The following is a 57,671-nucleotide window of genomic DNA, read 5'->3' on the forward strand; positions in this document are numbered from 1 at the left end:
TTGGCAATTGGGCAGGGCAATTAGGTGATGGTCGGGCGATCAATCTGTTTGAAGTTAATCATAACAATAAACGTTGGGTGGTTCAGTTAAAAGGCGCTGGTGAAACTCCCTATTCAAGAACGGCTGATGGTCTAGCTGTGTTGCGTTCTTCTATTCGTGAATATTTGTGTAGCGAAGCCATGCACTATTTGGGTGTGCGTACGACACGAGCCTTATCTTTGGCGTTATCTGGTGATCGGGTGCTTAGGGATATGCTGTATAATGGCAATGCAGCTTACGAAAAAGGAGCGATCGTAACTCGAGTAGCACCTAGTTTTTTGCGTTTTGGGAATTATGAAATTTTGGCTTCCCGACAAGATGTAAATAACTTAAAAAAACTGGTTGATTTTACTATTAAAGAACATTATCCCGAATTGGGTGAGCCGAGTAAAGAAGCCTATTTGGCGTTTTTTAAAGAAGTCACCAATCGTACGTTGGATATGATTATCCATTGGCAGCGTGTTGGTTTTGTTCACGGGGTTATGAATACCGATAATATGTCCATTTTAGGCTTAACAATAGATTATGGACCTTACGGTTGGCTTGAAGGTTTCGATTACGGTTGGACGCCTAATACAACCGACAGAGAACACCGACGTTATCGCTACGGAAATCAACCTAATATCGGACTTTGGAATTTATTTAAATTGGCAAATGCGCTATATCCGTTAATTGAAGAAGCAGAACCTTTGGAATCCATTTTAGATGCTTACAAAACAGATTTTGATAAAAAATCCTTAGAAATGATGCGTGCTAAACTCGGTTTAGAAACCGAAGATGTTTTTGATAGATCATTGATACAGGATTTGGAGGATAATTTGTTGCTTATTGAAACGGATATGACGATTTTCTTTAGAAATTTAAGTCAGTTTAAAAAGGAAGATTATTTAGAAGGCACTCAGATAGTTCAAGATGCCTTTTACGATACTAAAGAATTAACGGGTGAAGTGATTAATAAATGGCAGGCGTGGTTTCAACGTTATGCCGATAGATTAAGGCAGGAAAGTATTTCCGACGAAAGTCGAAAGAAAAAAATGAATACTTTCAATCCGAAGTATGTGCTTCGCAATTATATGGCACAATTGGCTATCGATGCTGCCGATAATGGCGATTACACTGTAATTGATGAATTGTTTCAGTTATTAAAACAGCCCTATGCCGAACAACCTGAAAAAGAAAAGTGGTTTGCAAAAAGACCAGAGTGGGCTAGGCACAAAGTTGGTTGTTCCATGTTATCCTGTAGCTCTTAATTTTGTAACTTTGCGGCACCTTTAAATACTATGATAGATATCAACCAAAATATACAATCGCCATTCGATATAAAAATTAGCTTCAATAAACTTATTGAGCATTATGAACGTTTGTCTAAAAACGAAAACGATTTTATAGCGGCCAAGGCTCGTAGGGTTTTAGAGGTACAACAACCTTGTCCGATTTTAAGAGATGGTTTTAGTGATCCTGTATATTTTGAAACCTATAAAAACGAAATCAAACTCATTTTACAGGATTCGTTCAGCGAAGTGTTAACCAATAACGAAATTAAAACGGCGTCTTTGCCTTTTCGTGATGTGGTGTTTAATACCTCGGCCCGATTCAGATCGATTATCGCAGAGGCAGGCGAAGGGTTTGAGTTGAAAATGAAGAATATGGCAGAGGATGATATCTATATCATGGCATGTGCCGTTGTTTTGAATACGTGTTACGGATTTAAACTTAATTTTAAACGTCCTATTTTATACGAAATACCAGATGCTCAAGGGGTAATGCGTTACTATAAAGTTGCTTATAATGCCGATTTTATAGAAATCATTCCAAGCGCCAATGCACCAAAAATTACTGAGAAAGATTTTAATGAATTAATCGATAATTTTAATGACATTGAATTGTGGAAAACTAAATTTCCACCAAAAAGTTATCTGTTTAAAGGTTTTGTGATTTCTAATATGTTTGATGTAACCGATGATCAGTCGATATCAAATATGAAGTCGACCTTCATAGCCGAGAACAAGACTCAAAGAAAGGAAAACATGGGGGATTTCCAGTCCATATTTCAGTCCTTATTTGGTATTAAAGACTTACAGGTTGGTTTTTCTATTTATAATAAAACCGAAGATAGTTTCGACTGTGTTCATGAGCAGGGTATACAGAGTTTTTTGTTGAACAATATTGAAGAATCACCTTGTAAAACGGTATTGTGTGAGGCTACTTATAAAGCTTTAATCAATAAAAATACATCTCATTCTATTTCAGATGTCGATAAGTATTACGAGATGTCTGAAGGCAAAGTCGCTCAGTTTAGAATATTAAAAGAACAGGGCATTAAAAGTGCAATTTTTGCGCCTATTTCGGATGAAAATGAACTGTTGGGTATTCTGGAAATTGTTTCAAAAACCCCTAAAATTTTAAATAGTGTTAATGCCAATAAACTGGCCGATGTGATGCCGTTTATTTTATCGGCTGTGAAGCGTTCTAAACGTGAATACGAAAACTTAATCGAGGCGATTATTCAGCAAGAATGTACTTCAATCCATCCAAGTGTTTCATGGAAGTTTGAAAATGCTGCACGTCAATTTTTAAAAGATAAACAAGAGTTGGGTAATAATGCAGTATTCAGTAAAATTAGTTTTGAAAATGTTTATCCACTTTTTGGACAAATAGACGTAAAGGGGTCTTCAGAAGTTAGAAATCTCGCAACCAAACGCGATTTAGAACTTCAGTTAACACTTGTGAATAGTATAATTCATGATGTTCTAGAGGAAGAAACATTGCCTATTTATGCTCAATTGAAATTTCAAATAGATAGCTATAGAAAACTACTTAAAGACGATTTTAAGGTAGATAGTGAGCAACAAATAGCTAATTTTTTAAAGCAGGAAATTGAGCCACTATTTAGGTTTTTTATGGTTAAAAAGGAAATGTATCGAGCGACTATTGAAGATTATTTTAGCAAGATAGACCCAAATTTAAATGTGGTTTACCATTATCGAAAAGACTTCGATAAAACCATTGCGCTTATCAATAAAAATATGGCCTCTGTGCTTGACGAAAAGCAGAAAGATGCCCAAGCTATGTATCCGCACTACTTTGAACGTTTTAAAACCGATGGAGTGGAGCATAATATGTACATTGGAGAAGCGATAACCAAAGAGGATAGTTTTAATTGCATTTATTTGTATAATTTAAGGTTGTGGCAATTGCAGGTTATGTGCGAAATGGAGAATGAGTACTATCAGAATCGTCATAAGTATCCGGTGTCGTTAGATGTGGCATCCATGATTTTGGTATTCAATCAGCCATTAACCATTAGTTTCAGAATGGATGAAAAGCAATTTGATGTTGATGGAACTTATAATGCGCGTTACGAAGTGGTTAAAAAGCGTGTGGATAAAGCGGTGATTAAAGGCACCGAACAACGGGTTACCGAAAAAGGAAAAATCACTATTATTTATTCGCAAAAAGAAGACGAAATCGAGTATTTAGAATACATTAAATTTCTTCAGCATAAAAAAGCACTTAACGATGATGTTGAAATTGTTGAGCTTGAAGATTTACAGGGTGTAACCGGGGTAAAAGCTATTCGTGTTGGTATTTTGTACCAACAAGAGGAAAACAATAAAGAGTTTTACACTTACGACGATTTAATGAAAACGATCAAAGCTTAGTGAAACAACAATTATTTAATTCATTAATTTAAAAGAAATCGCAAAAGCGAGTACCGAAACGATAATACCAATCATAAAGCAAGAGTAAGTTATACGCAAAATACGGTATTTGCGGTCAAGCACTTTTCCTAAAAAGTACAGGTCTTTGGTGAGAGCAGAGTAAAGGTAATCTTTGTCTTTTAAAAGCTCAGTAATCGCCCATTCAAACTCGTTTAATTCCATTTTATGAAAATTTCCAAAGAAGGCTAGGTTTACATTTTTGTTAGACACATCTTCTTTTGAAAACTGCCCACGTGTTACATTTGGTCGCGTTGCGATAATTGATAAAACCATTGAAATAACACTCGAAGTAGTGAAAATGGCGGTAGGAATAATTAAATAAGCGTTGCTCGGGTTATCTAACTTTGAAAACAAATTAGATAAAACCAACGAAATAATTATCGCGTTAACCGAAAGTAAAATATTGGCTTTTGTATCGGCTATGTCACTTAGTTTAATATGGTTTCTTAAAGCCACACGATAAAACGTTTGAATACCTCGTTCCGGGCTCTCACTTTTATATTGTGCTTTATATTTCGCTTTAAGTTTTTCTTTATTTAATTGCTCTTTAAGTTTTTTCTTTTGTTTAATCAGTTTGGCTAGGTTTTCTTCTTTTTGTTTTTGCCAGTTTTTTAAAGCGTAATCGGTGTAAAACTCGTGTTTTTTTGTAAGTACTTTAATGTTCTCATCAAGCCATTCTGAAGTTGAATGGTTTTTAATGCCTTGAATTTCAAGTTCTTTTCTTAAAAATTCGCTTGCTTCATCGAAATATGGTTTTCCAAAGTGAGATGAATCGGCATCTCGTATTATTTTTTCTAATTCGGTAGTTGGTGTACCTTCAAACTTGGTTGCCAGAATACAGTTGTTAATAGCATCAATAGTCGATTGATCTACCTTATTTTTGGTTAAAAATTCGGTTGCTATTTTCACACTTTCTTCTTCATGACCTGCCGTTGTTTTTGTGTATCCCGTGTCGTGAAGCAACGCTGCTAATTCAAGTATTTCAGCATCTTCAGGTTTAATATTAGAATGCTCGATAATTTCTCTTAAGCTTCTTAAAACACGTTCTGTGTGTGTAAGGTTATGGTATAGAAAGGTTTGATCTAATTGCGATTTAAACAAATTAAATACAAACGCTTCGGTGTTTTCTATTAATTGCGACATAAATACAATCGGGATTATATGGGTACAAATTACTAAATTTAACTAAAAGAGACACTATTTTAATTATCTTTAATGTACAGTGTTTTTGCGCAATTTATAACGTAATGCGGGTCTAATTTGTACCTTTATAATTTAAAAATAGCCTTTAATGAAGTTATACATTAAAACCATTTCAGTTTTAGCGAGTTTTACAATTTTAACAGCTTGTGCAACCAAAAAAGCGCAGTATAAAGTTGAGAGTTCAGGACAAGTAACCTTTCCCGATAAAGAAGTAGAAACAACGTTTTATTTAATTGGCGATGGTGGTTTGGTGTACGATAATGAAGCTTCAAACGGTATAAAAGCATTCCAAACGTTTATAAAAAATAAGCAAACAAAAGGAGATTACGTTCTGTTTTTAGGAGATAATATATATCCGGCTGGAATGCCTGAGAAAGAAGAAAAAGGAAGAGCAAAAGCCGAACAAAGTTTAAAAGTGCAATTACAATCTGTTGAAGGTTTTCAGGGAAAAGCTATTTTTATTCCTGGAAATCACGATTGGTACGCGAATCGATTGGTAGGGTTAAAAGAAGAGGAGAAGTTCATAGAAAATACCTTAGGAAAGGATTCCTTTTTACCCGAAAATGGTTGCCCGCTTGAAAGTATTGACGTAAGTGATAAAGTGCAATTAGTGATTGTCGATACACAGTGGTATTTGGAAAACTGGAACAAAAATCCAACTATAAATGACGATTGCGAAATTAAAACTGAAGAGCGTTTTTTTGATGAGTTAGAAGGTGAAATAAAAAAAGGACAAGGTAAAACGGTTGTGGTTGCGATGCATCATCCTATGTTTACTAACGGATCCCATGGTGGTCAGTTCGCTGCAGCCAAGCATTTGTTTCCAACTCAAAAACCTATTCCGCTTCCAGGTTTGGCATCATTAGTCGTACAACTTCGAGCCCAGGGCGGTGTGTCGCCACAAGATCGTTACAACAAGCGATATAACGAATTAATGCAGCGCATAGAAACCATGTCTGTAAACAACGGTAAAATTGTGTTTGTGTCCGGTCACGAGCATACTTTACAGTATATAGAGCATGAAGGAATAAAACAAATTGTTTCAGGAGCAGGTTCGAAAGATTCTTATGCGGCTTTAGGGGATGATGGATTGTTTTCTTACGGAAAACAAGGGTTTGCTGAATATACCGTTTATAAAGACGGAAGTTCCTTTGTGTCGTTTTACAGTGTAGAGAATGGGATGCCAAAATTATTATATCAAAAGGAAGTTTATGAATCGTATAAGCCATTCGATGTGTCAGATTTAGAAGAGCATTTTCCTCAAACGCTTGATGTGTCAATTTACAGTGATGAAGAAACCGATCGATCAAAATCGTTTGAAACTTTTTGGGGAAAGCATTACCGCGATTTGTACAGTACAAAAATTAAAGCTCGCGTAGCAACCTTAGATACCCTTTACGGTGGATTGGAAATTGTTAGAAAAGGTGGTGGACACCAAACACGTTCATTACGGTTGAAAACAAAAGATGGGCAGCAATTTAATATGCGAGCACTCCGAAAAAGCGCAACACAGTATTTACAAGCCGTGTTGTTTAAAGATATTTACATAGAAAACGATTTTAAACAAACCGAAGTAGAAGAACTTATTCTCGATTTTTACACAGCAGCACATCCCTATGTCTTTGAAATTATTCCGGAGCTTTCAAAAGCAGCAAAAGTATATCATACCGAGCCGGAGTTATATTATATTCCAAAACATAAATATTTAGGCGATTTTAATGATGAATATGGTGATGAGCTATATTTAATTGAAGAACGTCCTGAGGAAAATCAGGCATATAAGCAGAATTTTGGTTATGCTGATGATATTGAAAGTTCTCACGATATTATTGCCAAAATCCGAAAGGACGAAAAGTATAAAATTGATGAAGAAGCGTATATAAGAGCTCGGTTGTTTGATATGCTTATTGGTGACTGGGACAGACATCAGGATCAGTGGCGTTGGGCACAGTTTAATCAGGAAAATGGCGATAAGCTGTATCGACCAATTCCAAGAGATCGCGATCAGGCGTTTTCAAATTTCGATGGGGGTTTACTGACATTGCTTAAAAAAATCAGTAATCCGGTAAAACAGCTTCAGGTTTACGATGCAGAGTTAAAAGATATTAAATGGGTGAATAATGCAGGTATTCGATTAGATCGTGTGCTTATTCGGAATGCAAAAGAAGATTTGTGGTTAGAACAAGCTGAATTTCTTCAGAAGAATATCACCAATGAAGTCATAGAAAAAGCTTTTGAAAGTGTGCCGAACGAAGTGAAAAACGAACAACTTCAGGATATAAAATCTAAGCTCATTGGACGACGCGGAAATTTAAAGGATATCGCAGGTCGTTATTATAAGTATTTAAATGAGTTGGTTGTTATTACCGCAACCGATAAAGACGATTACATTGAAGTTCAGCGTACCGAAAAGGGAAAAACCCGAGTGGTAATTTCTAGAATTAAAAAGGGAGAAAAGGGAGAGGTTTTAGTTGATAGAACGTTTGATAGAGATATCACCAAAGAACTATGGATTTATGGTTTGGACGATAAAGATGTTTTTGAGGTTTCAGGTGATGGAAAACATGAAATCCTTACCCGATTAATCGGCGGACAAAATAACGATACTTATATCGTTAGAAATGGAAAAGGGATTAAAGTTTACGACCATAAGAGTAAGAAGAATACTGCAGAAGAAAATAAAGGCGCCGGAATCAATTTCACCGATATTTACAATCTGAATCTTTTCGACTTTGAAAAAGGCATCACCAAAACCAATTTGATTGCGCCGGGTATGGGGTATAATCCCGATGATGGTATGAAATTAGGCGTATCTTTTACCCGAACGACTAAAGGATTTAAACGCAATCCGTTTTCAACGCAACATCGTTTTCGAGGTGGGTATTATTTCGCTACCGAAGGTTATGATATTCGTTATAACGGAGAGTTTGCAAATGTATTTGGAGAATGGAACCTTGCTGTTGGAGGTGTATTTGCCAGTGAAAATTTTACAAACAATTTCTTTGGCTATGGTAACGAAACCAAGAATATTGATGATGATTTAGGTTTGGATTATAATCGTGTAAAAACCGGAATTTACGGATTTGATATTGGTTTGTTGAAAACTACAAATTACGGAAGTGCTTTTGGAACCAAATTAATGTTTGAAGGCATCGAAATACAGGATACTCCAAACCGATTTATCTCAGAATTTGAACCGTTAATAAATATTGATTTTTATGAGCGTCGTTTTTTTGTTGGTGCCGAAGTCAATTACAATTACAAGAGCTTCGATAAAAAATTAAATCCGTCGCGAGGCATGACCTTTTTAACAGAAGTAGGAGGGAAAACCGAACTTAAAGAATCGACGTTTACTTATGGCTACATCAATTCCAGTTTAGGGTTTTACAATGCGTTATCGGTGAATAAAAAATGGGTTTTAAAAACCGATGTTCGAACTCAGTTACGATTTGGAGATGATTTAATATTTTATCAGGCAGCGAATATTGGAGGCGAAAATGGATTTAGGGGGTACCGTACACAGCGGTTTACCGGAAGAAATTCGTTTATAGGTAGCGCCGATTTGCGTTACAGTTTCAAATCGTTTAAAACTGCATTCGTGCCCCTGCAAATCGGTGTGTTTGGAGGTGGCGATGTTGGTCGCGTATGGTTGCGAGGAGATGATTCCGATAAATGGCATAACGATTACGGTGGTGGTTTTTGGGTGGCAGCAGCCGAAACTGTTTCGGCCACTTTCAACCTGTTTAACGGCGAAGATGGCATGCGTTTTTCATTTGGCTTCGGAATGAAATTTTAGGTATTTCTTAATTGTTTAGTTTAAAACTATAAATATTGCTACCGAAATCGTCGTTGCTCTCATCGGTGATTAAAATGGTGTTATTGTCTATAAAGCAAACGCCTTCTTTTTGTGAATCGTGTTCAAAAGGAAGCTTTGTTAGTTTTCCATTGAAGAAATTATCATCGGTGAAATTGGTTAGCGTCCAGACTTTTTCATGGTTTAATAAAACGACGGTTTTGCCATCATCACTAATATCGGCGGATGTTATATGGTTATGTTTTCCGTTAAGGTTGAATTCCGAAAGAATTTCGGCAGTATGTTTTCCAATCACGTTTGGTACCTTAATTAGAATAGATTTTCCCGGTTCTTTACTAAACAAATAGAAGAAATCGTTGCGTAAAAAGAAGGCTTCAAAGTCTTTTGGGCTTTCGCCTTTGGGTAGTTTAAACCGAATCACTTCAGCGGTGGTTTCATCATCAATATTTTCAGGATTTGATATTTTTAGGATACTCAGCCATTTTCGGTTTTTATCATTATTACCAATATCACCAACATAAAGATTGCCTTCTTTGTCGGTAGTTAAATCCTCCCAATCCATATTATTGGCGTTCTTAATATCAATGTCTTTTACAATATAACCTTTGTCGTTTAATCCGTAAACATTGTTGCGATTTCCAGCATCTTCAATCACCCATATTAAATCGGAATTGGTAGTGATTTCATTACCCGAAACTTCTTTTAAGTCGTTTGGGATATCAGCAACAACATGTAATTTACCTGTATTGCAGGAAACAAGAAATATACAGATAATAAGGTAGTGTTGAATTTTTAAGGGCATAGACAATAATTTTTTGGCAAAATTAAGTATTTAAAAAATATGGTCGCCTTATTTTCATTTATTAGATTTATAGAATCATTAGAAATAGAGCGCATGACAACGGTTAATCAATTAATAGATCTAATAAAGCTAGGTAAAACGGGAGATACCATTTTTGTGGGGAATAGTGTGACTATTGGAAGTCCCCATGTGTTTGGTGGTCAGGTTTTAGCACAGGCTATAAATGCGGCAAGCAGAACCGATGTGAAGGATCGCATTTTACATTCGATGCATGCTTATTTTTTAGAAGCAGGCGATTTAACACAGCCTATTGTGTATAATGTGAGTATTGTTCGCGACGGCGGAAGTTTTTCTGTGCGTCGGGTAACCGCATCTCAAAATGGAAACACGATTTTTATTTTGTCGGCATCGTTTCATAAGGAAGAAGAAGGTTATAATCATCAAATCGATATGCCTGAAGGTATAAAGCAACCGGAAGAATTATTGAGTTGGACAGATATGTTGAATCAGTTTGGTGATGCCATTCCGTCACGAACTAAAAGTTTTATTGAGGTTGATCGTCCAATAGAGTTTAAACCTGTAGAAGTGGTGAATCCGTTTAACAAAGAGGATTTGCCGTCCTTCACACATGTGTGGTTCAAGTTGAATGGAGATACATCAACTTTAGATCACGCGACTAAGCAACAAATTCTAACCTATATTTCAGATTATAATATTCTGGCGGCGGCTATGAATCGACATGCCAGCAAAGCCCATTACGGTAATACGCAAACTGCAAGTTTAGACCACTCGATGTGGTATTTTCGTGATTTCGATTTCGATGATTGGATGTTGTATTCTATTGAGTCACCAAACACCTCGAGCGCTAGAGGTTTTGCGCGAGGTAATATTTTTACCCGTGAAGGGAAACTTGTGGCATCTGTAACTCAGGAAGGTTTAATGCGACCAATTAAAAAGAAGTAATGAATTATAAAGGGTTAAAAATGGGGCATCGTGGGGCTTTGGCATATGTGGCAGAAAATACCATCGAGTCGATACAAAAAGCATTGAGTTTTAATGTGGATGGTATAGAAATCGATGTGCATGAGTGTGCTTCGGGTGAGTTGGTTGTGTTTCATGATTTTACGTTAGATCGCATGACTAACGGTACCGGAGAAATAGGGAAACGTACGTTAAAAGAACTTAAAGCGCTCAATGTTGATGAGCATTATAAAATTCCAACGTTAGAAGAAGTCTTGAATTTGATTGACAAAGCCTGTTTATTGAATATTGAGTTAAAAGGAAAACATACTGCAACCAAAACTTGTGAGGTTATTGAAAGATATGTAAATGAAAACGGTTGGAGCTATTCCGATTTTATCGTGTCTAGTTTTCAACATCATGAACTGGAAGATGTTTATAAATTGAATAAAGAAATACCGTTAGCCGTTTTAACGAAAGCCAATGTTGCTGAGGCTATTGAATTTGCTGAAACCATTAATTCAAAAATTATTCATCCTAATTTTGCTTTATTAACTCGCGATAACGTTAATTTTGCCCAACAAAAAGGGTATAAAGTAAACACGTGGACGGTTAACGATGCAGAAACTATTGCCAGAATGAAAAGTTATGGCGTAGATGGTATCATTTCTGACTATCCAGATAGAATATGAAGCAATACGATGTTATTATAGTTGGTGGTGGTGCAGCTGGTTTTTTTGCGGCAATCAACATCGCAGAACAAAATCCGGAGTTAAAAGTCGTGATTCTAGAAAAGGCTAAAGATGGACTTCAAAAGGTGAAAATATCTGGTGGCGGACGTTGTAACGTAACCCACGCCGAGTTTATTCCACAGGAATTGATAAAGAATTATCCGCGAGGTGAAAAGGAACTTTTGGGGCCTTTCCATCAGTTTATGACAGGTGACACCATCGAGTGGTTCGAAAAACGCGGAGTGCCTTTAAAAATTGAAGACGACGGGCGCATGTTTCCGGAGTCGAATACTTCGCAAACTATTATAGATTGCTTCCTGAATGAAGCCAAAAAATATAGTGTTGAGGTGTTGTACAGTCAGAATGTTTCTGATATTCAATCTTCAGATGAAGGTTTTCATGTGCAAACCAAAGATAAAAATTTTCAGTGTAAAACCCTGTTAATCGCTACAGGAAGTAGTGTGAAATTTTGGAAGCTTCTCGAAAATTTAGGGCATACTATTTCTCAGCCTGTACCATCATTATTCACCTTTAATATTAGTGATAGCCGAATAAAAGATATTCCCGGAGTTGTGGTTTCGCATGTGGAAGTAACTGTGCTAGGAACCAATTTATATAGCGAAGGGCCATTATTAATAACACATTGGGGTATGAGTGCGCCTTCTATTTTAAAGCTGTCTGCTTTTGGTGCGGTAGAGCTGGCAAAACTGAATTATAAGTTTCAAATACAAATCAATTTTATCAGGCAGTCGTTTGAAGATTGTCTGGATGAATTAAAAGTATTTAAACAGGATTTAGCTAAGAAAACGGTGTTTAAGTCGACGCAATTCGATTTACCAAAACGCTTGTGGCATCAGTTGGTATTAGCGTCAAATATGGACGAACAAACCCGTTGGGCCGATTTAAATAAGCAGCAATTGGAAGCTTTGTCAGGTCAGTTAACAAAAGCGGTTTTCGATGTAGACGGTAAAAGTACCTTTAAAGACGAGTTTGTTACGGCTGGTGGAGTAGATTTAAAGGAAATCAATTTTAAAACCTTTGAAAGTAGATTTCATGAAAATCTGTTTTTTGCAGGAGAAGTATTGAATATTGATGCGGTGACGGGCGGATTTAACTTCCAGAATGCCTGGACAGGGGCTTATATAGCTTCAAAAGCTATTTCAAAATGATAACGTACATCGCATTACTTCGAGGAATAAACTTTAGCGGACAAAATAAAATTCCAATGGCCGAGTTAAGAGCTTCGCTAACTGAAGCAGGATTTAAAGGTGTTCAAACTTATATTCAAAGTGGTAATGTGGTTTTTAAAACGTCTTTAAAAGAAGAAAAGATAATTGCTGAACGTATTTCAAAAGCGATTTTTAAACAATTCGGTTTTGAGGTTTCCGTTTTGGTTAAAACACCTGAAGCTTTTAAAACAATTTTTGGGGCGAGTCCGTTTTCAGAAGAAGCATTAAAGAAAAGCTATTTCATGTTGTTGTTTGATAAGCCGAAAAGGGACTTGGTTGAAGGTCTTCTGCAATTAAATACTTCCGAAGAACAATTCAAAATCACAGATGATTGTATCTATTTTTATAGTGTAAACGGATATGGTAAAACCAAGTTTAATAATAATTTTTTCGAGCGTAAATTAAAGGTAATTGCCACAGCAAGAAATTACAATACTATGCTAAAGTTATTATCTTTGTCGGCAGAATATTAAGACATGACCGAAGCACAATTTATTCCTCAAGCATACACAAAAACATTAGATCAAGGTAAGGTAACCTGGGAATCGCCAAGTAATATTGCTTTGGTGAAATACTGGGGAAAGAAGAAGGATCAAATTCCGGAAAATCCATCTATTAGTTTTACTTTGAATAATTGTAAAACTATCACAACTTTAACTTACGCAAAAAAGGAAGACACCTCTGATTTTGATTTTGAAGTGTATTTAGATGGTGAAAAAAAGAATGATTTTAAACCGAAAATTGAAACGTTTTTTAAGCGAGTAGAAGCTTATCTGCCGTTTTTGAAAGATTATAAATTTGTTGTTGAAACCCGAAATACCTTTCCTCATAGTTCTGGGATTGCATCATCAGCAAGTGGTATGAGTGCGATGGCTTTGTGCTTAATGAGTATTGAAAAACAGTTGACTTCCGAAGAGCTTTCAGAAAAATATTTCAATCAAAAAGCCTCGTTTTTAGCTCGTTTGGGTTCAGGGAGTGCTTGTCGAAGTATTGAAGGAGACTTAATTGTTTGGGGAGCAAATGAAGTCGTTGAAGGAAGTAGTGATTTGTTCGGAGTAAAATATCCTTATGTGGTTCATGAGAACTTTAAAGAGTATCAGGACACGATTTTGTTGGTTGATAAGGGTGAAAAACAAGTAAGCAGTACGGTAGGGCATAACTTAATGTTTAATCATCCGTATGCACAAAACCGATTTGCTCAGGCGCATGATAATTTAGGAAAATTAAAGCCTGTTTTGGCGTCTGGAGATTTGGATGCGTTTATTAGTTTGATTGAAAGTGAAGCTTTAACGCTCCACGCCATGATGATGACCAGCATGCCGTATTTTATTTTGATGAAACCAAACACTTTAGAAATCATCAATAAAATCTGGGCGTTTAGAAAAGAGACAGGATTGCATATTGGATTTACTTTAGATGCTGGAGCGAATGTACACGTATTATATCCGAAGCAAGAATCAGAAGAAATCTTAGATTTTATTAAAAACGAGTTAGTTGTATATTGTCAAAACGAACAATATATTTGCGACCAGATAGGTTTTGGTGCAAAACAAGTGCAATAATATTCGTATATTTGCTTAAAATATTGGTTTTAAGCGTATAGCTAATTGAAGATAACTTATGAAAGGACCTCTTTTTTACTCGAAAATTTTACTTTTTGGTGAGTATGGTATCATCAAAGATTCTAAAGGATTATCCATTCCTTATAATTTTTATAACGGGGCTCTTAAAGTTTCAGAGAATCCTTCTGATGAGGCTATTCAATCCAATAAAAGCTTAAAGCGATTTGCCGATTATTTAGAAACCATAAATCCGGAGTTAGTAACGTTCGATATTACTGCTTTAAAGAAAGACGTTGAAGAAGGTATGTATTTCGATTCGTCTATTCCGCAAGGGTATGGCGTTGGAAGTAGTGGTGCTTTAGTTGCTGCAATTTATTACAATTACGCTCAGGAAAAAATCACGGTTTTAGAAAATTTAACCCGAGAGAAACTATTGCAATTAAAAACAATTTTCTCTGAAATGGAGTCGTTTTTTCATGGAAAATCATCAGGTTTAGATCCTTTAAACAGTTATTTAAGCATTCCAATTTTAATCAACTCAAAAGATAATATTGAAGCCACAGGGATTCCCTCTCAAAAATTAGATGGTAAAGGCGCTGTGTTTTTATTAGATAGTGGTATTGTTGGAGAAACCGCTCCAATGATTAGTATTTTTATGGAAAATATGAAGCAGGAAGGTTTCCGTAGTATGCTTAAAGATCAGTTTATAAAACATACCGATGCCTGTGTGGACGATTTTTTAAAAGGCGATATAAAGTCGCTATTTCAAAATACAAAGCAATTGTCTAAAGTAGTATTAAGCAACTTTAAGCCAATGATTCCAAAACAATTTCATGAACTTTGGAAAAAAGGATTAGAGACTAATGATTACTACTTGAAACTTTGTGGTTCAGGTGGTGGTGGCTATATTCTAGGATTTACCGAAGATATTGAAAAAGCCAAATCGGCCCTTTCTGATTACAAACTGGAAGTGGTTTACAATTTCTAAAATTTCTGTCATTCTGAAACGTTCTTCAGAATCTCATAAACATTTATGATGCTATGCTTAACCGAAGACAGAAACATATATTAATTAAATTTTTTGGTATGTTTTCCGTGGTTCGTGGCTACAATATTCTTATTGTTGTTATCGCTCAGTATTTGGCAAGTATCTACATTCTAGGGAATCATTTGGCTTTGAAAGAAGTGGTTTTCGACTTAAATTTATTCATGTTAGTGATGGCGAGTGCCATGACGATTGCAGGAGGTTACATCATCAATAATTTTTATGATTCTGAAAAAGATTTAATCAACCGGCCGCAAAAATCGATGTTAGATCGTTTGGTAAGTCAGAATACCAAATTGTCATTCTATTTTGTGTTGAATTTTTTGGCAGTTATTTTAGCAAGTTATGTGTCGTTTCGCGCTGTAGTGTTCTTTTCAGTATATATTTTTGGAATTTGGTTTTATTCACATAAGTTGAAAAAGTTACCATTTATTGGAAATTTAACGTCGGCGATTCTTACGATAACACCGTTTTTCATCATATTTATTTATTATAAAAACTTCGAGCATGTTATTTTTGTACATGCCATGTTTTTGTTTTTGATGATTTCAATGCGCGAACTTACCAAGGATTTGGAAAATATTAAGGGCGATTTAGCCCAGGATTATAAAACCATTCCCATTGTTTATGGCGAGACGGCATCAAAAATTATGCTCACTATTCTTGGTGTGTTAACCGTAATTCCAGCATATTTATTAATAAACAAATTTCATGTCGGGAAAATGAGTTATTTCTTTTATGCCAGCATCTTATTGCTCATCGTATTTCAGTTTTTACTGTGGAAGTCGAATAGTAAACTTCAGTATTTAATTCTTCATAATATTATAAAATTTATCATTCTGGCCGGTGTTTTTAGTATTCCGCTAATAGACATTTCTTTGGTTTTGAATAAAATTGCATTAATGCGATAGGCAAAGAATTATAGATTATCTTTGCACAAAATAATAAGTAGTAATGAGCAGACAACAAGGGACAAATAAAAAAGGAAAACCTTCAGGAAGAGGGCAGCAAAGTGGAGTAAAAAAGAATGCAAGTCGAGGGACATCGAATTCTAAAACCAAAAGCTTTGCCAGAGGAAATGCGCCTGTAAAAAAGACAAGCTCGAATCAAAAAGTATCGAATTCAGATGAAATTCGTTTAAATAAGTATGTGGCTAATTCGGGGATGTGTTCTCGAAGAGAAGCCGATGTTCATATCGCAACCGGATTGGTAACTGTAAATGGAGTAGTAGTTACCGAAATGGGTTATAAGGTGAAGCCAGGAGACGAAGTGCGTTACGATGGTTCGCGTATTAATCCGGAGAAAAAAGCTTATGTGTTGTTAAATAAGCCAAAAGGTTTTGCAACGACAACGAGTGAAGGTAAAGGTAGAACGGTAATGGATTTAGTGGCTAATGCGACCAGTTCTAGAATAAAACCCATTGGTCGTTTAGGTAGAAATTCAAAAGGGTTGATTTTATTTACCAACGACGAGGCCATTATGAACAAATTTACCAATTCTAAAAATGGTGTGCCGCGTTTATTTCATATTGAATTAAGTAAAAACTTAAAGCTAGAAGATTTAAAAAAGATTCAGGCTGGGTTTAAAATCGAAGATAAATTAGTCGCTGTTGAAGAGATTAGTTATATCGATGGGGCTTCAAAAAAGGAAATCGGTTTGAAAATTAAGAATACCGGAAATACCATTATCCGAACTATTTTTGAACATCTAAATTACGATATCGTAAGTTTAGATTGTGTTGCCATTGCACACTTAACCAAAAAGGATATTCCAAGAGGACACTGGAAACATTTAACCGAGCAGGAACTCAATAGTTTAAAAATGCTGTAAGGGTTTAAAAACCAGTATAAAAGAATAACAGACCAGTAAATATTAATTTGCTGGTCTTTTTTTGATCAAAACAGATGGTTCTTTGTGTTGAAATTTAAAACATAAAAAGCGGCTGAAAGCACGATACGCGTGGAATACCCCGTATTTGCTGACTAAAAAAATATTCAAAAAAAATATTCAAAAGAGTTTGAAATTCATTTTTTTGTATTTCATTTGTAACTTATTTAGCTGAACAATTGAAATCTGTTTTTACGTTCGGGCTTTTGAACAAGAGGGAGTCATTTTCAAGAGCAGCTTATAGATTAAGTAACCGAATTTTAGAGCTAGCTTCCGCGTGTTACATTTTTTTAAGTCAACATTTGTTTGGCTTTATTCCTACGACTCATCCTCAACTGCAGGTTTGATATATTTTATTTGATATTGACTTAATAATGAATTATATTATAATTCTCATTTTTAAAATATTTAAAATAAAATAATGAATACCAAGTACATCGATTTAATCAGTCAAACATTCGATTTTCCACAAGAAGAGTTTAAACTGGAAGAAAAACAATTACAGTTTCACGATATAGATTTAATGGCGTTAGTAGAGGAATACGGCGCGCCTTTAAAATTTACCTATTTGCCTCAAATTTCAAATAATATTAACAAGGCAAAAGGCTGGTTTAAAAAAGCGTTAAAGAACAATAAGTATAAAGGTAAATACCACTACTGCTATTGTACAAAAAGCTCGCACTTTAAGCACGTATTAAACGAAGCATTAAAGAACGATATTCATATTGAAACCTCTTCGGCTTTCGATATTGATATTGTAGAAAACCTTAAGAAAGAAGGTAAAATTACCGACGAGACTTATGTAATTAGTAACGGATTTAAGCGTTCGCAGTATGTAACCAATATTGCGAGACTTATTAACAATGGTCATAAAAATGCCATTCCAATTATTGATAACTACGAGGAGTTAGATTTACTATCTCAGGAGATTGAAGGTAAATTTAACGTAGGGATTCGTATTGCATCAGAGGAAGAACCAAAATTCGAGTTTTATACCTCAAGATTGGGTATTGGATACAAAAACATTGTACCATTTTACAAAAATCAAATTCAAGGGAATAAAAAAGTAAAACTTAAAATGTTACACTTTTTTATTAATACAGGTATTCGCGATAATGCGTATTATTGGAATGAGTTACATAAATGTTTAAAAGTATACACAAGTCTTAAAAAGATTTGTCCGTCGTTAGACAGTTTAAATATTGGAGGAGGATTCCCAATCAAGAATTCTTTAGCATTCGATTTTGATTACGAATATATGGTTGATGAAATCATTAACCAGATTAAATTGGCTTGTGAAGATGAAGAGGTGCCAGTACCACACATTTTTACAGAATTTGGAAGCTTTACAGTAGGTGAAAGTGGTGGAGCTATTTACGAAGTCCTATACCAAAAACAACAAAACGACCGTGAGAAGTGGAACATGATTAATTCATCGTTTATTACAACCTTACCAGATACTTGGGCAATTAATAAACGTTTTATATTATTGCCAATTAACCGTTGGCACGATAGTTACGAACGTGTATTATTAGGTGGTTTAACCTGCGATAGCGACGATTATTACAACAGTGAACAGCATATGAATGCTATTTATCTGCCAAAATATAACAAGGAAAAGCCGTTGTATTTAGGTTTCTTTAATACCGGAGCTTATCAGGAAACTATTGGTGGTTTTGGCGGTTTACAACACTGTTTAATTCCGTCACCAAAGCATATTTTGATCGACAGAGATGAAGATGGTAATATTACAACGTCATTATTTAGTGAACAACAAAAAAGTGAAGACTTACTTAAAATATTAGGTTATGAAAACTAACACTTATGCTAATATCTCTGAAGATTTAGGGAAGTTAGACAGTGCTAAAATAGTTTTAGTACCTGTGTCTTTTGAAGATTCAAATACAGTGCAAAAAGGAAGTGCTTATGGATTCGAAGCCTTTTTAGCTGCTTCTGGACACATGGAGCTTTACGATATTGAAACTAATACAGAAGTATATCAGCAAGGGATACATTTAACAGAAACCATTTCAGATGATTTAGCAGAAGCGATGGTAGAGGCTGTTCATCAAAATGTTAAAAAATACATCAAAAAAAATAAATTTGTAACGCTTTTTGGAGGCGAACACACTACATCTATAGGGGCTATACGAGCATTTAACGAGATGTATCCGAGTTTAACGGTTTTACATTTAGGCGCTCATGCCAATGTGCGTAAAAGTAACAACGGAAGTGTTTTAAACAAGGCTTGTGCGGTTTATGAAGCGAGTCAGTTTACCAATTTAATTCAAGTGGGTGTACGTTCTATGAGTGTGACTGAAAAGACGGTAGTAGACGAAGAAAAAATCTATTTCGCACATGAAATGGCGATAGATGATTCATGGACCGATTCAGCTATTGATCAAATGACCGATAATGTATTTATTAATTTCAACTTAAATGCATTAGATATTTCCATAATGCCCAATACCGCTTCACCAATGCCAGGAGGTTTATTCTGGTATGAAACCTTAGAGTTTTTAAAGCAGGTATTTGCTGAAAAAAATGTGGTAGGATTCGATATAGTAGAACTGTGCCCGAACCCACAACAAAAAGCATCAGATTTCTTAGCAGCAAAATTGTATTATAAGATGTTAAGTTATAAATTTATGGATGAAGAAGTAGGTGATGATTACGATAACACTTACGACAATTCGAAACAAAAAAATAATATATCAAAATTTAACGAGGACGATGAGTACTAAAGGACCTATATCGCAATTTATAGAAAAGAATTATTTACACTTTAACGCAGCTGCTTTAGTAGATGCAGCAAAAGGTTATGAAACACACTTGCTGGAAGGTGGAAAAATGATGGTGACGTTGGCTGGTGCGATGAGTACTGCCGAATTAGGTAAATCGTTAGCAGAAATGATTCGTCAGGATAAAGTGCATATTATATCATGTACTGGAGCAAATCTTGAAGAAGATATTATGAATTTAGTGGCTCACAATTCATACAAACGTGTGCCAAACTACCGCGATTTATCACCACAGGAGGAATGGGATTTATTAGAGAATCATTATAATCGCGTAACAGATACTTGTATTCCTGAAGAAGAAGCATTCAGAAGATTACAATCACATTTATACGATATCTGGAATAAAGCCGATAAATCTGGCGAGCGTTATTTTCCACATGAATTCATGTATCAAATGTTAAACTCAGGAGTTTTAGAGCAATATTATGAGATTGACCCTAAAGATTCTTGGATGATTGCTGCTGCCGAGAAAAACCTACCAATAGTAGTTCCGGGATGGGAAGACAGTACTATGGGTAATATTTTTGCTTCATATTGTATTAAAGGAGAATTTAAAGCTACGACCATGAAGAGTGGTATAGAATACATGATGTGGTTAGCCGATTGGTATCCAAAAAATTCTTCAGGTAAAGGCGTAGGATTCTTCCAGATTGGTGGAGGTATAGCCGGAGATTTTCCAATCTGTGTGGTGCCTATGTTATATCAAGATATGGAAATGCATAACATTCCGTTTTGGAGTTATTTCTGCCAGATTAGTGATTCGACCACAAGTTACGGATCGTACTCAGGAGCTGTGCCAAACGAAAAAATTACTTGGGGTAAATTAGATATCGATACGCCTAAGTTTATAATAGAAAGTGATGCAACTATTGTTGCACCGTTAATTTTTGCATATTTGTTAGATCAATAATATAACCAACCCTTAAAAAATAAAATGTTACGTAAAATTGTAGATTACAAAAAGTTGAATCAGGATATCTTAAATCTTCTTGTTGAGAAATTTCCTGATGGATATGATGACACCGATGTAATTTCATTTAGAAATGCTCAAAATGAAATTATTGAGGCGGTTGAGGTACGTACCGATGATACTATTTATTTAGTAAAAGTTGGTAAACGTCTTGTACAAGCAATGGAAGACTTTGGTGATGATGATACTGATACAGCTGGTGATTCTGATGTAGATTTTGAAGGTGTGAAAGTTGAGGATGCCGATGCTGATGACGACGACGATGATGACGAAGCTACTAATGATGTAGCTGACGACGACGAGGAAGATGACGATGATAACGATTAATCAATTGTAGTGTAAAATGAGAACAGCTGTTTTTAAGTCTTACAAAAAAGGGTATTATACTTTTTGGTTTGAAAATGGAGAGGAATTGGTGTTCGAAGAAGTACATCCAAGAGTGCTAAAACAATACGATTTAAAAAACGATAAAAGTTATATTGATCAGGAGTTTAGAATAACTTTTGTTGAAGATTTTGAAGATGATGATGAAGAAATCAGTATTTACAGAATTGAAAGTTTAAAACCACTTTAATACAACTTTGTAAATAAATTCAAAAGATTATAAGTCTGCTATTTCATTAATGGCAGACTTTTTTTGTCCTAAAGGTTTCTTTAAAATCGCCTCCCATATAAATACGCTATAAACAATCAGGTATTCCAGTCCTATAATCCATAAGTTTTCAATGTTATTTGTATTGACATAGGCTAAATAACTTAAAATAATAGCGAAACTCCACACCAAAGGGAATTTATAGTTTGTAAAGACTGATAGTATTAAAAGTGTAGCAATGTACCAAGGATGCACCGTTGTAGCTGTAAAATAGTAAAAACTCAGGACCAATAACATACTGGATATTAGTTGTGGTAGGGTTTGGTTTTTCCTGAAAAAAGTCATGAATAGAACAAATCCAATAACTAAAACCGGAATATATTTCCCTATGATGGCGATTTCGTTATAACCTCTAAAGGTGTATCCAATGGCACGAGCGATATAATATAAACTAGCATTGAATTCAAAACGTTGAAACCATAAGCCTACGGTTTGCGTGTAGTTATTAACAAAATTTGTAGACAAGAAAGGTGAAAAAAGCAAGACAGAAACCAAGCCAACAATACCATAAAAACTCAGAAGTTTGACAAATCCTAAAGTTTTTGTTGAATGTCTATTTGTAAACCATTTGAAAATGAGAGGTAAAAATATCAATGGAATCAGTTTTATAGAAACTGAAAACGAAAAAATAACAGCAGCTAAAATCCATTTGCCTTTAGAAAGTAAATATAAACTCCAGATTAAAAAGAAAATCATGACGCCTTCAAAATGAAGATTTCCTGTTAATTCAATGATGATAAACGGATTTAAAATATACCAAAACAGGTTATAAACAGGTGTGTTGATAAGTTTTAAAAGTCGTTTTCCGAAGTAAAGTGTGCCAAAATCGGCGGCGATAATAAGTAGCCGCATCACGATTACAGAACCTAAAATACTGGTTTTAGCAAACAGAGCGGCAATAAGAAAACACAATTGGTTTAACGGTGGATAATTGGTAAAATGGCTTGCGTTAAGTTCGCCCATACCTTTAAACAATGTTTCAGCTTGCGCAACAGGATGTTCACCTTTGGAGATAAAAGAATCTACTGTAAATAAATAAGGATTGTAGCCTTCTAAAAGCAGCCTGCCATCCCATATAAACCGATAGAAGTCCTGAGACAAATTGGGAATGGCGAGAATAAACATAGCCCGAAAGGCAAAAGCAAAACCTGTTAATAACCTGGTGTTGGTTTTAAAAATGTTAACAAGTTTATAAAAAAGCAAGAATAAAATGCTATACAGAATAATTAGTGTTGTGTAATCTGTCCGGGCCAAATAGTATGCGAAAACAAAATACAGTAACAAACAGGCTAGGGTCAAAATAATTCCTGTATTCTGATATTTTGTAAACGGTTTTCGATCTTGCATAATTCAAATATAGCATCATTTTTAAACACATATGAATTTAAATGAATTAGACTTCCTTAATTTTTTACTTCTGTTTTTTGTCGAGATAATAAAAGAATCCCCTAAATAAAGTCAATTAGCTAATTCTTTGGCGTTATCTGATTTTTTTGAATAAAAGACTTAAATTTAAGTATGCCTTTATTGAGAAATTACCAATTGATATACAGGTTTATATCTAATAAAAAGTACAAATTTATATGAAACAAAAAGGTCCTGAAGCAAAGCGATTAGATGTAGGAGATGCTTATAGAAACTGGAAAAAATGGGGGCCTTATTTAGCAGAAAGGCAATGGGGAACTGTAAGAGAAGATTATAGTCTATATGGTGAATCTTGGGAATTTATCGATCATGATAAAGCGCGTAGTAATGCGTTTCGCTGGGGAGAAGAAGGCATCGGTGGCTTTTGTGATTCTCGAGAAATTTTATGTTTAGCTCCGGCTTTCTGGAATGGTAATGATACGATTTTAAAAGAACGCTTATTTGGTTTAACCAACAATCAGGGTAATCATGGTGAAGATGTAAAAGAACTCTATTTTCATCAGGTGTCAACACCTACACATTCTTATTGCAAATACCTTTATAAATACCCACAGAATGCATTTCCGTACAGCGATTTGGTAGAGCGAAATCGACGTAGCCGGGACGATTCGGAATATGAATTACTGGATACCGGATGCTTTAAGGATAATGCGTATTTCGATTGCTATATTGAATATGCAAAGGCTGATGTAGATGATATTCTACTTAAAGTGACTGTGGTTAATCGTGGAAGTAAATCCGCCGATATCCATGTGTTACCACATTTATGGTATCGTAATTTCTGGAAGCACAACAAACGTTTTGAACGTCCCAGTATGAAACAAGGCTCGCAGGAGAATGCGGTTTTGGCAAGAAGCATCCGTAACGGGCGTTATTATTTTTATCATGAAGGTGGAGAGCAGTTGTTTTGTGAAAATGAAACTAATAATACACGCATTTACAATGTGCCAAACGACGTGCCTTACGTTAAAGATGGTATTAATAATCATGTGATAGAAGGAGAAGCTTCTGTGAACCCAGATAAAACAGGATCGAAACTGGCAATTTGGTATCAATTTAAATTAAAACCGGGAGAGGAGCGAAGTGTAAGGGTTCGATTGAGCAAGAACAAAATTGAATCGCCTTTTGTTGATTTTGATGACGTTTTCAATTTAAGACAACAGGAATGTGAAGCTTTTTATAGTGAAACTATTGAGTCTGATGTTCCGGAGTCGCATCAAAAGGTGGCTAAAGCAGCATTTTCAGGCTTGTTATGGACTAAACAGTTTTATTATTATGATGTGTTTAAATGGTTGTTTGGCGGACCCGGAGAAGCGAAGCCCAATCGCGTGAATTTAAGAAACTACAGTTGGCAGCATTTAACCAATAGGCACGTTATTTCTATGCCAGACAAATGGGAATATCCGTGGTATGCCGCCTGGGATTTGGCTTTTCACATGGTATCATTTGTAGAGATTGATCCGTATTTCGCAAAGGAGCAGCTTTTATTGGTGCTTCAGGAAAGTTACATGCATCCTAACGGACAAATACCTGCTTACGAGTGGAACTTTAGTGATGTGAATCCACCGGTACATTCCTGGGCGGTATGGAATGTTTATGAAAAAGATAAAGAATATACAGGAGTAGGAGATACGGCTTTTTTAGAAAAGGTGTTTCAAAAGTTACTCATTAATTTCACCTGGTGGGTAAACCAAAAAGACAAAAACGGCATCGATTTGTTTGAAGGCGGATTTTTAGGTTTAGATAATATCGGGGTGTTCGACCGTAACCACATGCCGCCGGGCATTACCAGAATGCAGCAGGCCGATGCGACTAGTTGGATGGCACTGTTTACCATTAATATGCTGCGCATGTCTTTAGAATTGGCTAAAACCAATAAGATTTATGAGGAGGTTGCAGCGAAGTTTTTTAGACACTTTTTAAACATTGCCTGGGCTATGCATCATATTGGTCAAAAAGATATTTCACTCTGGGATGATGAAGATAATTTCTATTATGATGTGGTTGAAATGGAATCTGGTGCCACCGAACGTTTAAAGGTGCGATCGCTGGTTGGAATCATTCCTTTATTTGCCGTTGAAATTATTCATAGAGATTTATTCGAAGAGCTGAAAGAGTTTAAAATTCGAGCTGCTGAAATTGTTAGAACGCGTCCAGATTTAGCTTCATTAATATCAAATATTGAGAAAATTAATAAAGACGGTTATCATTTATTTTCCATTATGCGCGGTTTCCGATTGGAGCATTTATTAAAACGTATGCTGGATGAAGAAGAATTTTTGTCCGATTACGGGATTCGTTCCTTATCGAAGTATCATGAAAAGCATCCGTTTGTGTTTGAACATTACGGGCGTCATCAAATCCAATATGAATCCGGCGAGAGTAGAACGAATATGTTTGGAGGAAATTCAAACTGGCGCGGCCCGATCTGGATGCCTTTGAACTATATCATTATTCGTTCGCTTCGAAAATATTACAGTTATTACGGCGATACCTATACTTATGAATATCCGACCGGTTCAGGAAATAAATTGAATTTAAAACAGATTTCTAATGAGTTAACTAAACGTTTGGTGAAACTTTTTGAACCAAATAAAGAAGGGAAATTTCAATATCATTCAGATGATGATTCTCATATGTTTACCAAAGACGAACATTTTAAAAATGAACATTTATTTTATGAGTTTTTTGATGGTGATAATGGTAAAGGCTTAGGAGCATCTCACCAAACTGGCTGGACCGCTTTAATTGCTAATTTAATTATGGAAATGGATGAAGATTGATTTCCATGTTGTTGTATAGAAAGAAAAAGGCTCGCAGATTAGCGAGCCTTTTTTGATATTTAAACGTGACTTTGTATTAAACTTTAGAGGTTAAAGATTTAATGAAAACATAACCAAAACCAGAGAATAGCATTAAGTGGAATGGGAATAATCCGAAGTCTCCTCCTTGGTTTCCAACAACGAAAGCACTGTACATTCCAAATCCGAAATACAGCATTAATAAACCTTCAAAAATAACGTGAATGGAAACTGTTTTCTTAAGGTATTTGTTTTTCTTCCAACTATCTTTTAATGTGTTAATATTGAATTTAGGTGTGCGTACAAATTCACTTTTCTTACCCCAGTGACCTTCTAATACGGCAATCGAGTTGTGTAAAGAGAAGCCCATAGCAATAGAGAAGAATACGAAGAACATCCCTATATATCTGATGAAGTTTTTAATACCACCTCCATAGGTGTTCTTATACATAAACCAATAACATACAAAGAAGATGATAGTACTAATTACGAAGAAACTCATAACGTAAAAATATGGTTTTAAGTGTGTGTACTCATTCTTGATGTATAACATCGGAATACTTAAAATACCGACAATTAATACGTTTAAGAACATGGTACTGTTTAATAAGTGTAATAAGCCGTGAACTTTAGTTTTAGCTGATATATTTTCACTTTTTAAAACACGCCAAAGCATTTTTCTGAAGTTTTCTGCTCCCCCTTTATTCCATCTGAATTGTTGTGAACGTGCAGCACTAATTACTATTGGTAATTCTGCTGGGGTTTTAACATCTTCTAAATATTTAAATTTCCAGTTTTTTAACTGCGCACGGTAACTCAAATCTAAATCTTCGGTTAGGGTATCACCTTCCCAGTTTCCTGCGTCGAGAATACAGGTTTTACGCCAGATTCCGGCAGTGCCATTAAAGTTAATGAAGTGACCTTTTGAGTTTCTTCCAACCTGTTCTAACGTAAAGTGGGCATCTAAAGCAAAGGCCTGAATTTTGGTAAGTAACGAGTAGTTGCGGTTTAAGTGTCCCCAACGGGTTTGAACCACACCAATATTTTTGTCTTTAAAAAATGGAATGGTACGTTTTAACCAGTCTTCTTCCGGAAGGAAATCAGAATCGAAAATGGCGATAAACTCACCTTTAGCAATCGTTAATCCTTCTTTTAAAGCACCGGCTTTAAAACCAGTTCTGTTGGTTCTGGTAATGTGCTGAATGTCTAAACCTGTGGCTTGTAGTTTTTTTACATGCTCACGAGTAGACTCTACTGTTTCATCGGTGGAATCGTCAAGAACCTGAATCTCAAGTTTGTCTTTTGGATAATCGATTTTAGCAATATTATCTAACAAACGCTCCATAACGTACATTTCGTTATAAACCGGTAACTGTATGGTGACGAAAGGTACTTCGTCTGAATTCGATAAATCGAATGTCTCACAATTCTCTTTGCATCGTTTTGATGACAGATAATTGAAAAGAAGATTTAATTGCGCTAATGCATACATGAAAATAAGCAGAAGTGCAACACTATAAATAATGATAACTGTTGTTTCTAAAATCATTTCTTAATACTATATTTAAAAATCCAACCTAAGATTTTAATGCCTGCAAATATACTACCTTTTATGGTTCCTGAAACTTTTGAGACACCAATTCTATTTCGATAATTTACAGGTATTTCTGTGTAAGATAATTTTTGCTTTAAGGCCTTTAATTGCATCTCTATGGTCCAGCCATAGGTTTTGTCTACCATGTTTAAATTCAGTAGTTTATCATATTTTATAGCGCGAAATGGTCCCAGATCGGTATATGTTGCAGAGAAGAACAGCGCCATCAAATTTGTGGCCAGCCAGTTGCCAAAGATTTGAGGTCCTGTCATGGACCCGGGTTCACGTAGATTTTTTACGCGAGAACCAATAACAAAGTCTATATTATTTTCGATAATAGGCTGCACTAGTTTGGTTAATTCTTCAGGGTAATCGCTATAGTCTCCATCCAAAAATACAATAATATTTGGTTTTTCATCCTTATTTTCAATGTATTGCATGCCTTTTAAGCAAGCGTAGCCGTAACCCCTATTGTTTTCGGTCAATACGGTGGCACCTGCCTGTTTCGCATTTCGTTCGGTATCATCGGTTGAGTTGTTACTAACGACAATAATTTCTTCGACAATATCCGGGATGTCGTTAATGACTTTCGCAATAGAATCTGCTTCATTATAAGCAGGAATGATAACATTAATTTTGGGCATTAAGTTGTTGTTTCAAAAAGTAAACTGTTTTTGAGTTCTATTTTTTGGTTAATAAATCAATTAAATTTACATCGTTGCCAAGCAAAATTTCATTGGCATTGATGCGTCCTTTCATGCTGCTGTTTTCTAATTTCAAAACCCCTCTAGGACAAACGGCAGAGCATATACCGCAACCCACACAACTGGAGCGTACAATGTTTTCTCCTTTTTGAGCATAAGCACGAACATCGATACCCATTTCACAATAGGTTGAGCAATTTCCGCAGGATATACATTGTCCGCCATTTGTGGTTATTCTGAATTTAGAAAATAATCGCTGTTGAAATCCAAGTACGGCTGCCATAGGGCAACCAAATCGACACCACACACGATTTCCTAAAATCGGGTAGAAACCTGTGCCAATTACCCCGGAAAAGATAGATCCAATGTAAAAACCATAAGCCGAACGGAGGCTACTTGGTTTTATTAAGAAAATCTGTTCAGATGTTCCGGTAACATATAAAATGAATAAGCTTAAAATAATGATGAAGTAGTCAATAGCGCCGTATCGAGCGTCTTTGCCTAATTCATGACGTTTGAATAGTATGACTACAGAAAAAAGCAGTGTTAATAATAGACCTGAACCCATTAAAAAAGCCTTGCTTGATAACCAATAGTTGCTCGGGTTTTTATCTAAATAAGAATAGATGACTGCAATGGTCATAATCACAGAAAAGACCAAAACGGTATGGATTAACCAACGTTCGATTTTCCACGCCGATTGTTTTTTACTACTTAACTGTCTGAACGGATCGCCAACAGTTTCCGCCAAGCCACCGCAACCACAAACCCACGAACAATACCAACGTTTCCCATATTTGTATGTCAGAATGGGGGAAATAACAAAAATGGACAATATTCCAAAAATGAGCATGGCCAAACCTAAATTTCCTGAGGATAGTAAACCGTTGACCGACCAGCTATCGAACAAGTAATAGTTTAGTGGCCACATACTTTTTAAATCGTAATAAGGTAAGTTGTACTCCGTACTTTGGTTTAATCGAGACATGAACTCAGGAATTAAAAACGCAAAGCCTAGTTGGAAAAACATCACCGATATAGTTCGTAACTGTTGATAACGATTATGTCTGTATTTTAAAATGAATTTGTAGCCAAAAATTAAAATGGCTAACGTGTAAAGTGTACCATAAACAAACCATTGGCTAGCAGGATTGCCATTTAATAATTTGCTTAATGGGTCGAACAGGGCTATTAATCCGGAGTTAGAGTTTCCACTTATTCCAAGCCCTAAATATTCCGGATAGAAATAAAGTATAATGTAAAATCCAGTAAGAAAGACTCCGGTAATCCAGCCTAAAGTACCTCGAGAAGAAATGGATTTAAACCAAACGCCATCGTTTTTTATACCTTTTGATTTGTTTAAATACAAAGCATTGGAAAATATTATGGTTCCAGTAGCGATGCAAACTAAGCTCAGTGTTAGAAATAAACCTTTGTTTGGAAAGTAGGTATTGAAGCCAGCTAGCATCAGAATAAAAAGTCCAGCCAGACCAAGACCTAATGCGACTTTCTGTGTTAATGATAAACCTGTTGACTCTGGTTTTGCTAAAGACATGCTTATCTGTTTTTCGGTACTCATAATTCGTGTTGTAATTGACGGTTATAAGCATTCTGAATTTTGGGGTGATAGGTCTTAGAAAATTCAGGGTCGAAATTAGCTTCTTCTAAATGATTGATCACATAATCGACATCGCGTCCTTCGTTGAGCCAGGTCTCAAAGGTTTCATGACGCAAGCGAATACCAAAAGCATTTATACCTAAAAAAGCATTGGTGTTTTTATTGTAAGCAATGGTGATACATTTTAAATGGTCTTTATCTTTCCAATGAAAATGACTTTCGCATTCAGGTTTGTTTTTTTCATTGTTAACCCACCCGTAGGTTTGGTATTCGATGTCGAAAAACTTAGCAGAATTGAACCAATGGCTAGGCTGATATGGCATTTTTTGAATGCAAATGGTTTGCGCGATAACTTCGCCCATCATCCTTCCTGTATACCAAACGGCTTCAATAGAGCGACGGTTTCCTATTGGTTCCAATTGTTCGGCACAATCACCAATAGCATAAACATCTTCAATATTGGTCTCTAAAAATCGGTTAACCACAACACCTTTATTGGTGTTGATTTTTGAGGATTTTAAAAAGTTGATATTCGGTGATACGCCTGCTGTGAGTCCGACAAAATTACAGGGGATTTCTTCGCCTGTTTCTTCAATGACAATCGATTTTACTTTTCCGTGGTCATCAGATTTGATCTCTTTTAGATTAGAAGATAAACGCAAATCGATATGATGATTTTTGATATGCTCAGTAACAAGTTGACTGTCGTTCTCAGGTAAGACATTATTCCAAAAACTAGATTCTCGCACTAAGAAAGTTACAGGGATTTGTCTTGAACTTAACATTTCAGCTAATTCAATACCAATTAATCCGCCACCAACAATCACGGCGCGTTTGCAAATTTTGTTGTTAGGTGCATTGATCTCAAGAAGTTCTAAATCCGGCTTACTGTATAACCCTTGAACGCCTTTTAAATGTTCTCCCGGCCAACCAAATTTGTTAGGTTTGCTTCCTGATGCTATAATGAGTTTATCGTAGCGTAGTGGAGAATCATCAGAAAAATGGAGGGTCTTGTTATCGGTATCAACAGCCTGAACGTAGGCTTTTTTCAGAGTGATGTTGTTCTTTGTCCAAAACCAGTTTTCGTAAGGTTGTGTGTGTGAAAATGTCATATGGCCCATATAGACATACATAAGTGCCGTACGCGAAAAGAAATATTCCGATTCGGCTGAAATCACCGTGATTTTTTTGTCGGAAAGCTTTCTAATGTGTCTTGCCGCCGTAATTCCGGAGATGCCGTTGCCAATAATAACAATATGTTCCATTAAGGTGTTTTTGTTAAATGTTTGTCGAACCTTCTACGAAATACTTAAAAACCCGATACAATTTGTTTAAATTTAAAATAAATTTTTGGTATGCGATTATTTTTAATTGGGTTTGCTGTTTTTTTATTGAATTCCTGTGCAATGTCGACTTCTGCGCCAAGCAAAATTAATGGTGTTAGTTTTGTCGCCTCCAGAGATTCTATAAATAGCGCGCATGTAAACCCGATTATTAACCTTCAGGCAAATTATGTTGCTATCATGCCCTTTGGATTTATACGTAATTTAGAGCACCCCCGGATTACGTACAATTCAAATAGACAATGGTTTGGTGAAACTGAAGGCGGAGTCAAGCAGTATGCAAATGCGTTTCAAAGCCAACAAATACGGGTGATGATTAAACCTCAAATTTGGGTGAGTCGTGGTGAATTCACCGGAAAAATTAAAATGAATTCAGAAGAAGCCTGGCAGGAATTAGAAGAAACGTATTCTAATTTTATTTTAGATTTTGCAAGAGTTGCTGAGGAAACTCAGGTAGAATTATTTTGTTTAGGTACTGAATTGGAAACCTTCGTCGATCACCGACCTGAGTTTTGGTTGGAATTGATTAATCGCATACGAAAAGTGTACTCCGGAAAATTAACTTATGCGGCTAATTGGAATGAATATAACCGAACGCCGTTTTGGAATCAACTGGATTATATTGGTATTGATGCCTACTTTCCGGTGAGTGATATGCAAACTCCAACCGTTGACGATTGTAAAAAGGGTTGGGCGAAGTATAAACCTGTTTTGAAATTATTTTCAGAAAATATAAATAAGCCTATTTTGTTTACTGAGTTTGGGTATCGCAGTGTTGATTATTCTGGGAAACGACCTTGGGATTCCGATAGGAAGATGAATGCAGTGAATTTAGAAGCTCAGTTAAATGCGACTCAGGCCCTACTGGAAACTTTTTGGGGAGAACATTGGTTTGCTGGTGGTTTTCTATGGAAATGGCACCATAAATATGAAACTTCGGGAGGCAAACAGAATTTTATGTTTACGCCACAAAACAAACCGGTTGAGATTTTGGTGAGAGATTGGTACGCTCGTTATTAATTTTTCAAGGGGAAATTTATTTAGTAATTAAATCTTCAATTTTAATTTAAAAATAACGTTTAGACGTCTCATTTTATGCTAAACCTTTAGCTTTGTATAAAAAAAAGTAAGCATGAGTACATATGCCATTGGCGATATTCACGGAGGATTTAAAGCCTTAATTCAGGTCTTAAATAAGTTGGAAGTTAAAGATGAAGATACTTTGATTTTTATGGGTGATTATGTAGATGGATGGAGTGAGTCGGCACAAACAGTTACTTTTTTAATAGATTTGTCTGAAAAGATAAACTGTATTTTTATTAAAGGGAATCACGATGTGTGGTGTGAAGACTGGTTAAAGTCTGATTACGTGAATCCAACATGGTATATCCACGGTGGTAGGGAAACCATGGAAAGTTATGCTGCTTTTTCAAAGGAAGAAAAGTTAGCGCATCATACGTTTTTTAATGTCATGCCTTGGTATCATATAGATGATGAAAACAGATTGTTTATTCATGCCGGTTTTACATCGATGCACGGCGTGAGTAAGGAAGTTATGGAAAGTAGTTTTTCAACGGACAGAACCCTTTGGGAAATGGTTTTGGCTTTAGATGAATCGCTTGCCAAAGATTCAGAGAAATATCCAAATCGATTAAAGCATTACAAGGAAATTTTTATCGGACATACACCGACGATTAATTTCAATTCGTTTGAGCCTATGCATGCGGCTAATGTTTGGAATGTCGATACCGGAGCTGCGTTTTATGGTCGATTAACCGCTATGAATGTCGATACCAAAGCTTATGTGCAAAGCGATGTGGTTAAAGATTTGTATCCAAACGAAAGAGGAAGAAACAGAAGCTAACTATTCCATAATTTTAAAATCCTTAATTGCCTGATTGGGCTCAATAACATTGTAACCCGCCCAGAAGTTTGGATCGTATTTTGGTAGATATGTGGGTTTAATCCTCGGGTTTTCCTTGAAATTATTGAATTCACTTTCAGAAATCATATCGGTTTCAAAAACAACCAATACTTGTTTTGAAAAACTCGATAAAATAAAATGAATATCAGAAACCAGTTCATTTTGTTTTCTTCGGCCTTGTGTGTTTTTATTTTTTTCAACAATTTTTAAAGGCCGTTTAATACCAATATTGCTGCCCTGAGTATTTTCGGCAAATCGGAGGGAGTAGCTGCGGTCTTCGTTTTTTCCATAGATTAAGGTGCCTTCTTTTTGAAATGCTTTAAATGAAAACCCGAGCAAACTAAAACTTCTTAAGTCTTTTACATTTCTGTAATCGACGCGAACCACCGCAAAATCATCGGTATTAATGTATAAAATGCCTTGATAATCGGCACTGCGTTTTGGCGTGAAACTTACTTTATAGACAAAATCATCGTTTAGAAAGGCATAGTCTAACAGTTGGTATTCATATTTATTGGATTTATGAATAAAGTTGAGGTCGCTTTTTTCTGAAATAAAACTTTCGTTAATTAAATTGGAAATCGCCTGTTTATTACTCATTAAAAAAAGTTCTTTCCGTGTGTTTTCGTCTGTTTCCTGTTCATCTAACAGGGATTTTGATTGTTTAGCTTCTTCGGTTTCAAAAAATGAGGAATCAATACTTTCTTTAGTGCCAAACCAGCCGGATTTTATTTTCAAATACGAATCACGCTTAATGTGCTTTTGCGCTATGTCTCTTAGCTTGGTTTCAAAACTTTTTAAATTGATTTCGGTGTCTTTGTTATACAGTTTCGAGGCTTTAATAACGTCTAGTTTCTCGGAATGGGAGGTGTTGTTTGTGTAAAGATTCGCTAAAAGTTCAATGTGGTAATCGTTGCTTTTAGGAAGCGAATGAATGACACTATCAATAAACGCTTGATTAAGTTCCGGAATACTGCTCTTTTCAATATCAATAACCTGCTTCTGCATTTTGGTATTAAAAGAAGTTCTTGAAAACAAAGTACTTTTAGTGACTTCGGTACTGTAGTTTTGCAGCAGGTTTTCTTTTACTTTTTCAATAATTTCTTCAGCCGTATAATGTTTGTTCGATACCAGAATTTCATCCAGTTCAATGGATTTAGGACGTAATATAATTAGGCTATCTTTAAACTTAGAAGCTGAAATGCTTTTGTTCTCATAACCTAAACATTGTATGGTTAAACTGATATCGTTTTTATTATTTAGGTTGATTTGGAATTCGCCATTTTCGTTACTTATTACTCCAAAATTATTAGAGGTTGATATGGTTGCAAAGGGCACTGGTTTTTGTGATAAAGAATCTAAAATGGTAGCTTTAAGAGTTTCCTGGGCAGATACGGAAAAGCTTAAATATGCCATGCAAAAAAAGAAGGTGTAGGTACGTTTCATAGTATTTTGCTTTACTATAAAAATAGAAGATTCACCCTTTATATTGTAACAATCAAGCGATTATTTTTTATTCAGGGGGTATAATTCCTGACTAATAAAATCCTTTGGGAAGTTTTCGTCGCCTTCAAAACCGAGTTCAATATCGCGACCGTTATAAGGAATATGAGCCGTTTTAAAAAGGTAGTCCCAAACACTCAAGGTAATGCCATAGTTTATTCCGAATTTAGCTTGTTTCGGTAAATCTTTTACATGATGCCATATGTGCATTTTAGGATTGTTTAAAAGGTATTTTAATGGCCCATAATTCCATCCCAGATTGGCGTGGTTTAAATGTCCGATAGTAATATTGAAAAAGTGAATGATTGCTACATCCTGTGCATCAAAACCACCAATAATCGCCATAGGAATGTATAATAGCGATTTGTAAACCACAGGTTCCATCCAGTGGTAACGTAAATGTGCAGCAAAGCCCATTTCTTTCACTGAATGGTGTACTTTATGGAAATTCCAGAGTAGCGGGACACGATGTAAAAGTCTGTGAGTATTCCACTGAATAAAATCTCCGACAATAAAAAATATGAATAAGCCTAAAACTTTTGGAAGAGCATCAACATCGAAGAGTTGAAAGTTGGAAACACTTAAGCCGAAAACACCAAGGATATCGTTAAAAAACTGTGCTGCTGTGTTTGATAAGGCAATCAATACGATTAAATTTAGAAGAAAAAAATTGAAGAACATATAGAAGGTGTCCAGCCAAAAGTCCTTTCTAAAAATGGATTGTTGTTTTCTCCAGGGGAATATAATTTCCAAAAGCCAAACTGCAAGTGAGATAAAAATGAGCCCATAGAAATAATTGTCCCAGTGATTAATGGTAATGAACTCGTGTTTCAAGTAATTCCAGTAACCAGTGTACGATTTTTGTATTATTTCTATATATTTATTCATAATGAACTAAACTTAAGGTAAAAATAAGATATTATGAGGACATTAGATAGCTTATTGGCCGAGTATTCCGAAAGTCACCAAACCACATATAACAAGCGTATTCATTATGTATGTGTGCCTGCCATTTTCTTTTCCATTGTAGGATTGTTGGCTTGTATACCCGTCGGAAATTTGTTTGCTGATTTTAATCCCGAATGGTTACAACCCTATTTACATGTTGGAACTTTAGGTATCTTTTTGGTGTTGTTATATTATTTAAAATTGTCTTTCAGACTGTTTTTAGTAATGTTTGTTTTTTCAGTGTTAATACTTCTCGGAATTGAATTAATTGATCGTCTAAGTTTAGCACCTTTATGGTTAAAGATGTTGTTGATTTTCGCTATTGCCTGGGTATTTCAATTTATAGGACACTATCATGAAGGGAAGAAGCCTTCCTTTTTAAAAGATTTACAGTTTTTATTAATTGGCCCGGCATGGACGATGAGTCATCTTTTTAAATTTTAATTTGAGAAATTTGAATTAGCAGCATCCGCCTCCATCGTAATGGTACGTGGATTCGCTTATGAAAATATCATCTCGGTTTAAAGAAGCTAAAGCATTGGCTGTTTTATCACAAATAGCTAAAGGTTGATTTTTTAGAAGGATATGGCCTTTATGGTCATCGAAATAATTGTTTTCACCAAAATAAATCACTGCTTTACCTGTAAAAACACATGGGCCGTCTTCTGATATGGGGTCTTTTATGGCAGCCACTTCAATAGATTCAATGTAAATTAATTCATCTGTTGGGTAATGTTTAGGGTCGAGAATACGGTAAGGTTTTCTTGCGCGAATTTCAATGGTTCCAAATCCGGCATCGGTTAGCATTTTAACGTAATCGTTAATCGGCAGGCTTCCACTCAAACACAATGCGCGTAATCGTTCGTCGTTGCGAAGGATGTCATTTATAGGTTGTTCACAGGTTGGGTCACTCATTACCAGACGCCCGTGAGGTTTTAACACGCGATACATTTCAGCAATGGCTTGTTTTAAATCATCGGCTTTAAAAATATTAAACAGGCAATTTTGCGCAGCAACATCAATGGTATTGTCTTCAACGGGCAAATTTAGTGCATCTCCCTTTTTTAGGTCTACAAACTCACTTTTAAACCATGGGTTTAGAGCTTCGGCTTCGATAAAGTTTTTTCTTGAAGCTTCTAACATTTCATCAACTACATCAATACCAATAACCCCATCTTTTTGACGATTAAAATAGGAAAACTGTAAGAGTTCCATGCCGCCGCCTACGCCAACATAAAGCATTTTAGGATTGTTGGTCAAGTCGCGAGCATGTACCGTGCTGCCACAACCATAATTCATCTCCTGCATGATTTTCGGAATTTTTAATCCGGGTAACTCCCAAATGGGATTTGTGGTGCAACATAAACCTATAGCAGGAGTTAGTGCAGCTTCTTTGTAAACATTGTGGGTTGTTTCAAGGTAACTCATAAGGTGTGATTTATAAAAACTGAGTCGAGACGTCATTGTAAAAATAACAGGTTAGAAGTTGTTTTCTTATGAAGTTCATTAAAATTCTTTTCACGAACATCTTTTTTTTTGAACGACTCGTAAATACAAGGTCGGGTTTGCAATTTGGTGTTATTCGTCGAATACTTCTTATGAAAAGCAATATGAATTTGAATGAAGACGTTGTAAATAACCTAAAATTGCTAATTTCGGCCAGCCCTAAATTTATTAATAATTAACTGAAAAGTATGAGAAAAGTTTTTTTGAGTTTATGTTCCATAGTGTTCGGATTATCTGCATTTGCCCAGAGTTTTGGAGGAAGCCCGTGGGTCTTTGAAGCTGGTTTTAATGCTGTAAATGTCTATTCGGTGGGAGAAGATGCACCTCAAGGCCCGTTTTTAGATGAGTTCTTCAATGTTACCGACCACTGGAATATTGGATTGCCAACGGTTAAGGTCGCAAGATACATAAATGACGATGTGTTTTTAAGTGTTAGAGCTTCATTCAATAAGCTAAGAAAATGGGGAGAGTTCACTGATGATCCAAGAGTGGAAGTAGATAAATTAACCTATTTAGGGTTCGATGCCATGATTAACACGAACATTAATAATTTATTTGAATCAGAAAATTTTGAACCTTTTGTTGGAGCAGGTTTAGGATACACCTGGATTCAGGAAGGAACTTATAATATGCTTTCAGCGGCTAATGGAACTGATGATTTAGTAGGAGCAGCAACGATAAACGCGTCAGTAGGATTAAAATACTGGTTTTCTGAAACCATTGGTTTAAGCTGGGAAACCACTTATAAGCATTCGTTTGAAGATTACTTAACCAAACACTGGCAACACAGTTTGGGGATTATTTTCAAGATTGAAGATTGTACCTGTTACTAATTATAAAATGATATAAAAAAGAAAGGCTTAGTTTTTACTAAGCCTTTCTTTATATTTTATGATGGTATTAAAATGATTTATAACGATTTGATAAGATCGCGGAATAAAGTAATCATATTAGGTTCGGCTTTTTTAGCCATTTCAATAATTTCAGTAATATCCACCGGTTGTAAATTATCGGGATCACATTCATCGGTTAGCACAGAAACAGCTGCAACTTTAAGTTTCAAGTGGTTTGCCACAATCACTTCAGGCACCGTACTCATACCAACAGCATCAGCACCAATAATTTTTAACATGCGATATTCTGCACGCGTTTCCAGTTGCGGACCTAAAACACTGGCATAAACACCTTCATGTAAGGTGATTTTATGATGTTTAGCGATAGATTTAAACTTCGTGTTGATTTCGGCATCGTATGGTGCACTCATATCGACAAAGCGTTCTCCTAAATGTTCAACACCCTTGAAGGCTAAAGGAGAATCGCCTTGTAAATTGATATGGTCATCAAGTAGCATTAATTCACCTTTTTTAAAGTTGGTGTTAATTGCTCCGGCAGCATTAGATACTAATAAGGTGTTAATGCCTAGTTTTTCCATAATGCGAACTGGGAAAGTAACATCCTGCAACGTGTAGCCTTCATATAAATGAAAACGCCCCTGCATCACCATAACTTTTTTACCATCTAAAATGCCGTAGATTAATTTTCCTTTGTGAAATTCTACGGTTGCCGTTGGGAAATTCGGGATATGGTTATAGCTGACTTCGTGTAGAATTTCAATTTCGTTAACTAACTGACCAAGGCCAGTACCTAGAATAATACCTATTTCTGGATTATCAAAACCTTTACTTTTTAGGTAATCTGTAGTTTCATTTATTATCTTAATCATGTTTGGTGTAATATGGTTTTAATTCTTGAAAATCTTGCATATCTTCAAAGGTATCAATATCGTTTAATTCTTGTAGTAAGTAAACGTTGTTGTTTTGTAAATTTTTTAAAGTATCCGTTAATACGGTTTCGGTTCCCCAGGCTTTGTCTTTAAATAACATTGAATTTAGGGCATTCATGCCTAAAAGGTAGTAGCCGCCATCTTTTGCTGGTCCAATAACAAAATCGTTAGTATTGAGTTGCTGAAAAGCATGGTTTATAATGTTTTCATTTAAGTCTAGTAAATCGCTGCCAATAATCAGGATTTTATGGTATCCTAAACCAAAAAGTTCGATGAAAGCCTGTTCCATGCGCTCCCCTAAATCGTTCCCTTTTTGTAATTTCTTTTTAAAGATATCCGGATTCCAAATGTCATTTTTAATGATGTTCTTAGAATAAAAAACGAATTTATCTGCATTTACAGGTTCCGAAATCCTTGCTGTATGTTTTAATAGATGTTTGTAAATATTTAGAGCAGGTTCATTTCCAATAGTTTTTGCCAAACGTGTTTTACATTGTCCTAATTCAGGGTTGCGGGTAAAGATGATTAAGGCATTTTTTGAAGTTGGAAAATGAAGATCAAAAGTCATGTCGTTATCGTTTTCATCTCCTTTGGTGTTAATAAGTCCCATAAGATTTTAAATGAATTAGGCTACTGTGCCTTGGCAACTACTACCGGCGCCGGCAGTACAGCCGTAACAGTGTTGTGAAATGACAATATCCCGACCTTCTAAAAGCCTTTCATTGTATTCTGAAATGTGCTTGGCTTTGCTATTTACAGGAAGTTCGAGCATTTGATTGAAATCACAATCGTATAAATAGCCATTCCAACTCACTGAAAGCGTATTGGTGCACATCACATTACCTACAGCATTCGGATTAAAGGCTTCCACTAGGTTATACATATAATCTTCGTAATTTTCTGAAGCGATTAAATAGTCTAGAAAACGACTCACCGGTAAATTGGTTAGAGCGAATAGATTATGAAAATGAATATCAAATTCTTCTAGGAGTGCCTTTTTAAAATCTTTTTCCATCGCCGATTGATTAGCCGGTAAAAAAGCACCGGATGGATTATATACCAAATCTAATTTCAGTTTGCTATCCGGCATGCCATAACCAATAGCGTTAAGCATCTTTAAGGCTTTAAGTGAGGCATCGAAAACACCATCGCCACGTTGGTTGTCGGTTTTGCCTTTAGTCCAGTGAGGCATCGAACTTACCACATGTATATTGTGCGCTTTAAAGAATTCCGGTAAATCGTGATATTTTTTGTTGGCGGTGATAATGGTAAGATTCGATCGCACAATAAAATCTTTAATGCCCGCTTTTGAAGCTTCATCAACAAACCATCTGAAATTCGGGTTCATCTCCGGGGCACCACCGGTTAAATCCAAAGTATGTGCTCCTGTATTTTTAATCACTTCCAAACATTGTAGCATGGTTTCCTTGCCCATAATTTCTTTACGGTCTGGGCCCGCATCCACATGACAATGTTTACAGGTTTGGTTGCACATATAACCCAAATTAATTTGTAAAATTTCCAGCTTTTTGGCTTTCAACGGAAATTGATTGCTTTCTGAAATTTTGGCTTTAAAAGTGGGTAATTCACCAGCTTGAAAAATACCATTGGAAAGAATATCCAATTGTCTTTTAGCATTTGCCAATTCACTTTGGCGTTTATGAAGTGATTTTATCATGAGTATCCGGTTAACTTTAGATTCGGGAGATTTTTTACATATCTAATTTGTTCACTTTATTCATCATTTGAACGCCGTGAACTAATGAAGCACCACCGCGAATGGCTGCGGCCACGTGTAAAGCTTCCATCATTTCTGCTTTAGTGATGCCGCGTTGCAAGCCGTCGCCGGTATAGGCGTCAATACAATATGGACATTGAATAGTGTGAGAAACGGCTAAAGCAATGAGCGATTTTTCGCGTTCGGTTAAAGCGCCTTCTTCAAAAACTTTTCCGTAGTATTCGAAAAATTTAGCACCTAGTTCTTCGTTCCACTCTGATATTTTTCCGAATTTTTTCAAATCGGCCGGGTCGTAATATGTTTTTTGCATGAAGTTTTTGGTTTAAAGATAGAAATCTATGATGGTAAAGTCGAAAGGTTTTAAGATTCTTAACAAAAAAAGTCCATTATTCATAAGTGAAACTAATGGACTTAAAACGTTGCCGTTTTTGATCTAGAAATTGAAAAGTGGAATTTAAGTTTTGGTAATACTTCTTGAAATGACTACTTTTTGAATTTCTGAAGTCCCTTCGTAAATCTGCGTGATTTTTGCATCACGCATTAAGCGTTCCACATGATAGTCTTTTACAAAACCGTTACCACCGAAAATCTGTACAGCTTCAACGGTATGTTGCATAGCGACTTTCGAGGCTTGTAATTTGGCAACGGCACTCGACACATCGTAATTTTTACCTTGATCTTTATCCCAGGCAGCTCGCATCACCAAATAGCGAGCGGCTTCAATGTCGGCGTACATGTCGGCTAGCTTAAAAGCAATCGCCTGATGATTGCAAATTTCTGTACCGAAGGCTTTGCGTTCTTTCGAATATTTTAAGGCTAATTCGTATGCGCCAGATGCAATACCAAGAGCTTGCGATGCGATACCAATACGTCCGCCAGATAAGGTTTTCATAGCGAACCTAAACCCGGAACCATCCTCTCCAATACGATTTTCTTTCGGAACTTTTACGTCGTTAAACTGAAGTGTGTGTGTGTCGCTTCCACGGATGCCTAATTTATTTTCTTTCGGCCCCACATGAAAGCCGTTCATACCTTTTTCAACAATAAACGCATTAATGCCATGAGATCCTTTATCTCGGTCGGTTTGTGCCATAACCAGGTATACATCGGCACGGCCACCGTTGGTAATCCAGTTTTTGGTGCCGTTTAATAAGTAATGATCGCCTTTATCGATGGCCGTTGTTTTTTGCGAAGTTGCATCACTTCCGGCTTCTGGTTCACTCAAACAAAAGGCACCAATAAATTCACCAGTAGCCAGCTTGGTTAAATATTTTTGTTTTTGTTCTTCGGTGCCATAGGCCTCCAAACCATAACAAACTAATGAATTATTCACCGATACAATTACCGAGGCAGAAGCATCGATTTTCGATAGTTCTTCCATAATTAATACATACGAAATGGTATCCATGCCGCTTCCGCCATATTTTGGGTCTACCATAATACCAAGAAAGCCAAGATCTCCCATTTTTTTAACCAGTTCTGCAGGAAAGTGTTGATTTTCATCACGATCAATAACGCCGGGAAGTAATTCGTTTTGGGCGAAATCGCGAGCGGCATCGCGTATCATTTTATGTTCTTCGGAAAGATTGAAATTCATAATTCTTAGTTATTTTGTTTATTTGGTAAAAAATATACACAAATATAGCGTTTTAATGATAATTTATTAAAAACCATTCTTATTTTTGTCGGGTATGATAAAAAATAAATACAACATAGTTGGTGTGATGTCGGGGACCTCTTTAGATGGTATCGATCTTGTTTATGTGAGTTTTGAAAAAAAGGAGCATTGGGATTTTAACATAATCCATGCTGAAACGGTGGCATATTCAGAGGAATGTGTTGAAACCTTGAGAGGTTTGGTCGGTTGCACGTTGGAAGATCTTAAAGTGATTGATGTTGAGTATACTAATTTTCAGGCTGAGGTTATTAAAAGCTTCATTTCGAAATATAATTTAAATGATATTGATGCGGTTTGTTCGCATGGTCATACTGCTTTGCATCAACCGGAAAAGGGATTAACTTATCAAATAGGAAATTTGCCAAAAATAGCTGAGTTGATTGGTGAACGCGTCGTGTGTGATTTTAGAGTTCAGGATGTGGAATATGGAGGGCAAGGTGCACCGTTGGTGCCCATAGGCGATAAGTTGCTGTTTGCTGATTATGATTTTTGTTTGAATCTGGGTGGTTTCGCCAACATTTCAACCGATATTGACGGTAACCGAATTGCTTATGATATTTGTCCGGTGAATATTGTTTTGAATCATTATGTCAAACCGTTAGGGCTAGATTATGATAGGGGGGGAGAAATAGCTGGAACAGGAAATATCAATGCGGATTTATTAAATCAATTAAATGCATTAGAATTTTATAAATCACCGTATCCAAAATCACTCGGATTAGAATGGGTGAGAACAAATATTTTACCCTTAGTAGATGATTTTAAACTCGAAATAAATGATGTGTTATGCACGTTTGTGGAGCATATCGCTACGCAGTTGGCAGCCGAAATTAATAAAAAGGAACAGGCTTCGGTGTATATAACCGGAGGAGGAGTTTACAATACCTATCTCATAGAACGATTAAAGACCTACACTAGAAACACTATTATAATACCTGAAAATTCGATAGTAGAATTCAAGGAAGCTTTAATTTTTGGTTTCTTAGGAGTGCTTAAACTTCGTGATGAAATTAATTGCCTGCAAAGTGTAACTGGGGCGAATAAAGACCACAGTTCCGGCAAGATATACCTTCCGTAAAAATAATCTAAAATTAATCTTTTAGGATTTTTAGTTTTTTATATTTGTGGATTAATAATTTTAAATCATTTAAAAATGACGCAATTATAGCTATGCTTTAATTTATTATCCACGGAACAAACAACAACAAAACTTAGCTACAACGAATCAATTTTTAAATATCAAACATGAAAGAATTATTAAAAAAATACGAAAACAAAACTCCCGAAATTATATTCAACTGGAAAGATTCTGAAACCGAAGCTGAAGGCTGGGTAGTGATTAATTCACTTCGCGGTGGAGCTGCAGGGGGAGGAACCAGAATGCGTCTAGGTCTTGATGTAAACGAAGTGTTATCTTTGGCAAAAACCATGGAAATTAAGTTTACTGTATCAGGTCCTGCCATTGGTGGTGCGAAATCGGGAATCAATTTCGATCCTAAAGACCCGAGAAAAAAAGGCGTGTTAGAGCGTTGGTATAAGGTGGTTTCGCCTTTACTAAAAAGTTATTACGGAACAGGAGGTGATTTAAATGTGGATGAAATTCATGAAGTAATTCCTATTACTGAAGAAAGTGGGGTTTGGCATCCGCAGGAAGGTGTATTTAACGGGCATTTTAAACCTACAGAGGCCGACAAGATTAATCGTATTGGTCAGTTACGACAAGGAGTAATCAAAGTGATTGAAAATGCACAATATTCTCCTGATGTGTTAAGAAAATATACTGTGGCAGATATGATTACAGGATTTGGAGTGGCTGAAGCTGTAAGACATTTCTATAATATTTACGGCGGGTCAGTACAAGGAAAACGAGCTGTAATTCAGGGATTTGGAAATGTAGGAGCCGCTGCAGCATATTATTTGTCCCAAATGGGTGCAAAAGTGGTTGGAATTATCGATATTGCGGGCGGTTTAATTAATGAGGAAGGATTTACGTTTGAGGAGATTAAAGCCTTATTTCTCGCAAAAAAAGGCAATACTTTAGAAAGCGATAATTTAATTCCCTTTGAAGAAATCAACGAAAAAATTTGGGGTATTCAAGCTGAGATTTTTGCACCATGTGCAGCCTCCCGTTTAATCACAGAAAGTCAGATTAATCAGTTAATCGACAGTGGTCTTGAGGTTATATCGTGTGGTGCCAATGTGCCTTTTGCAGATAAGGAAATCTTCTTCGGGCCAATTATGGAGCATACCGATAACAAAGTGAGTTTAATTCCAGATTTTATTTCAAACTGCGGTATGGCACGTGTGTTTGCGTATTTTATGGAACGCCGTGTACAAATGACCGATGATGCAATATTTAACGATACATCAAATAAAATTAAAGAAGCAATAGAAAACGTATATAATAAAAACCAGCATAAAACGGGCGTGAGTGCCACAGCATATGAGATTGCACTCAGCCAACTTGTATAATTTTTAAATTTTTATGGAAACAGCGATTATTTTAGTATTTGTATTAGGCTATTTGGCCATTACTCTTGAACATAACTTAAAAATAGATAAACTTATCCCGGCATTAGTCATGATGGCACTTTGTTGGGCTTTAATCTCTTTAGGTTTAGATAGCTTTCCAAACTGGTTCGATTCTGCCAAACATGCTTTGTTAGAGGGTTTTGGCGCTTTTGAACATGAAGAGAAGCTACATCTGATGGAAGAAACGTTATTACACCACTTAGGTAAAACTGCAGAGATATTAGTATTCCTTTTAGGAGCGATGACTATTGTTGAAATTATTGATTATTTTGATGGTTTTGCAACAATTAAGAGTTTTGTTAAGACTAAGAAAAAGACTAAAATATTGTGGATTTTCTCAATTTTAGCGTTCGTTTTATCTGCAATCATCGATAACTTAACAGCAACCATTGTATTAATTTCAATTCTTCAAAAAATTGTTAAAGACAGAGATATTCGTATTTGGTATGCTGGTTTAATTATTATTGCAGCAAATGCTGGAGGAGCCTGGTCTCCAATTGGTGATGTTACCACAACTATGTTATGGATTGGTAAAAAAGTGTCAACTGATCACTTAGTAGGATATTTATTTGTACCATCATTTTTATGTATGGCAGTGCCTTCATTTATTGCTTCATTCTTACCGGTTTTCAAAGGGGAATTAGATATTGAAGAAAGCGGTGATGATAAGCCTAAATCGAAATACAGCGCAACCATGTTATATTTAGGATTAGGTGCTATTGTATTCGTGCCAATCTTTAAAATGGGAACACATTTACCTCCTTATGTAGGGATGATGTTATCTTTAGGTATTGTAGCTGTTTTTGCTGAAATCTACAGCAGTTCAAAATTCAGTATGACGGAATACGGTGCTGAAGAAAGTGATGCACATGCACACCACAGTCCGGTTCATCATTCATTATCTAAAATCGAGTTGCCAAGTATCTTATTCTTCTTAGGTATATTAATGGCAGTAGCAGCTTTAGAATCTTTAGGAATTCTATTCAATTTTGCTGGGGCATTACAGGATACTATGCCTATGTTAGGAACCGAAATTCATGTAGGCGAAGGCGTTTCTGATTTAGTGGTATTATTATTAGGAGTAGGTTCTGCAGTTATTGACAACGTACCATTAGTTGCTGCATCTTTAGGGATGTTCCATGAGCCGATGGATAATGAGCTTTGGCACTTTATTGCATACTCTGCCGGAACTGGGGGAAGTATGTTAATCATAGGTTCAGCTGCTGGAGTTGTTGCTATGGGAATGGAAAAAATTGACTTTTTCTGGTACTTTAAAAAGATTTCTTGGTTAGCCTTGGTAGGGTTCTTAGTAGGTGCAGCTGCATTTATGGTAACCAGAACATTGTTCTAACATACTTTAATAAGAAAACCAACGTTATACAATTGCCCAAAAACTTAATTATATGCTTAACACTTTATTACAAAACACTCAAGAAGGCGCTGAGTTATTAACCGACGAGGTTCCTGTTGAAAAAACACTTTCTATTATTGAGCTAATCAGTAGTGGTGGAGTGGCTGGTCAAGTAATTATCCTACTTTTGTTTGTGTTGCTTGTTGCAGCGATTTACATTTATTTCGAGCGTTTGTTTGCTATTAAAGCGGCAGCTAAAATAGATGCAAATTTTATGAATCAGATTAAAGACCATGTAACACACGGTAAAATCGATTCAGCACAACTATTGTGCGCTCAGGCCAATTCACCGGTATCAAGATTAATCAATAAAGGTATTTCCAGAATTGGAAAACCCTTAGCCGACATTAATACGGCTATTGAAAACGCAGGGCGTTTAGAGGTTTACAGTTTAGAGAAAAACGTTAGTGTGTTGGCAACCATTTCAGGAGCAGCACCAATGATTGGTTTCTTAGGTACGGTTATTGGTATGATCTTATCGATATTCGAGATTGCAAACTCAGGAGGACAAATCGATATTAAACTATTGGCCGATGGTTTATATACCGCGATGACCACTACAGTAGCCGGTTTAATTGTGGGTATTGTAGCATATATGGCGTACAATCACCTGGTAGTTAAAACCGATAAAGTAGTGTACCAAATGGAGGCGCACTCGGTAGAGTTTTTAGATCATTTAAATGAGCCTATTTAATGAATTTAAAAGGAAGAAATAAAGTTACGCCAGAGTTCAGTATGGCATCGATGACAGATATTGTATTCCTGTTATTGATTTTCTTCATGTTGGCTTCTACATTAGTAACAACTAACGCTATTGATATTTTATTGCCTAAAGCTAGTGGTAAAACGGAGAATAAAAAATCAATAGCTGTTAGTATCAAGAAAGATTTAACCTATTACATCGACCAAAAACGTGTTGGCGAAAGTGTTTTGGAAAACGAATTGTTAGCCTTGCTTTCAACAGAAGATAAGCCAACCATTGTTTTGCGAGCTGAAAAATCAGTTCCGGTGGAAAATGTAGTAAAGGTTATGGATATTGCTAATAGAAACAAGTTTAAAGTTATTTTAGCTGTTAGGCCTAATAACTAGTGTTTCTAAAACTCGATAAGACTTCATTGTCGAGGTGAATGTATAAAGAAATGTCTATGTTTTGTAGACTTCAACTCGTAGACATTTCTTTTTTATCTGTCAAAAAGGGAAATAAATATTAACTGATGAAATATTTCGAAACCAAGCACGAAAAAGACTCAGCAAAGTTAACAGCTTTAATCACTGTAATTTTGTTGTTATTGTTGTTTGTTGTTGGTGCACCATATATGGATCCACCTGTAGAATATGGCGTTGCAGTTAATTTTGGAACTACCGATTTTGGTTCAGGAACGGTTCAGCCTTTAAAACCGATTAAGTCTGAACCAAACGAAATCAACCGTCCTACCGAACCAGAAGTAACCAAAACCGAACCAACGAAAGCTGCTGAAGCTAAAGAAGAAGTTTTAACGGCAGATAACGCTGAAGAAATTGCTATTAAAAAGCAGAAGGAAGCCGAAGCTAAGGCTAAGGCCGAAGCAGATGCTAAAGCTAAAGCGGAAGCAGAGCGTATAGCCAAAGAAAAGCGCGAACAGGAAGAAAAGAAGAAGAAACTGGATGCGTTAATCGGTGGGGTTAGTAAATCGGAAGGTACAGCAACCGGAGGAGAAGGCGATGATAATAAAGCAGGTGATAAAGGTCAGTTAGACGGTGATCCCTATGCACCAAGTTATTTCGGATCCGGAGGTTCAGGAAGTGGAGGCGTAGGTTATGGATTAAACGGTAGAGGAAAAGCTAGTTTTAAAACATTTACACAAGATTGTAATGAATCGGGGATGGTCATCGTTGAAATTGTTGTTAACCAAAATGGTAATGTTATTGAAGCAAAACCAGGTGCAAGAGGAACGACCAATACTGCAGCTTGTTTATTAGAACCAGCAAAAAAAATAGCCTTATCTCATAAATGGCAGGCAGATCCTAATGCGCCTACCAGACAAATAGGGTATGTAAAAGTGAACTTCAAATTAGGTCAGTAGCATCATGACATATCAGGATACAATCAATTGGATGTTTAATCAACTACCAATGTATCAACGCCAGGGCCAGTCGGCTTTTAAAAAGGACTTATCGAATACCATTAAATTGGTCGAACATCTTCATCATCCGGAACGTAATTTTAAATCCATTCATGTTGCTGGAACCAATGGAAAAGGTTCTACAAGCCATATGCTGGCTTCCATTTTACAGGAAGCAGGTTATAAGGTTGGTTTGTATACCTCGCCGCATCTAAAGGACTTTAGAGAACGTATTAAAATTAATGGAGATGTGGTTAGTGATAACTTTGTTGTCGATTTTATCGAGTATAATAAGACGTTTTTAGAAGCAAATCAGTTGTCTTTTTTTGAGATGACTGTTGGTATGGCTTTCGATTATTTTTCTAAAGAACAGGTGGACATTGCTGTTGTTGAAGTGGGTATGGGAGGTAGATTAGACTCCACCAATGTGATTACCCCGGAAGTTTCAGTAATTACTAACATAGGATTAGATCATACGCAGTTTTTAGGCAATACACTCGATGCTATTGCTTTCGAAAAAGGAGGTATTATAAAGTCAAATGTACCTGTCGTGATTGGTGAAACCCAAATAGAAACCAGTCCGGTATTTCAACGATTGGCAGAAGAAAGAGGAGCCGATATTATATTTGCCGATCAGCAATCTTCAAAGTCGTACGTTTCCGATTTAATAGGCGATTATCAAACAAAGAATATTATAACCGTTCAACAGGCGATAAAACAATTGCAAATGAAAGGATTTAATATTTCAGAAACTCATATTACTGAAGGTTTCAAACATGTTGTTGATAACACAGGCTTGTTAGGACGTTGGCAGACTCTGCAGACACAGCCTAAAGTCGTTTGCGATACCGGACATAATCGTGACGGACTTACTTATGTGATGAAACAACTATCAAAAGAAACTTTTGATGCTTTGCATATTGTTTTTGGAGTGGTAAATGATAAAGATATTAGTTCTATTATCGATTTATTACCTCAAAAAGCGACCTATTATTTTTGCAAACCTGATATTCCTCGTGGGCTAGATGCAGACACGTTAAAGCAGGTTTTTGCAGAACATGATTTGCGCGGTGAATCCTATGAGTCTGTGAATGAGGCATATCATTCGGCTTTGAAAAATGCGAACACTAATGATTTTGTATTTATTGGCGGAAGTACTTTTGTTGTGGCAGAAATAATTTAAATTTTTGCGAAAAATGTTTTTGTAGAATCAAAAACTAGCTTATATTTGCACACCTAATTGAAGGGCGCGTAGCTCAGTTGGTTCAGAGCACTTGGTTTACACCCAAGGGGTCAGGGGTTCGAATCCCTTCGCGCCCACAGAAAAAATCCTAAAGTATTATTTGCTTTAGGATTTTTTGTTTCTATGCTATTTCTTCTTTATGGTTGGTTTTATCTTACAATTCCACTTTTTTTAATACTTTTAAGATACATAAGTTGCTATTATGGATTTAAATGAGATTAAAGGAATTTATAAAGAGGTGTTTAAATGTTACGAGCATCCTTCTTTAGATGAGCACATTCAAAAAATTATTGAGTTAGATGATTATCTGCCTTACAGTTCAACATTTTTTTGTATTACCAACACCAGAGATTTAACATTTGAGTATGTAAGCAAGAACATGACTGCTTGTCTGGGCTTGGATAAAAGCTTGTTCGAAACTCAGGGCATGCGCTATTTTTGGGGTAGAATGCATCCAGATGATGTTGAGCAGTGGTTACAGGCTTTAAATGAACTTATGAAGTTCACGCTAAGTGAAATTAGTATAGAGAATAGAAACCGAATGAGTTATACCTGGAATTATCGCTTAATGAATGCTGATGGTGTTTATGTGAATATTGTACAAAATACAACACCTATTGAGTTTGATATTGCCAACAAGCCTATAATTGGCCTGGCTCATTATACCGTAATGGCACCTGAGATTAAAATGAGTATCTGTGCAACGGCAAAGTTGTTAAATAATCAAAATGAATACGAAACGGTATATTTTAATAACTTTTCACAGAAGTTGCTTAACGACGTTGTTAGCAATAGAGAACGTGATATTATTCGATTGTTGGTTCTTAATTATTCAAGTAAAGATATTGCTGAAAAGCTGAATATCAGCTCGAATACCGTAGATACACACAGGCGAAATATTCTTAAAAAATTTAATATTTCCTCTACAGGAGAATTGATTGGAATTATAAAAATGAATAATAGCATCATTTAAAACCCAAATTTAACATAGAAATTAAAGAAAATACTCAAATTGAGTATTGCTAAACACTCGATAAAGTGCAACCTTTGTTAAGCTATTAATTAATTCTTAGGGAGAGTTAAGTAAATATGTGCCTGTTAATATTCAGTTATTTCAGGCACTTTTTATTCTTAAACTATACTAAATCGAGTATACGCTCCATAGCCATGCCTCTGGATCCTTTAATTAATAATGTGCTATGGTTTAAACCTTCAATGTTGAAGTTCGCTTTAAAATCATCAAAGGATTGGAATTTTAACAGGTTATCAACAGTTGTTTGGGTATTGAAGAAATTCTCACCTATAACAATGACTTTATTTATGTTAAGTGATGTTGATAACTTTATTATGTTTTCATGCTCTTCTTTAGCTTCTTTTCCTAGCTCAAACATGTCACCAATAATTGCTATCTTGTTGTTATCGTTTAGCTTGTCGAAATTAGAAAGTGCTGCCTTCATACTTGTCGGGTTGGCGTTGTAAGCATCTAAAATGATTTTGCAAGTACCTTTGTTAATAACCTGTGAACGATTATTGGTTGGTGAGTAGTCTTCAATAGCGATTTTAATATCGTTATCATCTACCCTAAAATGATTTGCCATAGTTATTGCAGCCGCGATGTTGTTGAAGTTATAGGCGCCGATTAACTGACTTTGAATCGTTAGATGGTTATAGTTTAATTTAACATTTGGCTGCGCTTCAACAAACTGTATAGTAATATCGAAACCTTCAGTGTCACCAAATACAATTCTGTTGGTATTTGCAGTTTTCTCTAATTGAATAGCATCAGAACCGTTAACAAAAAGGGTTTTGTTGTTAGTAATTAAATAGTCGTACATTTCACTTTTCCCTTTTATCACGCCTTCAACACTGCCAAAACCTTCTAAATGTGCTTTTCCAAAGTTTGTGATATAGCCGAAGTCGGGTTGAGCGATTTTACAAAGAGCTTCAATTTCTTTTAAGTGATTTGCACCCATTTCTACAATACCAATTTCGGTGTTTTTAGTCATGGATAACAAGGTGAGGGGGACACCAATATGGTTGTTTAAATTACCAATAGTAGCTGTAGTTTTATACTTCTTAGAAAGGGTTGCATTGATTAATTCTTTCGTGGTGGTTTTACCGTTACTTCCAGTTAGGGCAATAATAGGAAGTTTTAAATAGTTTCTATGATAAGTTGCTAATTGTTGAAGCGTATCAAGAACGTTGTCGACAAGAATGGTTTGCGACGAAGTGTTGAATTCTTCTTCGTCAATAACACAATATTTCGCGCCGTTTTGTAGAGCCTGTTCAGCGTATTTGTTGCCGTTAAAATTCTCACCTTTTAAGGCAAAAAACATGTCGTTTTCTTTGATTTTACGTGTGTCGGTACTTGCGGCATGACATTCTAAAAACAAGCTGTGTATTTGTGCTATTTTCAACTGTAGACTTTGTTTTAAATTGGAAACTAAAAGTATTAAAAAAGTCCTAACGGTAGGTTAGGACTTTTAATATTATTTCAACAAGTTACTTAATTAGTTTTTGGTTTTAAATTTTTGTTGAGATTTAGAACCTACTCTCGACATTGCACATCTGAATCCGATGTAATCTGTTGCCATATCTTGTGGATAGTAGCGACGTTGTGCAGGGTCTAACCAGTACTCTCTGTCTTTCCAAGAACCACCTTTGTAAACTCTAACCTCGTCGTTGATTAAAGAGGTTCTGTTGTTAGATTTATCATATTGTCTAACGATGTTTCCTAAAGAATCTCTTGTCACAACATTTTTAGGAGAGTTATACATTTTTCTTGTAAGAGCATCTGGGTTTTCTTCACCTTCTTCATCGTTGAAGCTTTCAAAATAACGAGAAGATCTTCTATCACCGTCTCTGTAGTTTACTTGATTACTCTTATCGAAGTTCGTACGTAAATACGTTTCGTTTTCATCAACAGGAACTTGTAAAATTTCACCAGGAAGGTTTCTAGCTACAATTTTTCCGTTGGAAAGCGTATCGTAAACAATATCTTCAGGAGTAACCACTTTTACAGTACCATCGTCGTTTAAAGCATTTTTGGTATACACGTTACCACGGTAGTAATTGAAATCGTTGAATTCGTCATCAACGATAGGGCGGTAAACATCGGCAACCCACTCGGCTACGTTACCAGCCATATCATATAAACCGTAATCGTTAGGTTCGTAAGATTTCACAGCGTTAGTGATATCTGCACGGTCATCAGACCATCCTGCGATTCCACCGTAATCACCTTTTCCTTGTTTGAAGTTAGCTAACTGATCACCACGGTATTTACGTTTACCGTTACGAGTGTATTGTCCGTCCCATGGATATTTTTTACGTCCACGATATAAGTTATAGCTTCTAATTTCACTTAAACCTAAAGCAGCATATTCCCACTCTGTTTCAGTAGGGAGTCTATACTTCGGTGTAATAAGTCCGGTTTCTCTTGTTGCATAGATGTTAGATTCGTTGCCTTCAGCATCAGTTCTAACAAATCTGTTGTTCCCTCGTTCTGGGTTGATTACTTCCTCATTACCACCATACGTTAACGTTGGAGCATTGATGTAAGTATCTGTGTTAAATGTTGCGTCGGCACCTACATCGGTAATTTTAGCATCACGTTTTAAGTAGCCTTCACGTTCTAATGTGTACTCGTTAACACGGTCTGTACGCCAGTTAGCGAACTCAACAGCTTGAATCCAGCTAACACCAACTACAGGATATTCACCATAAGCAGGGTGACGTAAATAGTTGTCGGTCATAACTTCGTTATAGCCTAAACGGTTCCTCCAAACCAAGGTGTCTGGTAAAGCGCCATGGTAAATAGCTCTGAAGTTCTCATCTGAAGGTGGATAAACACGTTTAATCCAATCTAAGTATTCCATATACATGGCGTTAGTAACTTCAGTTTCATCCATATAGAACGATTGAACGTGTTGCTGGTTAGGCGTATTGTTCCAATCGTGCATTACGTCGTCCTGTACTCGTCCTTTGGTAAAGGTACCTCCTTCAATAAAAACTAAACCAGGAGAAGTTTCCTGTTCTTTAAAGTCTGTATTGTATTGAAAACCTCCTTCACGTGAGTTGATTTGCCATCCGGTAGCTCTAGAAGTGTTCTTCGAGCTCGATGATTTTTTACAACTAGTTATGGTCGCGGTTAGGGATAAAACTAGTAAAACCTTGAATGCTACTACTTTTTTCATATTCATACGTTTAAGTAAGCTAATAATATTTTTGGTGATGCAATATAAGAATTAAACCTAACAATGCAAGCTCTTTTTTACATTTTACCCAAAAAAATGTGCATTTCAACCTATTTTTTGGTTCTTACATCGATGTTTTTGAGGTTTTTCGATCTTATTTTGTGTTTTATTAACGTGTGTTTTGCTAAATTATTATTGTATTTTTGATTCAGTTTTTAAAATAGTATGCTATAGTGATACTATACAGAGGTAATTCACGTTATTTTTAGCAATGAAAGAGAAAATTTTACTCATCTTATTTTTTGTTTGTGCGCTTGCTTTCGGGCAGCAAAAAAAGTTTAATCTCTCCTGGGAGTCTTCTAAGAAGATTGCCAGTGATAGTTATGCTCTGGAAATACCTGGTTTTAATGATGAGAATTTCAGTTATGATTTTTCAGAAGGCCTGCAATTTGTGTCGCAATGGGAAATTTCAAGTTTGATAAATGAAAATTCTGTTGCTGTTAGTAATGTTGTTTACTCCCCAATATCTAAGCAGGAATTAAAGGATTTAGATGTTTCAACAATTCCATCTAAGCTAAAATTCAGTTTAAAAAATGCGATAGCTCGGGATAAACGCTATGCACTTTTTCAAATATCACCTATTATTAAGGAAACTAATGGTTCATATAAAAAGGTCATGTCGTTTCAAATTAATTACACTTTAGGAGCTACAGTTTCAAAAAGTAATGTAACTAGTAAAACGTATGCGACTAAAGCTGTTAGAAATTCGGTGCTAAGCAGTGGGGAATGGTATCGGTTTTATGTTGATACCACCGGAGTATTTAAATTATCGAAAGGATTTTTACAGCGTTTGGGTGTTAATGTGAATAGCATCGATCCCAGAACTATTAAATTGTATGGTAACGGCGGAAGAATGATTCCGTATTCAAATGCAGAAGCCTATCCGTTCGATGTTCAACAAAATGCCATAAAGTTTGTTGGAGAAGAAGATGGTGTGTTTGATAATAGCGATTATATTTTGTTTTACGCTCAGGGACCTAATGAGTATAATTCGGAAAGTAATACCAATATTAATTGTTATACCGATAAAACCTATTACTATATTAATGTAAGTTCAGGTTCAGGAAAACGTATTCGACCTTTTAATCAACCATCAGGTACGGCTGATTTGGTAATCAACACGTTTCAGGATTACCAATTTTATGAGAAGGATGAGCATAATATTGCCTTTTTGGGTAGACGATGGTTTGGAGATCGTTTCGATATAGATAATAACAGAAGTTATTCGTTTGAATTTCCTGATTTAGTAACTACTGAGCCAGTGACACTAAAGGTTTATGTAGCTGCGGCGTCAGCTTCAGCAAGTTCTATGGGATTAACGGTAAACGGGGCGTTGGTAACTACAATGAATTTAAGCGGAGCGAGTTCGCCTAGTTTAGCCAGCGGCGCATCGTATTTTAATAATATTAATGTGAATGCATCAACTATTAATGTAGGTCTTAATTATAATAATCTCGGTAACCCAAGTGCCGTGGGGTATTTAGATTATATTTCTGTTGAAGCAACTCGAATCCTGAAATTTTATAATAAACAATTTCAGTTTAAAAACGATATAGTCACATCTGCTTCTGGAATTGGTGAATATCAAATAGCCGATGCCTCTGAGATCTCTGAAATTTGGGATGTTACCGATATATATAATGTAACGAATTATGAAAATATTAATCAAGCTTCGACGTTGAGTTTTAAAAGTACATTAGGTGAATTGAGAAATTATGTAGCAGTAACATCAAGAGATTTTTATGAACCTAAATACGATGAGAACACCACTGTTAGTAATCAAAACATAAAAGGAAGTGTCTTTCAGAATAGTCTGGGAGAGTTTCAGGATGTCGATTATATAATTATTTCACCAGATAATATGTTGAGTCAGGCTAATCGTTTAGCACAGATTAATGCAAATCAATATGGGCTCAATGTAAAAGTGTTTGGTTTGAATGAGATTTATAATGAATTCAGCACAGGAAATCAGGATATTGGAGCGATTAGAAATCTCGTTAAGTATGTTTATGATAATGCCAGTACACCTGAGAATCGCATAAAATATCTTTGTTTGTTTGGTGATGGTTCTTTCGATTATAAGGATAGAATTCCGAATAACACCAATATCGTACCGTCATGGCATTCGTATAATAGTTTTAACTTGACCAATTCATACATCTCAGATGATTTTTACGGTATGATGGATGAAAATGAAGGAACGATGTTAACAAGTGATAAGCTCGATATAGCTGTCGGAAGAATTATTGCTGATAATCCGCAGCAAGCGAAAGAACTTGTTGATAAAATTGAATCGTATTACTCGAAAGAAGCTTACGGAAGCTGGCGAAACAATTTTGTGGTGGTTTCAGATGATGTCGATCAAGATTGGGAAGGCATTTTACAGTCAACTACCGATAATCTTGGTAATATGGTAACCGAGGCAAAACCTTTTATGAATGTGATTAAAATTCACAGTGATGCCTTTAAGCAGGAAACATCGGCTGGAGGTGAGCGTTATCCGCAGGCAAGCACCGAGTTTCTAAATGCCATCGATAATGGAGCTCTGGTGATTAATTATTTTGGGCATGGTGGTGAAGATGGTCTAGCTCAGGAACGTATTTTAACTAAACCAAATATAGAATCGTTCAGGAATTACAATAAACTGAATTGTTTTGTAACAGTAACTTGTGAGTTTACAAAGTTCGATAATCCTTACAGGCAAACAGCAGGGGAATTTACCTATTGGAATAAAGAAGCAGGAGCTATTGGTTTGATCACAACTACGAGGCAGATATTTGTTAGTTTTGCTATAGCTTTTAATAATGTTTTAGGGGAATATCTTTTTTCATTTAGTGATAACGATACTTATAGTGATTTTGAATATCCATCAATGGCGGAAGCCTTACGTTTAACTAAAAATGACCCGACACTATCGGGACAAAGTCAAAGACGCTTGATCTTTTTTATTGGTGATCCGGCTATGAAATTAGCTTTTGCAAAACCTAATGTACGTTTAACAAAAATAAATGATGTACCAATTACTCAAGCAACTGATACTCTAAAAGCCTTGAGTTATGTGAAATTGGCTGGAGAGGTGAACGATTTATCAGGAAATATGCTTTCGAATTACAATGGTGTCCTTTCAGCAACAATATATGATAAGGACATAGATAGACAAACTTTAGCAAATGATGGAACCCGGCTGAATGGACAATTAGTTAAACTGGATTTTAAAACTTTAGGAGAAGTTATTTTTCGAGGACAGGCATCTGTACAGAATGGACAATTTGAATTCGATTTTATTGTGCCTAAAGATATTGGTATTCCTGTTGGTTTTGGAAAAGTGAGTTTTTATGCTGAGGACGTTGCGTTGTTAGAAGATCAAACCGGGGCTAGTGCAGAAACTGTGAAAATAGGAGGACTGAATGAAAATGCGGAAGAAGATAATATTGGTCCAGTGATTACCCTGTATATGAATGATGAAACATTTGTTTCAGGAGGGATAACTAATGAATCACCAACCTTATTAGCAAAGTTAGAAGATGCAAATGGGATCAATACTGCTAGTGGAATAGGACATGATATTGTCGCTATTATTGATGGTGATGAAACCAATCCTTATATTTTAAATGATTATTACCAAACCGAGTTGGATGTATATACCAATGGTGTGGTGACTTTTCCGTTTCGTGATTTAGAACCAGGATTACATACTTTAACCCTGAAGGCTTGGGATGTTTATAATAACTCTTCAATTGCTGAAATTCAATTCATAGTTTATGATCAAGATCAGGAGTTGGTAATTGATAATGTATTGAATTATCCAAATCCGTTTGTAAATTACACTGAATTTTGGTTTAATCACAATAGTTCGGCACCTTTAAACGTTTCTATACAGATATTCACCGTTTCCGGAAAGTTGGTGAGAACCTTAAACGGACAAACTTCAGGAGGAGGAATTGTAAATAGCACACTTTCCAGAGATATTGTCTGGGATGGACGCGACGACTTTGGTGATAGAATAGGAAAGGGTGTTTATATTTATAAATTGACTGTACAGTCAGAAGTTTTGAATAAAAAAGTTGAAAAAATAGAGAAACTTGTAATACTTTAATGAAATATATTTGTTGAATTAAAACTAATCCATGAAAAACCAATTATTA

At 35.8% G+C, this 57,671-nt stretch carries 48 protein-coding genes and 1 tRNA gene (2 of these 49 cut by a window edge); 32 read left to right on the forward strand and 17 right to left on the reverse strand.

The features are described 5' to 3' along the window. Together ICJ84_RS02090 and ICJ84_RS02095 are read left to right on the forward strand one after the other, a co-directional pair. Positions 1–1,289, forward strand: the 3' portion of a protein-coding gene (locus tag ICJ84_RS02090; protein ID WP_188214702.1) for a protein adenylyltransferase SelO. Its footprint begins 274 nt before the window's first position; only the last 1,289 of its 1,563 coding nucleotides appear in the window; its start codon lies off the left edge, out of view; the stop codon is at positions 1,287–1,289. A 30-nt stretch (positions 1,290–1,319) separates the two neighbouring features. After that, entirely contained in the window at positions 1,320–3,701 is a 2,382-nt protein-coding gene (locus tag ICJ84_RS02095) for a GAF domain-containing protein (protein ID WP_188214703.1), read from the forward strand. 15 nt (positions 3,702–3,716) lie between these two features. On the opposite strand, the gene ICJ84_RS02100 is transcribed toward ICJ84_RS02095, so the two are convergent. After that, positions 3,717–4,904: a Pycsar system effector family protein gene (locus ICJ84_RS02100; protein ID WP_188214704.1), complete on the reverse strand. Its 1,188-nt coding sequence runs from the start codon at positions 4,902–4,904 to the stop codon at positions 3,717–3,719. 148 nt (positions 4,905–5,052) lie between these two features. Between ICJ84_RS02100 and ICJ84_RS02105 the strand changes: the two genes are divergently transcribed. After that, positions 5,053–8,760 (forward strand): metallophosphoesterase, encoded by a 3,708-nt coding sequence (locus ICJ84_RS02105; RefSeq protein ID WP_188214705.1) that lies wholly within the window; start codon positions 5,053–5,055, stop codon positions 8,758–8,760. Between the two features lie 7 nt (positions 8,761–8,767). Here ICJ84_RS02105 and ICJ84_RS02110 read toward each other — a convergent pair whose 3' ends face one another. Then, the gene (locus ICJ84_RS02110; protein WP_188214706.1) at positions 8,768–9,580 is read right to left on the reverse strand and encodes a hypothetical protein; all 813 of its coding nucleotides are present in this window, start codon (positions 9,578–9,580) and stop codon (positions 8,768–8,770) included. Positions 9,581–9,619: 39 nt separating this feature from the next. On the opposite strand from ICJ84_RS02110, the gene ICJ84_RS02115 reads away from it, so the two are divergent. The 13 genes from ICJ84_RS02115 to ICJ84_RS02175 all read left to right on the forward strand — a co-directional run bounded on the left by ICJ84_RS02115 (position 9,620) and on the right by ICJ84_RS02175 (position 21,339). Further along, complete coding sequence (locus tag ICJ84_RS02115) at positions 9,620–10,543, forward strand: acyl-CoA thioesterase (RefSeq protein WP_317173638.1); 924 nt, start codon at positions 9,620–9,622, stop codon at positions 10,541–10,543. Then, entirely contained in the window at positions 10,543–11,232 is a 690-nt protein-coding gene (locus ICJ84_RS02120; RefSeq protein WP_188214707.1) for a glycerophosphodiester phosphodiesterase, read from the forward strand. The genes ICJ84_RS02115 and ICJ84_RS02120 overlap by 1 nt, the downstream gene beginning before the upstream one ends. Beyond that, on the forward strand, positions 11,229–12,440 hold the full coding sequence (locus ICJ84_RS02125; protein WP_188214708.1) for a BaiN/RdsA family NAD(P)/FAD-dependent oxidoreductase: 1,212 nt from the start codon (positions 11,229–11,231) through the stop codon (positions 12,438–12,440). Before ICJ84_RS02120 ends, ICJ84_RS02125 begins: the two co-directional genes overlap by 4 nt. Beyond that, positions 12,437–12,973 carry a DUF1697 domain-containing protein gene (locus tag ICJ84_RS02130; protein WP_188214709.1) on the forward strand — a complete coding sequence of 179 codons (537 nt, stop codon included), beginning with the start codon at positions 12,437–12,439 and terminating at the stop codon, positions 12,971–12,973. Before ICJ84_RS02125 ends, ICJ84_RS02130 begins: the two co-directional genes overlap by 4 nt. A gap of 3 nt (positions 12,974–12,976) precedes the next feature. Continuing rightward, positions 12,977–14,062 carry a diphosphomevalonate/mevalonate 3,5-bisphosphate decarboxylase family protein gene (locus ICJ84_RS02135; protein ID WP_188214710.1) on the forward strand — a complete coding sequence of 362 codons (1,086 nt, stop codon included), beginning with the start codon at positions 12,977–12,979 and terminating at the stop codon, positions 14,060–14,062. A 58-nt stretch (positions 14,063–14,120) separates the two neighbouring features. Continuing rightward, on the forward strand, positions 14,121–15,050 hold the full coding sequence (locus ICJ84_RS02140) for a mevalonate kinase family protein (RefSeq protein WP_188214711.1): 930 nt from the start codon (positions 14,121–14,123) through the stop codon (positions 15,048–15,050). A 53-nt stretch (positions 15,051–15,103) separates the two neighbouring features. Next, positions 15,104–16,018, forward strand: a complete 915-nt coding sequence (locus ICJ84_RS02145) for a geranylgeranylglycerol-phosphate geranylgeranyltransferase (RefSeq protein WP_188214712.1) — start codon at positions 15,104–15,106, stop codon at positions 16,016–16,018. A 43-nt stretch (positions 16,019–16,061) separates the two neighbouring features. Beyond that, entirely contained in the window at positions 16,062–16,937 is an 876-nt protein-coding gene (locus ICJ84_RS02150; RefSeq protein ID WP_188214713.1) for a pseudouridine synthase, read from the forward strand. A 478-nt stretch (positions 16,938–17,415) separates the two neighbouring features. Further along, on the forward strand, positions 17,416–18,813 hold the full coding sequence (locus ICJ84_RS02155) for a type III PLP-dependent enzyme domain-containing protein (RefSeq protein WP_188214714.1): 1,398 nt from the start codon (positions 17,416–17,418) through the stop codon (positions 18,811–18,813). Next, positions 18,803–19,738, forward strand: coding sequence for an arginase family protein (locus ICJ84_RS02160; protein WP_188214715.1), 936 nt, complete (start codon positions 18,803–18,805; stop codon positions 19,736–19,738). Before ICJ84_RS02155 ends, ICJ84_RS02160 begins: the two co-directional genes overlap by 11 nt. Then, positions 19,728–20,705, forward strand: a complete 978-nt coding sequence (locus tag ICJ84_RS02165) for a deoxyhypusine synthase family protein (RefSeq protein WP_188214716.1) — start codon at positions 19,728–19,730, stop codon at positions 20,703–20,705. The genes ICJ84_RS02160 and ICJ84_RS02165 overlap by 11 nt, the downstream gene beginning before the upstream one ends. A 24-nt stretch (positions 20,706–20,729) precedes the next feature. Next, entirely contained in the window at positions 20,730–21,092 is a 363-nt protein-coding gene (locus ICJ84_RS02170) for a hypothetical protein (RefSeq protein ID WP_188214717.1), read from the forward strand. A gap of 16 nt (positions 21,093–21,108) precedes the next feature. Next, positions 21,109–21,339: a hypothetical protein gene (locus ICJ84_RS02175; RefSeq protein WP_188214718.1), complete on the forward strand. Its 231-nt coding sequence runs from the start codon at positions 21,109–21,111 to the stop codon at positions 21,337–21,339. Positions 21,340–21,366: 27 nt separating this feature from the next. Here the strand turns inward: ICJ84_RS02175 and ICJ84_RS02180 are convergent, their stop codons facing one another. Continuing rightward, positions 21,367–22,764 (reverse strand): glycosyltransferase family 58 protein, encoded by a 1,398-nt coding sequence (locus tag ICJ84_RS02180; RefSeq protein ID WP_188214719.1) that lies wholly within the window; start codon positions 22,762–22,764, stop codon positions 21,367–21,369. Positions 22,765–23,000: 236 nt separating this feature from the next. On the opposite strand from ICJ84_RS02180, the gene ICJ84_RS02185 reads away from it, so the two are divergent. Next, positions 23,001–25,625, forward strand: coding sequence for an MGH1-like glycoside hydrolase domain-containing protein (locus ICJ84_RS02185; RefSeq protein ID WP_188214720.1), 2,625 nt, complete (start codon positions 23,001–23,003; stop codon positions 25,623–25,625). 76 nt (positions 25,626–25,701) lie between these two features. Here the strand turns inward: ICJ84_RS02185 and ICJ84_RS02190 are convergent, their stop codons facing one another. From ICJ84_RS02190 to ICJ84_RS02205, 4 genes are read right to left on the reverse strand one after another with little or no spacing between them, the layout of a single operon-like run. Beyond that, positions 25,702–27,192: a cellulose synthase family protein gene (locus ICJ84_RS02190; protein WP_188214721.1), complete on the reverse strand. Its 1,491-nt coding sequence runs from the start codon at positions 27,190–27,192 to the stop codon at positions 25,702–25,704. Next, the gene (locus ICJ84_RS02195) at positions 27,189–27,881 is read right to left on the reverse strand and encodes a glycosyltransferase family 2 protein (protein WP_188214722.1); all 693 of its coding nucleotides are present in this window, start codon (positions 27,879–27,881) and stop codon (positions 27,189–27,191) included. The genes ICJ84_RS02190 and ICJ84_RS02195 overlap by 4 nt, the downstream gene beginning before the upstream one ends. 37 nt (positions 27,882–27,918) lie before the next feature. After that, positions 27,919–29,520, reverse strand: a complete 1,602-nt coding sequence (locus ICJ84_RS02200; RefSeq protein ID WP_188214723.1) for a 4Fe-4S binding protein — start codon at positions 29,518–29,520, stop codon at positions 27,919–27,921. Then, a complete protein-coding gene (locus ICJ84_RS02205; RefSeq protein WP_188214724.1) occupies positions 29,517–30,824 on the reverse strand; it encodes an NAD(P)/FAD-dependent oxidoreductase in 1,308 nt (435 codons plus the stop codon). Before ICJ84_RS02205 ends, ICJ84_RS02200 begins: the two co-directional genes overlap by 4 nt. Positions 30,825–30,914: 90 nt before the next feature. On the opposite strand from ICJ84_RS02205, the gene ICJ84_RS02210 reads away from it, so the two are divergent. Further along, on the forward strand, positions 30,915–31,922 hold the full coding sequence (locus ICJ84_RS02210; protein WP_241748666.1) for a glycoside hydrolase family 113: 1,008 nt from the start codon (positions 30,915–30,917) through the stop codon (positions 31,920–31,922). Positions 31,923–32,034: 112 nt separating this feature from the next. Continuing rightward, positions 32,035–32,766, forward strand: coding sequence for a metallophosphoesterase family protein (locus tag ICJ84_RS02215; RefSeq protein ID WP_188214725.1), 732 nt, complete (start codon positions 32,035–32,037; stop codon positions 32,764–32,766). On the opposite strand, the gene ICJ84_RS02220 is transcribed toward ICJ84_RS02215, so the two are convergent. Beyond that, positions 32,767–34,272, reverse strand: a complete 1,506-nt coding sequence (locus ICJ84_RS02220) for a carboxypeptidase-like regulatory domain-containing protein (RefSeq protein WP_188214726.1) — start codon at positions 34,270–34,272, stop codon at positions 32,767–32,769. 60 nt (positions 34,273–34,332) lie between these two features. Next, positions 34,333–35,217: a sterol desaturase family protein gene (locus ICJ84_RS02225; protein ID WP_188214727.1), complete on the reverse strand. Its 885-nt coding sequence runs from the start codon at positions 35,215–35,217 to the stop codon at positions 34,333–34,335. A 33-nt stretch (positions 35,218–35,250) separates the two neighbouring features. Between ICJ84_RS02225 and ICJ84_RS02230 the strand changes: the two genes are divergently transcribed. Continuing rightward, positions 35,251–35,721, forward strand: coding sequence for an Mpo1 family 2-hydroxy fatty acid dioxygenase (locus ICJ84_RS02230; RefSeq protein WP_188214728.1), 471 nt, complete (start codon positions 35,251–35,253; stop codon positions 35,719–35,721). 15 nt (positions 35,722–35,736) lie between these two features. On the opposite strand, the gene arsM is transcribed toward ICJ84_RS02230, so the two are convergent. Then, positions 35,737–36,705, reverse strand: a complete 969-nt coding sequence (arsM, locus tag ICJ84_RS02235; RefSeq protein ID WP_188214729.1) for an arsenosugar biosynthesis arsenite methyltransferase ArsM — start codon at positions 36,703–36,705, stop codon at positions 35,737–35,739. 266 nt (positions 36,706–36,971) lie between these two features. On the opposite strand from arsM, the gene ICJ84_RS02240 reads away from it, so the two are divergent. After that, the gene (locus ICJ84_RS02240; protein ID WP_188214730.1) at positions 36,972–37,616 is read left to right on the forward strand and encodes a hypothetical protein; all 645 of its coding nucleotides are present in this window, start codon (positions 36,972–36,974) and stop codon (positions 37,614–37,616) included. 77 nt (positions 37,617–37,693) lie between these two features. Here ICJ84_RS02240 and ICJ84_RS02245 read toward each other — a convergent pair whose 3' ends face one another. From ICJ84_RS02245 to ICJ84_RS02265, 5 genes are all read right to left on the reverse strand, one after another. Then, a complete protein-coding gene (locus tag ICJ84_RS02245) occupies positions 37,694–38,506 on the reverse strand; it encodes a purine-nucleoside phosphorylase (protein ID WP_188214731.1) in 813 nt (270 codons plus the stop codon). Then, a complete protein-coding gene (locus ICJ84_RS02250; protein ID WP_188214732.1) occupies positions 38,499–39,176 on the reverse strand; it encodes a TIGR04282 family arsenosugar biosynthesis glycosyltransferase in 678 nt (225 codons plus the stop codon). Before ICJ84_RS02250 ends, ICJ84_RS02245 begins: the two co-directional genes overlap by 8 nt. Before the next feature lie 15 nt (positions 39,177–39,191). Beyond that, positions 39,192–40,244, reverse strand: coding sequence for an arsenosugar biosynthesis radical SAM (seleno)protein ArsS (arsS, locus tag ICJ84_RS02255; protein WP_188214733.1), 1,053 nt, complete (start codon positions 40,242–40,244; stop codon positions 39,192–39,194). Positions 40,245–40,278: 34 nt separating this feature from the next. After that, positions 40,279–40,614, reverse strand: a complete 336-nt coding sequence (locus tag ICJ84_RS02260) for an arsenosugar biosynthesis-associated peroxidase-like protein (protein WP_188214734.1) — start codon at positions 40,612–40,614, stop codon at positions 40,279–40,281. Positions 40,615–40,758: 144 nt separating this feature from the next. Beyond that, positions 40,759–41,901 (reverse strand): acyl-CoA dehydrogenase, encoded by a 1,143-nt coding sequence (locus tag ICJ84_RS02265; protein ID WP_188214735.1) that lies wholly within the window; start codon positions 41,899–41,901, stop codon positions 40,759–40,761. Between the two features lie 94 nt (positions 41,902–41,995). Here ICJ84_RS02265 and ICJ84_RS02270 point away from each other — a divergent pair, with 94 nt between their 5' ends. The 9 genes from ICJ84_RS02270 (at position 41,996) to ICJ84_RS02310 (ending at position 50,243) form a co-directional block, all read left to right on the forward strand. Continuing rightward, positions 41,996–43,060, forward strand: a complete 1,065-nt coding sequence (locus ICJ84_RS02270; protein WP_188214736.1) for an anhydro-N-acetylmuramic acid kinase — start codon at positions 41,996–41,998, stop codon at positions 43,058–43,060. Positions 43,061–43,227: 167 nt separating this feature from the next. Continuing rightward, positions 43,228–44,454, forward strand: coding sequence for a Glu/Leu/Phe/Val dehydrogenase dimerization domain-containing protein (locus tag ICJ84_RS02275; RefSeq protein WP_188214737.1), 1,227 nt, complete (start codon positions 43,228–43,230; stop codon positions 44,452–44,454). A 13-nt stretch (positions 44,455–44,467) separates the two neighbouring features. Beyond that, positions 44,468–45,865 carry a sodium:proton antiporter NhaD gene (gene nhaD / locus ICJ84_RS02280; RefSeq protein ID WP_188214738.1) on the forward strand — a complete coding sequence of 466 codons (1,398 nt, stop codon included), beginning with the start codon at positions 44,468–44,470 and terminating at the stop codon, positions 45,863–45,865. Positions 45,866–45,917: 52 nt separating this feature from the next. Beyond that, complete coding sequence (locus ICJ84_RS02285) at positions 45,918–46,619, forward strand: MotA/TolQ/ExbB proton channel family protein (RefSeq protein WP_188214739.1); 702 nt, start codon at positions 45,918–45,920, stop codon at positions 46,617–46,619. After that, positions 46,619–47,014 (forward strand): ExbD/TolR family protein, encoded by a 396-nt coding sequence (locus tag ICJ84_RS02290; protein ID WP_188214740.1) that lies wholly within the window; start codon positions 46,619–46,621, stop codon positions 47,012–47,014. Before ICJ84_RS02285 ends, ICJ84_RS02290 begins: the two co-directional genes overlap by 1 nt. Before the next feature lie 125 nt (positions 47,015–47,139). After that, complete coding sequence (locus ICJ84_RS02295) at positions 47,140–47,988, forward strand: energy transducer TonB (protein ID WP_188214741.1); 849 nt, start codon at positions 47,140–47,142, stop codon at positions 47,986–47,988. Between the two features lie 4 nt (positions 47,989–47,992). Then, a complete protein-coding gene (locus tag ICJ84_RS02300) occupies positions 47,993–49,210 on the forward strand; it encodes a bifunctional folylpolyglutamate synthase/dihydrofolate synthase (RefSeq protein ID WP_188214742.1) in 1,218 nt (405 codons plus the stop codon). 62 nt (positions 49,211–49,272) lie between these two features. Further along, a tRNA-Val gene (locus ICJ84_RS02305) sits at positions 49,273–49,347 on the forward strand. Between the two features lie 125 nt (positions 49,348–49,472). After that, the gene (locus tag ICJ84_RS02310; protein WP_188214743.1) at positions 49,473–50,243 is read left to right on the forward strand and encodes a LuxR C-terminal-related transcriptional regulator; all 771 of its coding nucleotides are present in this window, start codon (positions 49,473–49,475) and stop codon (positions 50,241–50,243) included. 163 nt (positions 50,244–50,406) lie between these two features. Here ICJ84_RS02310 and ICJ84_RS02315 read toward each other — a convergent pair whose 3' ends face one another. Then, the gene (locus ICJ84_RS02315) at positions 50,407–51,687 is read right to left on the reverse strand and encodes a UDP-N-acetylmuramoyl-tripeptide--D-alanyl-D-alanine ligase (RefSeq protein ID WP_188214744.1); all 1,281 of its coding nucleotides are present in this window, start codon (positions 51,685–51,687) and stop codon (positions 50,407–50,409) included. Between the two features lie 93 nt (positions 51,688–51,780). Beyond that, positions 51,781–53,472 (reverse strand): gliding motility lipoprotein GldJ, encoded by a 1,692-nt coding sequence (gene gldJ, locus ICJ84_RS02320; RefSeq protein ID WP_188214745.1) that lies wholly within the window; start codon positions 53,470–53,472, stop codon positions 51,781–51,783. Positions 53,473–53,737: 265 nt separating this feature from the next. Between gldJ and porU the strand changes: the two genes are divergently transcribed. Next, positions 53,738–57,622, forward strand: a complete 3,885-nt coding sequence (gene porU, locus ICJ84_RS02325; RefSeq protein ID WP_188214746.1) for a type IX secretion system sortase PorU — start codon at positions 53,738–53,740, stop codon at positions 57,620–57,622. Positions 57,623–57,653: 31 nt separating this feature from the next. After that, on the forward strand, positions 57,654–57,671 hold the 5' portion of the coding sequence (porV, locus tag ICJ84_RS02330) for a type IX secretion system outer membrane channel protein PorV (RefSeq protein ID WP_188214747.1). 1,224 nt of this gene lie beyond the right edge of the window; the window shows 18 of its 1,242 coding nt (coding positions 1–18); the start codon lies at positions 57,654–57,656; its stop codon lies off the right edge, out of view.

Source organism: Aestuariibaculum suncheonense, from assembly GCF_014596935.1.
GTDB lineage: Bacteria > Bacteroidota > Bacteroidia > Flavobacteriales > Flavobacteriaceae > Aestuariibaculum > Aestuariibaculum suncheonense.

Coding starts and splice junctions, on each gene's coding strand:
- ICJ84_RS02150 (WP_188214713.1), top strand. CDS start 16,062: ATGAGCAGACAACAAGGGACAAATAAAAAAGGAAAACCTTCAGGAAGA.
- ICJ84_RS02285 (WP_188214739.1), top strand. CDS start 45,918: ATGCTTAACACTTTATTACAAAACACTCAAGAAGGCGCTGAGTTATTA.
- ICJ84_RS02240 (WP_188214730.1), top strand. CDS start 36,972: ATGAGAAAAGTTTTTTTGAGTTTATGTTCCATAGTGTTCGGATTATCT.
- ICJ84_RS02210 (WP_241748666.1), top strand. CDS start 30,915: ATGCGATTATTTTTAATTGGGTTTGCTGTTTTTTTATTGAATTCCTGT.
- ICJ84_RS02185 (WP_188214720.1), top strand. CDS start 23,001: ATGAAACAAAAAGGTCCTGAAGCAAAGCGATTAGATGTAGGAGATGCT.
- ICJ84_RS02225 (WP_188214727.1), bottom strand. CDS start 35,217: ATGAATAAATATATAGAAATAATACAAAAATCGTACACTGGTTACTGG.
- nhaD (WP_188214738.1), top strand. CDS start 44,468: ATGGAAACAGCGATTATTTTAGTATTTGTATTAGGCTATTTGGCCATT.
- porU (WP_188214746.1), top strand. CDS start 53,738: ATGAAAGAGAAAATTTTACTCATCTTATTTTTTGTTTGTGCGCTTGCT.
- ICJ84_RS02145 (WP_188214712.1), top strand. CDS start 15,104: ATGCTTAACCGAAGACAGAAACATATATTAATTAAATTTTTTGGTATG.
- ICJ84_RS02290 (WP_188214740.1), top strand. CDS start 46,619: ATGAATTTAAAAGGAAGAAATAAAGTTACGCCAGAGTTCAGTATGGCA.
- ICJ84_RS02115 (WP_317173638.1), top strand. CDS start 9,620: ATGGTCGCCTTATTTTCATTTATTAGATTTATAGAATCATTAGAAATA.
- ICJ84_RS02260 (WP_188214734.1), bottom strand. CDS start 40,614: ATGCAAAAAACATATTACGACCCGGCCGATTTGAAAAAATTCGGAAAA.
- ICJ84_RS02130 (WP_188214709.1), top strand. CDS start 12,437: ATGATAACGTACATCGCATTACTTCGAGGAATAAACTTTAGCGGACAA.
- ICJ84_RS02300 (WP_188214742.1), top strand. CDS start 47,993: ATGACATATCAGGATACAATCAATTGGATGTTTAATCAACTACCAATG.
- ICJ84_RS02265 (WP_188214735.1), bottom strand. CDS start 41,901: ATGAATTTCAATCTTTCCGAAGAACATAAAATGATACGCGATGCCGCT.
- ICJ84_RS02125 (WP_188214708.1), top strand. CDS start 11,229: ATGAAGCAATACGATGTTATTATAGTTGGTGGTGGTGCAGCTGGTTTT.
- ICJ84_RS02190 (WP_188214721.1), bottom strand. CDS start 27,192: ATGATTTTAGAAACAACAGTTATCATTATTTATAGTGTTGCACTTCTG.
- ICJ84_RS02175 (WP_188214718.1), top strand. CDS start 21,109: ATGAGAACAGCTGTTTTTAAGTCTTACAAAAAAGGGTATTATACTTTT.
- ICJ84_RS02270 (WP_188214736.1), top strand. CDS start 41,996: ATGATAAAAAATAAATACAACATAGTTGGTGTGATGTCGGGGACCTCT.
- ICJ84_RS02180 (WP_188214719.1), bottom strand. CDS start 22,764: ATGCAAGATCGAAAACCGTTTACAAAATATCAGAATACAGGAATTATT.
- ICJ84_RS02110 (WP_188214706.1), bottom strand. CDS start 9,580: ATGCCCTTAAAAATTCAACACTACCTTATTATCTGTATATTTCTTGTT.
- ICJ84_RS02195 (WP_188214722.1), bottom strand. CDS start 27,881: ATGCCCAAAATTAATGTTATCATTCCTGCTTATAATGAAGCAGATTCT.
- ICJ84_RS02105 (WP_188214705.1), top strand. CDS start 5,053: ATGAAGTTATACATTAAAACCATTTCAGTTTTAGCGAGTTTTACAATT.
- ICJ84_RS02155 (WP_188214714.1), top strand. CDS start 17,416: ATGAATACCAAGTACATCGATTTAATCAGTCAAACATTCGATTTTCCA.
- ICJ84_RS02095 (WP_188214703.1), top strand. CDS start 1,320: ATGATAGATATCAACCAAAATATACAATCGCCATTCGATATAAAAATT.
- ICJ84_RS02200 (WP_188214723.1), bottom strand. CDS start 29,520: ATGAGTACCGAAAAACAGATAAGCATGTCTTTAGCAAAACCAGAGTCA.
- ICJ84_RS02250 (WP_188214732.1), bottom strand. CDS start 39,176: ATGGGACTTATTAACACCAAAGGAGATGAAAACGATAACGACATGACT.
- ICJ84_RS02120 (WP_188214707.1), top strand. CDS start 10,543: ATGAATTATAAAGGGTTAAAAATGGGGCATCGTGGGGCTTTGGCATAT.
- arsM (WP_188214729.1), bottom strand. CDS start 36,705: ATGAGTTACCTTGAAACAACCCACAATGTTTACAAAGAAGCTGCACTA.
- ICJ84_RS02295 (WP_188214741.1), top strand. CDS start 47,140: ATGAAATATTTCGAAACCAAGCACGAAAAAGACTCAGCAAAGTTAACA.
- ICJ84_RS02165 (WP_188214716.1), top strand. CDS start 19,728: ATGAGTACTAAAGGACCTATATCGCAATTTATAGAAAAGAATTATTTA.
- ICJ84_RS02170 (WP_188214717.1), top strand. CDS start 20,730: ATGTTACGTAAAATTGTAGATTACAAAAAGTTGAATCAGGATATCTTA.
- ICJ84_RS02135 (WP_188214710.1), top strand. CDS start 12,977: ATGACCGAAGCACAATTTATTCCTCAAGCATACACAAAAACATTAGAT.
- ICJ84_RS02205 (WP_188214724.1), bottom strand. CDS start 30,824: ATGGAACATATTGTTATTATTGGCAACGGCATCTCCGGAATTACGGCG.
- ICJ84_RS02230 (WP_188214728.1), top strand. CDS start 35,251: ATGAGGACATTAGATAGCTTATTGGCCGAGTATTCCGAAAGTCACCAA.
- ICJ84_RS02310 (WP_188214743.1), top strand. CDS start 49,473: ATGGATTTAAATGAGATTAAAGGAATTTATAAAGAGGTGTTTAAATGT.
- ICJ84_RS02215 (WP_188214725.1), top strand. CDS start 32,035: ATGAGTACATATGCCATTGGCGATATTCACGGAGGATTTAAAGCCTTA.
- ICJ84_RS02140 (WP_188214711.1), top strand. CDS start 14,121: ATGAAAGGACCTCTTTTTTACTCGAAAATTTTACTTTTTGGTGAGTAT.
- gldJ (WP_188214745.1), bottom strand. CDS start 53,472: ATGAATATGAAAAAAGTAGTAGCATTCAAGGTTTTACTAGTTTTATCC.
- ICJ84_RS02160 (WP_188214715.1), top strand. CDS start 18,803: ATGAAAACTAACACTTATGCTAATATCTCTGAAGATTTAGGGAAGTTA.
- ICJ84_RS02275 (WP_188214737.1), top strand. CDS start 43,228: ATGAAAGAATTATTAAAAAAATACGAAAACAAAACTCCCGAAATTATA.
- ICJ84_RS02220 (WP_188214726.1), bottom strand. CDS start 34,272: ATGAAACGTACCTACACCTTCTTTTTTTGCATGGCATATTTAAGCTTT.
- ICJ84_RS02245 (WP_188214731.1), bottom strand. CDS start 38,506: ATGATTAAGATAATAAATGAAACTACAGATTACCTAAAAAGTAAAGGT.
- ICJ84_RS02100 (WP_188214704.1), bottom strand. CDS start 4,904: ATGTCGCAATTAATAGAAAACACCGAAGCGTTTGTATTTAATTTGTTT.
- arsS (WP_188214733.1), bottom strand. CDS start 40,244: ATGATAAAATCACTTCATAAACGCCAAAGTGAATTGGCAAATGCTAAA.